Below are 56,626 nucleotides of genomic sequence, written 5' to 3'. Positions count from 1 at the left end.
CGACCAGGTGACCGCCGAGCTGGTCGGGCTCGGCCGGCTACAGACCCTGCTGGTCGACGACACCATCGAGGAGGTGCACATCCTCGGCTGCGACCAGGTACGCATCACCCGGCACGGCGGCGGGGTGGACTGGGCCGAGCCGATCGCCGACAGTGACGCCGAGCTGGTGGAGATCCTCCAGGCGGCGGCCCGCCGGGCGGGCGCGACCGAGCGGTCCCTGTCCACCGTGAAGCCCACCCTCGACCTGCAACTGCCCGACGGCAGCCGGCTCGCTGCGGTGTTCCTGGTCAGCCACCGCCCATACGCGGTGATCCGCAAGCACAACACCCTGGACGTGAGCCTCGACGACGTCGCGGGCGCCCGGGGTGACCTGGACGAGATGATCGACCCGCTGCTGCGCGACTTCCTTCGCGCGGCGATGCGCGCCGGCCTGAACATCATGGTCGCCGGGCTGGCCGGCGCCGGTAAGACCACGATCATCCGGGCGCTGATGAACGAGATCCCGCCCGACGAGCCGTACGTGCTGCTGGAGGAGAGCCGGGAGCTGCTCCCGGCCCGCCGCCGGGAACGGCACCGGGCGGTGATGAGCTTCGAGGCCCGGGAGGGCCACGGCGAGCGCGGCTTCGACGGTCGTCCAGCGGGTGAGGTGACCATCGCCGACCTGATCCCACTGTCGCTGCGGATGGGCGTACTGCGGATCATCGTGGGCGAGGTGCGGTCCCGGGAGATCGTGCCGATGCTCCAGGCGATGACCACCAGCCGGGGCTCGATGTGCACCATCCACGCCCGCACATCTGCCGGGGTGGGTGAACGGATCGTCGAGCTGGCGCTGGCGCACGGCCGCGAGATGACCGTCGACCAGGCCCGCCGGATGGCTGGCAACGCCCTCGACCTGATCGTCTACGTCACCGTCGAGGACGAGACCGCGATCGGCGGGCGTAAACACCGGTTCGTCTCGCATGTGGAGGAGGTGATCGGCGCCGGCGAAGCTGGTCGGATCACCACCACCACGGTCTTCGGGCCCGGCCCGGACGGTCGTGCGGTCCCCCGGCACCTGCCGGAGCGGGTCCGCGACCAACTGCTGCGGGTGGGTTACGACGCGCGGCTGCTGACCCGGTGGATCGAGGCCGGCGCCGGAGCCTGGCGACGTCCCCGGCAAACCCGACTGGCCCGGCGGGTGACCTGATGCCGGGCAGCCTGGAGTTGATCGCAGTGGTCTCCGGGGCCGCCTGTGTGGCCGGGCTGCTGCTGGCCGTGGTCGCGCTGGTCGGCACCCGTCGACCCCCCGGGCCGCGCCCGGGTGGTGGGCCCGGCCTCGGTCGACTGTGGCGCGGACCGGGCGCCACCCCGGCTGAGCAGCGGTCCTACCAGGCCCTGCTGGTCGCCGCGCTGGTCGCTGGCGCGTTGGCATTTCTGCTGACCGGGCTGCCGGTGGTGGGCCTGCTGGTGGCGGTGGCGGTACCCGGTACCCCGTGGTTGTTCGGAGTGGGCAAGGCCGAGCAGAAGGCGATCGCCCGGATCGAGGCGGTGGGCGAGTGGACCCGCCGACTCAAGGACGTCTCCGGCACCGGGCAGGGCCTCCAACAGTCGATCATCGGCACGATCGGCAGCGTGCCACCCGGCGTCGAGGACGAGGTGCGGCTGCTCGCCGCCCGTCTGCAGGCCGGCTGGATGGCCCGCTCGGCGCTGCTGGCCTTCGCCGACGAGATCGGTGACCCGGTCTGCGACCAGGTGGTCGCGGCGTTGATCCTGCACCTCTCGGACCGGGGTGAACGGCTGGGTGACGTGCTCGGCTCGATCGCCGGCGCGGCGTCCGCGGAGGTGGCCACCCGCCGGGAGATCGAGGCCAAGCGCACCCAGCCCCGGTTCGCGGTCCGCTTCCTCACCGGAATGACCCTGGCGACCCTGGCGTACGGGCTGATCAACACCGAGTACATCAAGCCGTACGGCACGCCAGTGGGTCAGGTGGTGATGGCCGCCCTCGGCGCCGCCTTCATCGGCCTGTTGGCCTGGGTGCGGTCGATGAGCCAGCCGCAGCGGCCGGCCCGGTTCCTGCCGGCGCCCGACCCCAGCGAGGTGATCGCGTGATCGTGAACTGGCAGTTGGCCATCGCGGTCTGTGGTGGTGCCGGGATCGGGTTCGGCGTGTTCCTGGTGATCCGGGAGCTGGTGCCGGCGACCCCGGCGCTCGGGCCGGCGCTGCGCCGGCTGCACCCGCCGGCGGGCACCGGTCGGGTCGCCGCTCCCGCTTCCCGACGTCTGGACTGGCTGACCGGGTTGTCCCGCTGGCTGCGCCCGCCGCACCGGCAGCTCGCCCTGATCGGTCAGACCCCCGAGCAGTACGCGCTGTCGGTGCTGCTCTCCGCGCTGATCGGGCTGGCCACGCCGACCCTGCTCGGGGTGGTGCTGTTGGTGCTCGGCGTCTCGTTTCCGCTGGTCGTACCGGTGCTCGGCAGCCTCGGCCTGGCACTGATGGGCGGGTTGCTGGCACATCGGGCCGTACTGACCAAGGCCGACGCCGCCCGGGACGAGTTCCGTCAGGCCGTCTGCACCTACCTGGACCTGGTGGCGTTGCAGCTCTCCGCCGCGCACGGGCCGGTGCAGTCGCTGGAGCGGGCGGCGGCGGTCTGCGACGGCTGGGTGTTCGACCGACTCCAGGAGTCGCTGCGGATCGCCCAGATGCAGATGCACGCACCCTGGGACGAGCTGCGCGACCTCGCCGACAAGATCGGCATTCCGGAGCTGGGCGACGTGGGCGCGATCATGCGTTCCTCCGGCAGCGAGGGCGCGCAGGTGCACGAGACCCTGCGCAGCCGGGCCGACTCGCTACGCGACCAGATCCGCACCGACAACCTCGCCCGCGCCGAGGGCGTGACCAGCCGACTCGACATTCCGGGCGCACTGCTCGTCTTCGTGCTGCTCGGTTTCGTCGTCTATCCGTTCATCGCCCGTATCTGACCCCGTCTCATGAAGGAGCACGCCATGTCCATCCTCAGCTATCTGCACGTCGTGCTGACGACGCGCCTGGTCGAGCTTCGCCGCGACAGCGAGCGCGGCGACAGCCCAGTGCCGACCGCAGTGATCATCTTCGGACTGGTCTTCGTGGCGACCATCGTCACCGGTCTGGCCCTGAGCAAGGCCAACGACTGGATGACCAACATTCCGACCCACGTGGACCCGAAGTAGCCGACGTGCGCCGAGCCGCGTTCTCGAGGTGGCACCGGGCGGGCACCGCCGCCCGGCGTCACCTCGCGGCCGGCGACCGGGAGCGGGGTGCCAACCCGGTGGAACTGGCCGTGATGATGCCGCTCATCCTGGTGCTGCTCTTCGCCTCGATCCAGGTCGCGGCCGTCTTCCTCGCCCGCTCCACCGCGTTGAACGCCGCGCAGAGCGGCGTCAACGCTGAGCGGTTGTACCAGGCCGGGAACGGCGCCGGGGTCAACAGCGCCACCCGCTTTCTCCGGGCCGCCGGCGGCTGGCTGGTCGGCTGGGACAAGACCGGCCCGAGTTGCGTCACCACCGACACAGAGGTGACCTGCACGGTGAGCGGTCGGTCCCTGTCGGTGGTACCAGGCGTGGACTTCGCGGTGCGACAAACCGCCCACGGGACGGTGGAAAGGGTGACCCCGCCATGACCCGCACCGCCGAGCGGGGCTCGGTCTCCATCGAGGTGGCGGTGCTCGCGCCGGCGTTCATCGCGCTGATGGTGCTGGCCGGCGTGGTCGGGCGCAGCGCGGTCGCGGCGGAGGCGATCGACGCCGCCGCGCACGACGCCGCCCGCGCCGCCTCGATCTCCCGGGACTCCGGCACCGCCCGGGCCGAGGCGTTGAAGGCCGCCCGAAAGCAGCTGGACTGGCACGACTTGGCCTGCACCAACGACCTGAGCCCGACGTTCACCGGCTCGGTGGCCGGCAAGTCCACCAGCTTCGACGCCGCCTTCAACAGCCCGGTCGGTGTGGACGCCACGGTGACCGTGGCGATCACTTGCCTGGTGTCCTTCAAGGACATCTCGCTCGACGTCCTGCCCGGAATGCCGACCGACAAGCGGATCACGGCGAAGTTCACGTCGCCACTGGACCGCTACCGGAGCAGAGCGCTCGGGTCCGGGACGGCGGGCGTGGGATCGGGCCACCGTTGGGCCGACCGCAGCCGAGGTCTCCGATGACTGGGCTTCTTGGCGGGTCAGGAAAGTGGGGCCGGGCGGACTCACACGGCGAGCACGGCCGGGTGAGCATCTTCCTGGCGGTGACGATGATCGGCGTACTCGCCATCGTGGGCCTCTCCTTCGATGGCGCCGGGCAGCTACGCACCCTGCAACGTGCCGAGAACCTGGCCGCCGAGGCGGCCCGCGCTGGCGGTCAGGCCATCGACCGGGCCACCGCGATCGAGGGCGGGCCGAAGCGGATCGATCAGCCGGAAGCCATCGTGGCGGTGGCCCACTACCTGACCGCGGCCGGCACCGCCGGCCACACCGTGAGCTTCCCGGAGGTCGGCGGGGAGGCCCTGATCCGGGTAACCGTCACGATCACCTACCACCGCTCGATGCTCGGGCTGTTCGGCTTCAAGGACACGGTCACCGTCACCGGCGAGGCGACCGCGCGAGCCATCACCGCAGGACCGTAGGAAGGAAGGCAGCCATGCCCGCAGCGGGTGGGTCCGTCGTACGGCGGATCGGACGGATCTTCACGGGCATTGGCGCGCTGGCCGTGCTGTGTGCGCTGCTCGCCGGCGCGCCGATCGCGCTGCTGGCCTTCGCTGGCAACCCCCTGCCTGATCACCTGCCCACGATCAGTGCGGTGAGCACCGCGCTGACCAGCCGGGACGACGGTCAGCTCTTCCTGCGGGCACTGGCTGTCGCCGGCTGGTTCGGCTGGGCCACGTTCGCCTTCTCCGTCCTCGTCGAGTTGGGGGCACAGACCCTGCGCCGACCCGCGCCGAAGCTGCCCGGGATGGGCCGCCAGCAGAAGGCCGCCGCCGCGCTGGTCGGCTCGGTCGCGCTGATCCTCGCCGCCAGCCCGGCCGCCGCCAGTGCCGCAGCGGTCTACGGCGCCCCGGCGTACGCGAGTCCGGACGCGACGGCCGTCGTCACCCTGACCGCGCCGACCCGCGCGGGCACGACCCCCGACACGGCGGCCCCGCTGACCCGGACCGGGTTGCTCGGCCTGGCCGGGACCGGGCTCACCGCACCCGGCGGCTCCGCAGCGGACGGCGAAGCTGCGCCGGTGTACCGGGTAGCCCGGGGCGACTACCTCGGTGAGGTGGCCGAGCGTTACCTGGACGAGTTCGGCGACTACCGACAGCTCGCCAAGCTGAACAAGCTCGACGACCCGGACCGGATCCGCCCCGGCCAACTGCTCCGGTTGCCCACCGAGGCCGCCGACCAGGGTTCCCGGCAGCACGCCACCGGCCGGCTGGTCGACCGGCCCGCAGCGCCAAACCCGCCTGCGCCCCCGCCGACGCCCGAGCGGACCGCGCCGGAGCGGGTGGATCCGGCACCAACCAGCGGTACGGGGTCAGCAGGCCAACCACCCGCGATGACCGTCGGCGCAGCCCGAGCCGGCACGACCGACCGGGTGAACCGACCGCTGGCGGTCTCCGCCGTACTCGCCGTGGCGAGCATCGTCGGCGCCCAGATCGGCGCAGTACTCGGGCTGCGCCGCCGTCCCGCCACCGCCGGGGCGGCTCCCCGGTTGGCCACGTCCTCCCGCACACCCCGGGGCGGCACGGGCCGAACCAGCAGCGCCGCTCGGCGGACCAGCGGTGGGACGGCTGGAAGCGGTGCCGCGTGGGCCGCCAGCCGAGCGGCCGCGGCCATCGAAGCACCGGCATCGCGGAACGACGGCGCGGCCTCGATCGGCAACGACATGGCACCTCGCGACGGCGGCACCGCACCGAACGGCAGCGGGACGGCGCCCGCCGGGGCGTCGGGCTGGGGTGGTGACGACGGTTGGGCTGACGACAGTGCCGATGGCGGGCTGTTCGCCGGCGGGCACGGTCTGGACTCCGCACCGGACGGACCGCCGGTCGGCCGACACCGACGCAGCTGATCCGAACGCCCAGCGCGAGCGGGAAGCCGCCGTCGACGGGGCTCGGGGGGCGAGGTGTCCGGAGAGCGTGATGACTCTGAGGCATAAATATGACTCACCGGCATCAACGTCATTGGCAACACCGCCTCCAGGGCGCGGAGCGTCGGCGCCGGGCAGGCCAGTCAGGGCAGGCGGTCAGGGCACGCGGTCAGGGCAGGCGGCTCAGGGCAGGCGGCTCAGGGCAGGCGGGTCTGGAGCACGCCGTTCTGGATCCGGGTCGGCAGGATCTGTTGGTCGTTGCCGGACGGCCCCTGCATGACCTCGCCGCCGTTGAGCCGGAACGCGCTGCCGTGCCATGGGCAGACCACGCAGGCGTGGCCGTCGATCTCCTGCACTTCGCCCTCGCCGAGCGGCCCGCTCTGGTGCGGGCAGCGCTCCAACATCACGGTCACCTCGTCACCGTGCCGGTAAAGGATCACCGAGATGTCGTTGTCCACCTCTCGGGTGATGAGGGTGCGCTGCGGCAACGCCGCCATGTCGATGAGCGAGTGCCAGCCGTCGGTCATCCGATGCAACTCGGAGATGCTCTGGTTGACCTGCGCCCCCTGCTTGTACGCGAGGTGACCCCCGACATACGCCCCGAAGCTCACGGTGGAGAGCCCGAGAAAGCCGAGGGCTCGCCCGACGCCGTGTCGGCCGGACAGCCGCGCGGCCAACGAGCCGGCGTAGAGCGTCACGCCGACGGTGTTGGCCACGGCGTGCACCAGGCCGACCCGGCGCTGGTCCCGGGCGAGTGCCGCCCAGTCGTTCAGTCCGGTGACCGCCGCCGGTAGCGCGCTGACGGTGCCCAGGCCGACCAGCACGGTGGCGGGCCGGCGTTGCCCGGACATCAGGTCCAGCACCGCGGCGCTGATCCACGCGCCGACCGGCACCTGCACCATCGCCGGATGCAGAGGATGCCCGAGGGTCACCCCGTGCAGCAGGTCCCGCAGCCGCCGCGGACGCAGCGTGCCAAGGACGACCCGCTGCAACCGGTCACCTGCCCGGTCCAGCCCGGCTGCCTGCTCAACTTTCGTCAGAAGCGCTCGCACGAGTACCGACTTCCCGGCGAACGCCGTCGCAAACCGGTCGGCGGTGACAAACCTGCCGGGCCACGCCCACCGCCGATCTGCAGTTGCTGTCCCGTCAATTCGCACCTTCGGCGCAGATCGGCGACAGGATGTGCAAGATCGACGGGGATTGTGGGTGTGGTGCGGGGCGGGCATGCTGAGTTGATGGGTGTACGGGTGGAGCGGGCCGGGCCGGTCACCACGGTCGTGCTGGATCGGGAGGCGGCTCGGAACGCCGTCGACGGGCCGACGGCCCGAGCGCTGGCGGACGCCTTCCGCGCCTTCGAGGCCGACCGGGACGCGGCGGTGGCCGTGCTCTGGGGCGCCGGTGGCACGTTCTGTTCCGGCGCCGACCTCAAGGCGATCGGCACTCCGAGCGGCAACCGGGTCGAGCCGGAGGGCGACGGCCCGATGGGTCCGACCCGGATGGCGCTCAGCAAACCGGTGATCGCCGCGATCTCCGGGTACGCGGTGGCCGGCGGGCTCGAGTTGGCGCTCTGGTGCGACCTGCGGGTCGCCGAGTCCGACGCGACACTCGGGGTGTTCTGCCGCCGCTGGGGAGTGCCGCTGATCGACGGCGGCACGGTCCGGCTGCCCCGGTTGATCGGCGAGAGCCGGGCCATGGATCTGATCCTCACCGGTCGCCCGGTGCCGGCGGCTGAGGCGTACGCGATGGGGTTGGTCAATCGGTTGGTGCCGCCCGGCCAGGCGCGGGCCGCGGCCGAGGAGCTGGCGGCGGCGATTGCCCGGCACCCGCAGACCTGCCTGCGCAACGACCGGGCGGCGATGCTGGCCGGTGGCGGGCGGCCCGAGCCGGAGGCGTTGGCGACCGAGTTGGCGTACGGGATGGACTCGTTGGCCACGGACGCGGTGGCCGGCGCGGCCCGGTTCACGGCGGGGGCGGGCCGGCACGGCACGATGCCGCCGGGAGGAGGGACCCTCCCGGCGGCACCCGGTGCGAGCTAGATCAGTTGCGGTTGATGGTGAAGGTTGATGTGGGGTTCTGGATGTCCACCGCGTTGTTGCTCAGCCGGAGGTTGTTGAAGGTGACGGACCCGACGGCCGGCCCCTGCCCGGTTTCCGGCATCGGGTTGGCCCAGATGCCGAAGCCGGACTTCGCGTCGTAGGCGTCACCGCTCTTTTGCGCCCCGCTGATCGAGACGTTCGTGAAGACCGTGTCGGTGATCGGGTTCTGCGGTTGCCCGCCGACATAGTTGGTCTGGAACATGATGCCGCTGTAGGTCGGGTCGATGATGTCCACGTCGCTGACCCGGATGCCCTGGAACACCTTCGAGGCGGAGAAGATCCAGATGGCCGGGAAGGTCTGCGCACCCCAGAAGTGCCCTCCGGCCCGAACGATCGAAATGTTCTCGAATCGGGTTGGCGGGTTGGCACCGAAGCCGTTCATCGGATAACCGAAGTCGAGTGAGCTGATGGTGATGCCCGAGTAGACCAGGGTGTCCGCGATGTAGATGTTGCGGAACGTGTTGCCGTAGCCGCCGTACACGGCGACGGCGGCGGCCCGCCAGGTCAGGGTCGAGGTCAGGTTCTCGTAGATGTTGTCCTTCATGTCGGCGCCGCCCGCGTCGATCGCCGAGAACAGCGCGAAGCTGTCGTCGCCGGTGGCCCGGGCGTCGTTGTTGCTGACCAGGTTGTTGGTGCTGCCGTTGGTCATGTTGATGCCGTCGGCGAACATGTTCCGGATCCGAGAGTTCTTGATGGTCATGTAGTCGGTGTTCGCGCCCCAGTAGAGGCACACCATGTGCTCGTTCCAGATGTTGTCGATCACGATGTTCGACACGTTGGAGAAGTCGAACACCTTGCCCGGACCGTCGATCCGCGAGGTGTAGTTGCCGAAGTAGGCGAAGTTCTTGAACGACGAGTTCGCCGCCGACGCCTCGGCCCGGAAGCCGATGTCGGTGTTGTCCTGGCCCGACGGGGCATTGAACCGGGTGTACCAGGGGCCGGCACCGGTCACCTGGACCGCCTTGCCGTACACCTGGAACTTGGACGCGGTGGAGTAGTTGCCGGCGGGCAGGTAGACCCCGACCAGGTTGCCGGTGGTGTCCATCCGCACCCGGTCCAGGGCGTTCTGCACGTCCTGGTGGGTGAAACCGGTCGGCGTGGTGTAGCGGGCCGGGTCCGGGTTGCCGATCGGCGACACCTGCTCGGTGTTGATGAAGTCGATCGCGTACGTGGTGGTGTTGGCCGGGTCCTTCTGCAGGCGGATCTTGCTGCCGGCCGGGACGGTGGAGTTGAGCATGACGTTGGCTTCGTCGTAGATGTGCCGCGGGCCGCCCGCGCCAGGCGAGTTGCCCGGACCGGCCTCGTTGCCGTAGAGCCAGGCGTACCGGGACGTCAGATCGATGGCCTTGTGAAACGTGCCGTTGACGTAGACGTTCAGCGTCGAGTTGATTCCCCCGCCGCCCGGTGCGTCCGGGATGGAGAAGCGGGTGACCAGCGTGTTGGTGCTGGCCCGGGTGGTGAACTCGACATAGCTGCCGGTCGAGTTGAGAGTCACCGCCCGCCGACCGGACGCCTCACCGGCCAGATCGCCGACGGTCCGGTTCGGGCCGACGACGGCGGCGCCGCCACCGACAACGCCTTCCTCGGCCTCGTACATGTCGTACGGCATGTTGGCGCCGCGCCCCACGAAGAGCGGACGGTCGCTGGTGTTGTTGGCCTGCTTGACCGGCAACTCGTTGCCGTCGACGGCGAGCACCACCCGGACGGTGTACCTGCCGTTCGCGGCGGTCCAGGTGCCCAGGCTGATCGGGCCGACCGTCGCGCCAGCGTTGATCACGCCGGAGTACGAGCCGGTCAACGTACGGACCACAGTGCCGGACTCGTTGAGCACGGTCAGGGTGATGCCGTGCGAGCCGGACGCGGACGCCTGGTTGCCGGCGTTGCGGATCGACACCGAGAAGGTGACCGTGTTGCCGGCCGACGGGTTGCCCGGTGACCAGGCGACCGCCGAGGCGACCAGGTCGGAGCTGGCGACGGCGCTGACCACCAGCGGGCTGGGGTTGGTGTAGCTGTTGTTGGTGTCGTCCTGCTCGACGACGGTGTTCGACTCGTCGACCTTCGCACTGAGCGGGTAGCTGCCCGCGTCGCGGGTGCCGATGCTGGCGCTGACTGTGGTCGAGGCGCCGGCCGCGAGGCCGCCGACCGACGCGGTGCCGACCCGGGTGGAGCCCAGGTAGAAGTTGACGTTTGTGGCGCCGGAAGCCGCCGAGCCGGCGTTACGAACGGTGGCCGACAGCGTGATGGTGCTCGTCTCCACCGGCGCGGACGGGCTGAACGACATGCCGGTGACGGTCAGGTCCGGGTTCGGTGCCGGGGTGCCGATGACCTGGAACTCGGCCACCTGTCCGGCCGGGGCACCGGTGTTCGAGGCGATCGAGAGCCGAACGTCGGCCGCCGCACCCGAGACCGGGATGGTGACGGCGTTGCCGGTGGCCGGGTTGAAGCTGTAGTTCGCCGCGCCGACCAGGGTGGTGAACGTCGACGAGCCCTGGTCCCGGCCGAGCACGGTGATGTTCTGCGTACGCGCACCCCAGGCCGGGTCCGGATTCAGCTTCAGCACGATCTGGCTGAGGCTGGCGTTCGCGCCGAGCTGAACGGTCAGCGTGCTCGGGTTGCCGTTGCCCTCCCAGTAGGTGGCCACGTTGTTGTCGTTGGCGTTGGTGGCCACGTACGTGTGCACGTACCCGGAGGCGGTGATCGGCTTGCCGACCGCCAGGTTGGTGCCCACCGGCGGGGTGCCGGTCCGGGTCACGGTGTTGCTGTTCGCCGACTGGTTGCCGGCCGCGTCCTTGGCCCGCACGTAGTACGAGACCGTGGCGGTGTCCGCCTGGCTGTCGGTGTACGTGAGCGTCGAGCCGCCGACGCTGCCGCGCAGCGCGCCGTTGGCGTAGACGTCGTACCCGGTCACCCCGACGTTGTCGGTGGACGCGGACCAGTTGAGCTGGATCTGCCCGCTGGTGGGCTGGGTGTACCCCAGGTTGCCGGGGGCGCTGGGGGCCTGGGTGTCGGGGCTGCCGACGGCGCCGTAGACCTCGACCTCGGAGAACTGTGCGGCCGGCCAGCCGGTGTTGCCGGTGACCTGCACCCGAACGTAACGGGTGCTGGCGGCCGTGAAGTTGACGGTCGCGGTGTTGCCGCTCCCCGGGTTGAAGGTGTAACCGGCAGATGCCTTCAGGGTGGTGAAGGACGAGCCGTTGGTGGAGCCGAGCACCGACAGCGTCTGCGTGCGGGTCTGCCAGTCCGCTGCGGGCGGCAGCTTGAGCACCAGCCGGTCCACGCTGACCGTGGCGCCCAGGTCGGCCTGGATCCACTGCGGGAACGCGTTGTTGGCGCTCTCCCAGTAGGTTGACGCGTTGCCGTCGTTGGCGTTGGACGCCACGTAGTTCTGGTTGTAGCTGCTGGCGGTCATCGTGGCGGAGAGCCCGGCGAGCAGGGCGACGCGCGCGCCGGCCGCGGACGGGTCGGCCGCCGGTGCCGCGCTCGCCGCGGGGATGACGACCGGAGCGGTGGCGAGGAGCATCCCGGCGAGTACGCCAGCGAGCAGCCGTCGGTGACCCGTGCGGGTGGTGCGGGGGACGGGATTGGGCGCGCCGGTCGACGGCGTGCCTCGTCTGGTGCCGTTACTGGACATGGGGTCGCTACACCTCTTTCGGGGGTGGGTGTGGGTGCGTTGCCCGGCGACGGGTGCAGGGGTACGCCCGTCGTTCCGCGACAGGTGGGGGACGGTGCGGGTTGGGGACGGGGTCGGACGGCCGAGGCTGCGTTGCGCCGGACCGCCCGGACCGGGCGGCCCCCGCCCGGGGCGGGCGGGGGCACCCGACCTAGCTGGAATAGACCTCGAACTCGCTGAGCTGACCGGCTGGCCAGCCGGTGTTGCCGGTGACGGTCAGCCGCAGGTACCGCTGGCTGGTCGCCGTGAAGGTCACGGTGACCGTGTTGCCGCTGGCCGGGTTGAAGGTGTAGCCGGCGGACGCCTTCAGGGTGGCGAACGTCGAGCCGTTGGTGGAGCCGAGCACCGACAGCGTCTGCGTGCGCGTCTGCCAGGCCGATGACGGTGGGAGTTTCAGGACGACCCGGGACACCGACCGGTTGGCACCCAGGTCCACGGTCAGCGACTGCGGGAACGCGTTGTTGGCGCTCTCCCAGTAGGTGTTCGCGTTGCCGTCCACCGCGTTGGGGGCGGCGTACACGTCGGAGTGGCTGGTCTCGGTGACCGACTGACCGGCCGCCAGGTTGCCGCTGGGGGGCGGGGTGGTCGGCGGCGGGGTGGTCGGGGGTGGCGTGGTGGGCGGCGGCGTGGTGGGCGTGCCGCCGTACACCTCGACCTCGGAGAGTTGCGCGGCCGGCCACCCGGTGTTGCCGGCGACGGCCACCCGGATGTAGCGGCGGTCACCGGAGGGCAACCCGATCGACACGGCGTTGCCCGTGCCGGGGTCGAAGACCCGACCGGCGGACGCCGCCAGCGTGGCGTACGACGAACCGTCGGTGGAACCGAGCACCGACAACGTCTGGGTACGGCTCCCCCAGCCGGCGGGCAGCTTGAGCACCACCCGGTCGACCGACCGGGCCGCGCCCAGGTCGATGGTGACCGACTGCGGGAAGGCGTTGTTGGCGCTCTCCCAGTAGCTGGCCGCGTTGCCGTCCACCGCGTTGGTCGCCGTGTAGCTCTGGTTGGTGCTGGTCGCCGTCGCCGGCCGGTTCAGTGCCAGGTTCCCACTGCTCGGGGGCGGGGTGGTGGGCGGCGGGGTGGTCGGAGGCGGGGTGGTGGGTGGTGGCGAGGTGGGTCCGCCGCCCCACTGCGGGTTCGGCCACGGGCCGCAGTAGGGGGTCGGGGTGTACCAGCCCGAGTTGCCGGCGCCCTGGGTGATCTGGAAACCACCGCCGACGCAGTTGTGGATCGGGTTGCTCTGCGCGATGTTGGTGGCCCGCACGTTGGTGAACGACACCTGGCTGGGTGCCTGCACCTGGAGCGCGTACGTGCCGGCGCCGTCGATCCGCACGTTGTTGAGGTTGATCCCGTTGGTCTGGCCCTCGATCCAGTGCAGCGCCGCGTACGAGCTGTCCAGGATGTCGGTGTCGGTGATGTTGATGGTGGGGTTCTGGAACGCCTCGTTGAGTGCGGAGAACCAGATCGCGCCGACGCCGAAGTTCCAGTTGTAGTCCGAGTTGCCGTTACGGATCAACGTGTTCCGGGCGATCGTCCAGGTGCCCTGGACTCCGGTGGCGCCCTGCACGCCCGGGTAGCGGTTCGCGACGTGGATGCCGCCGCCGTTGGTCAGCGAGTCGGCCGTCACGTTGTCGGTGATCTTGATGTCCCGACCGCCGTAGCTGACCAGGTGGTTCGCCAGCAGGGTCACGCCGATGGTGTTGTGGGTGAAGGAGTTGTTGACGTTCGGCACGCTCTGCGCCCACATCGCCAACGCGTCGTCGCCGGTGTTGCGGACGAACGTGTTGGTCACCGTCGAGTTGGTCACGCCGGTGTGGAAGTTCACCCCGTCCGCGGTCTGGTCCAGGATCCGGCTGTTACGGATGGTGAAGTTGTCCATCGGGCCGTCCATCCACGCCCCGACCTTGGTGTTCTCCAGCCAGAGGTTGTCGACCACCGAGTTGGTCATCGCCCCGCCCAGGGCGTTGACCTGGTCGTCGTCGATCCGCTCGCGGATGTCACCGATGATGGCGAAGTCCCGCAGGGTGACGTTGCGGCTCGGCCCGTTCGCCTCGTGCGACCGGACCGGGCCGGTGTAGCCGCCACCGGGGACGTACCTGCCGTAGATGCCGACGGACCTGTTCCGCTCGGTGGGGTGCCGGCCGCCGAGCACCGAATACCAGGGGCCGGCGCCGCGCAGGGTCACCCCGTCGACCACCACGTGATCCCAGAGGGTGAAGGTGCCGGTCGGGATCCAGACCGCCCGGCCCTGGGCCTTTCCGGCGTCGACCGCCGCCTGGAACTTCGCGGTCGAGTCGGTCGCGCCGCTCGGGTCGGCGCCGAAGTCGGTGACCACGTCGAGCACACCGGCGGGCTTGGTGATCGCCGGGGCGACCAGCTCGAAGTCCGCCAGGTCGATGGTGAACGAGGGCGACTGGGCGGTCGAGGACACCTGGAACCGGATCTTCGTGCCGGCGGGCTGGGTGCCGCCGAACATCGCCCGGGTCTCGTCATAGAAGTGGTGCGGGTTGGTGTCGCCCGGGTTGTTGTTGAACGGGTATCCGCCGTAGTACCAGCCGTACCTGGATGTCACCGGGACCGACTTCAGCAGTGTCCCGTTGGCCCGCAGATCGATGGCGGCGTCCCGGCCGGTTCCGGACGGACTGTCCGGCAGGCTGTACCGAAAGGTGACCGCGTTGGCCGGGGCGGTGAGGGTGAATTCGACGTACTCGCCGACGGCGTCGAGGGTGACGGCCTCCCGGCCGGACGCCTCGGACGGCAGCGTGCCGTAGTGCCGGTCCGGGCCGATCCTCGTGCCGTTGTGGGTGGTCTCCTCCGCCTCCTGCTCGACGAACGGGACGGTGGCACCCCGCCCGGGGATGTCGAAGGGGGACAGCCCGGCCGCCGAGGCCGGGGTGGCGCTGCCGGTGACCGCGAGGGCGGTCAACGAGGTGGCGGCGAGCAGGGTGGCGGCGATGGCGGCCAACCCTGCCCGGGTCGGGTGTCGAAGGTGGTGCGGGGTGCCGATGGTGTGGTTGGCCATGAGCTGCGCTCTCCCTTTCGTCAGGCAGGCCAGATCCCCCCGTGTCGGTGCGGTGTTGCGCGTCCCCCTCGTTCCTCCTCTCCTGGTGGCGGGGTGCCGACGGCCGGGACGGGCCGCCGGCACCACGGCGATCAGAGTCAGGTCAGGCCGGGTCCGTCCGCCGCGCGCGGCCCGTCCGCCAATTCGGGGGTACGGAGCCAGACCGCCGTGTCGGACGGCAGCAACCCCTCGTCGAGTGGCCCGCTGGCCAGCAGCAACTCCCCTGCGGCCGGCAGCGGAACAGGTGTGTCGGAGAGGTTGACCAGGCAGCTGAAGCCACCGCCACGGCTGAATGCGAGCACCCCGTCCGGGGCGGGCAGCCAGGTCAGCTCGCCGTCACCGAGCGCCGGTTCGGCCCGTCGGGCCTGGATCGCCGCCCGGTACAGCTCCAGCATCGAGGCCGAGTCGCCGGTCTGCGCACGGGCGGTCCGGTCCTTCCAGTCGGCCGGCTGAGGCAGCCAGGGCGCTGCGGAATTGGCGGGGCTGAACTCGAACGGCGGCTCGTCACCAGCCCAGGGCAGCGGCACGCGGCACCCGTCCCGACCGGGGTCGATCCGGCCGGAACGTTCCCACATCGGGTCCTGGCGCAGCGCGTACGGAATGTCCTCGACCTCGTAGAGGCCCAGTTCCTCGCCCTGGTAGACGTAGGCGGCGCCGGGCAGCGAGAGCGAGAGCAGCGCGGCGGCCCGGGCTCGTCGGGTGCCCAGTTCCAGGTCGGTTGGGGTCCCCTCGCGCTTGGCGGCGAAGCTGAACCTGGTGTCCGCCCGCCCGTAGCGGGTGACGTGCCGGGTGACGTCGTGGTTCGAGAGCACCCAGGTGGCCGGCGCGCCGACCGGCGCGTGCGCGCTCAGCGTCCCGTCGATGCTCTCCCGCAGGGCCGAGGCGTCCCACGCGCAGCCGAGGAAGTCGAAGTTGAACGCGGCGTGCAGCTCGTCCGGGCGCAGGTAGTTGGCGAACCGCTGCCGATCCGGCAGCCACACCTCACCGATCAGGGCCCGATCCCCGGGGTAGGAGTCGGCGACCCGCCGCCAGCCCCGGTAGACGTCGTGCACACCGTCGAGGTCGTGGAACGGGTGCGGCTCGTCCGGTCGGACCTCGGGCAGCGTCCCGTCCTTGACCAGGAGCCCGGCCGAGTCGATCCGGATGCCGTCCACGCCCCGGTCGAACCAGAACCGCAGGATGTCCTCGAATTCGGCCCGCACCCGGGGGTGGTCCCAGTTGAAGTCCGGCTGCTGGGGTGCGAACAGGTGCAGGTACCAGTCGCCGGGGGTGCCGTCCGGGTTGGTGGTGCGGGTCCAGGTCTCGCCGCCGAACTCGCCGACCCAGTCGGTGGGCCGCTCGTCGCCGTTCGGGCCTCGGCCGGGCCGGAACCAGAACAGGTCCCGTTCGGGCGCGGCGGGGCCGCCGGCGAGCGCGGCCTGGAACCAGGGGTGCGCATCGGAGCAGTGGTTGGGAACCACGTCGACGATGGTCCGGATGCCCAGCGCGTGCGCCTCCGCGATGAGCGCCTCCACCTCGGCCAGAGTGCCGAAGACGGGGTCGATGTCGCGGTAGTCGGACACGTCGTAGCCGGCGTCGGCCATCGGGGAGGGATACCAGGGACTGAACCAGATCGCATCGATGCCGAGCGCGGACAGGTGGTTCAGCCGGGACCGGATGCCAGCGATGTCGCCGATGCCATCGCCGTTGCCGTCGGCGAAGCTCCGGGGATACACCTGGTAGATCACGGCTCCACGCCACCACGGACTTCTGTCAGCTGTGGACACGAGCACCTGCTTTCTGCGTCAGTACGTCGGCGGGTTCGCCGGACCTGGATATGTCTCGGGCGAACGGTCGTTGTTCGCCGCGCGGAAGAACGCGGTGGTTGCTATCCCTTGATGCTGCCCGTGGTCAGACCGGACATGATGTTCCGTTGGAAGATCAGGAAGATGATGACGGTCGGGATCGCGGCGATGACCGACGCGGCGATCACAACGTTCATCGGCGTGCCACCGGCGAAGGCGTAGATGCCGACGCTGACGGTCCGGGTCTCGGGCGAGGGCATGACCAGCTTCGGCCAGAGGAAGTCCTTCCAGACCGCTGTCACCGCGAAGATCGAGACTACGCCGAGAATCGGGCGCGACAGCGGCAGGATGATCGACCACAGCGTGCGCAGTGACGACGCCCCGTCCATGAGGGCGGCCGCCATCAACTCCTCCGGAATCGAGTCGAAGAACCGCTTCAGCAGGAAGATGTTGAACGCGTTGGCGACCAGGGGCAACCAGATGGCGAACGGCGAGTCAAGCAGATTGATGTGCACGATCGGCAGGTCGATCACGGTCACGTACTGCGGGACGATGAGAACCATCGCCGGAATCATCAGCGTTCCCAGCATCAGGCCGAGGATCACGTTGCCGAACATCGGTCGGAGCTTGGACAGGGAGTACGCCGCAGCCGTGTCGAAGACGAGTTGGAACAGCACCGCGCCCGCCGCGTAGTAGAACGTGTTGAACAGCAGTTTGGCGAGGGCCAGGTTGTTCCACGCGTCGATGTAGTTCTGCGGCTGGGGATCCTTCGGAAACAGCGAGGGTGGGGTCTGCGCGATCTCCTGGCCGGACTTGAGCGCGCCGGTGACCATCCAGTAGAGCGGCCCGAGGAAGACGAGCGTGAATCCCGCCACGACGACGACCAGCAGCGTCCAGTAGATGACCCTGCCGCGTCCCCGGCTGAGCTGGGCATGAGAGATGAGGGTCCGGGTTCCGGAATCCTGTGCCATTCCGCGCCGTCCTAGTCCTGTTTCGCAGTCAGCCGCACGTACACGGCGGAGAAGCCGGCCAGCACCACGAGCATGATCACGCCCAGTGCGGCGGCGCCGTTGAGGTCGTTCTGGAAGAACCCGTGCTGGTAGATGAGGTATGCCACCGAGGTCGCGGAGTCCTCCGCGCCGGCACCGTTGGCGAGGATCAGCGGCTCGATGAAGAGCTGCATCGTGGCGACGATCTGCAGCATCGCCAGGAGCGCGAGGATCAGCCGGGTCTGCGGGATCGTCACGTGGCGGATGCGCCGCCAGATCCCGGCGCCGTCCAGCTCGGCCGCTTCGTAGAGCTCGCCGGGGATGTTCTGCAACGACGCCAGGTAGATCAGCACCGCGCCGCCCATGTTCATCCAGGTGGACGCGATCACCATCGCCGGCATCGTCATCTCGGGCGACTGCATCCACTGCGAGGTGGGCAGGTGCAGTGCCTTGAGGATCGCGTTGAAGAGCCCGGCCTCGCTGGGGTCGTACGCGTAGAACTTGAAGAGGAACAGCGCCGAGGCCGGCGGCAGCATCACCGGCAGGTAGACCAGGATCCGCAGGTAACCCTTGGCGTGACGGAACTCGTTGAGCAGGACGGCCACGAAGAACGGCACCGCATACCCGAGGACGAGGGCGAGCACCGTGAAGTAGAACGTGTTCTGCCAGGCCGTCCAGAAGCTGGGGTCGGCGATGATGCGGGAGTAGTTGTCCCAACCCACCCAGGTGGTCTCGCCGCGCCGGGTGCGCTGGAAGCTCATGACGACGCCACGGATCATCGGGTACCAGGAGAAGACGACGAAGCAGAGCACCGCACCAATCAGGAACGCGTGACCGGTGACGTTGTCCCGTACCTTGCGGCCGAGGCTGGTGCGCTCCGGCCTCACCGAGTACGGCGATGGCGGGCGGCCCGGCTTCCTGGGGGTCTCCGGGACCGTGGTGATCGTCAAGGCAACTCCTGGGTGAGTCAGTGACGTCGACGATGCGGTGCGAGTGGTGTGGGGGCCGGGTCGGCGTCCCGACCCCCACACGATCGGGTCAGCTCTCGGCGGCGAGGAGTTGGTTGACCTTCTCCTCGGCGGTCTTGAGCAGCGCGTCGATGTTCGAGTTCGGGTTGGTCAGCACACCGGACATCGCGGCGTCGAGCACCGCGTAGATCGCCTGCGCGTTGCGCGGTTCACCCTTGATCGCGACCGGGGTCGCCTCGAAGAGCGCGAAGTTCGAGGTGTCGACGTTCGCGTTCGCCTTACGCAGCTCGAGCTCCTGCTTCTGCGCCTCGGTGCCATTCGCGAAGAGCAGCGGCTGGGGCAGACCCACCGGGTAGTTCTGCGGCTTGGCCCGGACGTAGTCGAACTGGCCCTTGCCCGGCGTCAGCTTCTGGTAGGCGATCCACTTGAGGCCGGCTTTGACCTGCTCGGGGGTGAGGTCCTTCTTGAAGAAGTAACCCTCGCCGCCACCGAGCGTCCCCTTGGCCGCGCCGTCCTGGCCGGGCAGCGGGGCCATCGCCCAGTCCTGGAACTTGCCCTGGAACTGGCTGACGATCGCCTGGGTGGCGTCCGGCGCGCCGATGAACATGCCGACCTTGCCCGCGCCGGCGTTCGTCAGCAGGTCGCCCCACTGCAGCAGTTGGCGGGCGCCCATGCTGTTGTCGCCGTACCGCATGTCCTTGATGTTTTGCAGGACCTGCTTGCCCGCGGCGTTGTTGAAGTCGGCCTTCTTGCCGTCCTCGGTCAGCACCTGGCCGCCCTGCGAGTAGAGCAGGGAGGTGAAGTGCCAGCCGCCGGTGTTGCCTGCGCTGTACTCCGAGTAGCCGGCGATGCCGTTGCCGAGCGCGGAGATCTTCTTGGCGGCGGCACGGACCTCGCCCCAGGTCTTGGGCGGGTTGTTGACGTCGAGCCCCGCCTGCTGGAACAGGACCTTGTTGTAGACCAGACCCATCGAGTAGTTCTTCACCGGGACGGCGTAGAGCTTGCCGCCGTCGGTGAAGACCCCCTTGAGCGCCGGGTCGACGCTGTCCCAGGTCGAGATCGTGTCCTTGTTGGCGTACTGGCTGATGTCCATCGCCTGACCGGAGTCGAGCACCTGCTGGAGATCGGTCATGTACCCGTAGAAGACGTCGGTCACGGTGCCGCCGGCGAGTCGGGCGGTGAAGTCCGGCGGGTTGTTGCACTGCTCGCCGACGCTCACGCTCTTGATGGCGATGTCCGGGTTCTGCTTCTGGAACTCCGCGACGTCGTCGTTCCAGTTCTTCAGCAGCTCTTTCTGCGCGCCGACCGGTTGGCAGTCGACCGTGATGGTCACCTTGCCCGCTGCGTTCGTGTCCTTGTCGTCGCTCTTCGTGGAGCACGCCACGAGGCTGAGCCCCAGGCCGGCCACGAGCGCAACCGCCGCAGCCTTTCGGTATTGCGGTACGGACATCTGTCCATCCCTTCGGGAACGTGTGTCTCCATGACGTTCGATGAGCTGCGGTGCCGCGACCTGACCGTCGGTAACTGCGCCAGAGCCACGTGTGAGTGGAGTCACTGTAACGAGGCCGACTCATTCCGGCAAGGTCTCGACCCTGATCCGAAAGGACACGACGTAATGACGGCAGATGTCGGCAAGCCCTTGAAAGGAGGCCAATATGATTGCTTTTGCTCGCTTATGGCCGGTCATTCGGCCAGGTCGATGCCGTTCGTCGCGAGCAACGACGAAAACGGCCGCCGACCGCAGGAAGCGGTCGACGGCCGAAGCGTCGTTCGGTGCGGTCCTCAGCGACGAGGGGCGGGCGCCGTGGAGCCGCGTACCACCAACTCGGGCTCGAACAACAGCTCGTCATGCAGCACGCCGGCACCCTCGATCTGGGTGACCAGCAGGTCCACCGCGGCCTGCCCCATCGTCTCGATCGGCTGCCGCACGGTGGTCAACGGCGGGTCGGTGCAGGTCATGAACGCGGAGTCGTCGAAGCCGACCACCGACACATCCGTCGGCACCACACGACCCAGCCGCCGGGCGGCCCGGATGGTGCCCAGGGCCAGCACGTCGCTGGCGCAGATGATGCCGGTCACGCCACGCTCGACCAGTTTGGTCGCGGCGACCCGCGCCCCCTCCATGGAGAAGCTGGACCGCTCGACGCACTCAGCGTCGTCGTCGCCCCAGCCCGCGGCCTGGATCATCGCGTTCAGCTTGCGCCGGGACGGCACGTGCCCCTCCGGGCCGAGCACCATCCCGATCCGTTCGTGCCCGAGCGAACGCAGATGCCCGTACGCCTGCTCCACCGCCACCGCGTCGTCCGTGGAGACCCGGGGAAAGCCCAACTCGTCCACGCCCGCGTTGACCAGCACCACCGGCAGGCCCCGGTCGGTCAGCCGGCGGTAGTGGTCGTGCCGGGCGTCCGCGAGCGCGTACGAGCCGCCAGCGAAGATCACCCCGGAGACCTGATGATCGAGGAGCATCTCCACGTAGTCCATCTCGGACACGCCGCCGATGGTCCGGGCGCAGAGAGCCGGGGTGTAGCCACGCTGGGCGAGCGTCCCCGTGACGACCTCGGCCAGCGCCGGGAAGATCGGGTTCTGCAACTCGGGCAGCACCAGCCCGACCAGGCGGGCACGTTCGCCGCGCAGCTTCGTCGGCCGCTCGTAGCCGAGCACGTCCAGCGCGGTCAGCACGGCGGTCCGGGTCGTCTCGGAGACGCCGTCCCGACCGTTGAGCACCCGGCTGACGGTGGCCTCGCTGACGCCCGCCTTCTTGGCAACTTCAGTCAACCGCTTGGTCACGAGCGCAATCGTACGTCACCGCAATGAAAGAAATGAACAGCAGACTGCCTAGCATTTGCGGCCTGGCTGCCGCGTCTTGCCCGCGACCTACCGTCAGGACAGGTTGCGCAGCGCCTCCTCGATGGCTCGGTGGAAGGTCGGGTACGCGTAGATCATGTGCCGGAGCTGACTCAACGGCACCGCCGCGTGCACGGCCACCACCAGCGCGGAAAGCACCTCGCCGCCGGCCGGGCCGACCGAGGTGGCGCCGATCAGCACGCCCTGATCGGCATCCGCGATGAGCTTGATGAAACCCTCGTCGCCGACCTGGTGGATCCAGCCCCGGGTCGAGCTGCCGAGCTTGGTGAAACCAACCTGCACGTTGATGCCGCGCTCGCGGGCCTGCCGCTCGGTCAGCCCGACCGCGCCGACCTCGGGGTCGGTGAAGGTCACCCGAGGCAACGCACGGTAGTCGGCGCGCGGGACGGTGCCGGCCGACCCGCTCGACCCACTGGCGGCCAACGAGCTGGACGCGCCCATCGCGCCGCCGACCACGCTGGCGGTTCCGCTGCCGTCCGCTCCCGCCTTCGCCTGCCGGGCGCGGGCCAGCACGTCGGCGATCACGATCGCCGCCTGATACATGGCGATGTGGGTGAACGCCCCCTCGCCGGTCACGTCGCCGACCGCCCAGATGCCATCGGTCACATGCAGCCGGTCGTCCACCGGCAGATAGCGCTGCGTGGCGTCGACGCCGACCGTGTCCAGCCCCAACTCGTCCAGATGTGCCCGGCGGCCGGTCACCACCAGCAGGCGGTCGGCGGTGAACTCCGCCCCGCCGCCACCGCGCAGGGTGAACCGTGTCCCGTCGTGCTCGACCCGCTCGGCGCGTACCCCGGTGTGGATCTCCACGCCGTCGGCGCGCAGCGCCGCGGCAGCGACCTCGGACGCCTCCGGCTCCTCGACGGCCAGCACCCGGTCCAGCGCCTCCACGACCGTGACCCGCACTCCGAACCGTGCGAAGACCTGGGACAGCTCCAACCCGATCGCGCCGCCACCGAGCACCAGCAGCGACTCCGGCAGCTGCTCGACCTCGGTCGCCTGGTGGTTGGTCCAGTACGGCGTGTCGGCCAGGCCGTCGATCGGCGGCACGGACGGACGGGTGCCGGTGCCCAGCACGACCCCGTGCCGGGCCTGGAACACCTGGTCACCGACGCGGACCCGGCCCGGACCGTCGAGCCGGCCGCTGCCCCGGACGAACCGGCCGCCCTTGCCGGTGAACCGCTGCACCGCGACCGTGTCGTCCCAGGTGTCGGTGGCCTCCTCGCGGATCCGTTTCGCCACCGGCGCCCAGTCCGGCTGGACCTGCGCCGTCCCTGCCAGTCCGTCGACCCGGCGCGCCTCGGCGAGCGCATTGGCCGCTCTGATCATCATCTTGCTCGGGATGCAGCCCCAGTACGGGCACTCCCCGCCGACCAGGTCCCGTTCGACGCCGACGACGCTCAGACCGGCCTCGGCAAGCCGCCCAGCGACCTCCTCGCCGCCGACCCCGAGCCCGATCACGACCACATCCACCAGCTCCGGTTCCGCCATCCCGACAGCATCCCCCAGCGGCGCCGCCCCGGCCACCGGGGTCGGAGGAAAGGCAGAGCGCCCGCCGGGCCGGAGCGCCTACGGTGGCCGGATGCACACACGCTTCGCCCCGGTCCGGGACTGCTTCCACGACCTGCTTGCCGCCGGTCGGGAGACCGGTGCCAGCCTGACCGTCTGGTACGACGGCCACCCGGTGATCGACCTCGTCGGCGGCTCCCGCACCAGCGCCGGAGCCAGCGATGGGACCGACCCGGAGCGCGGGTTTGCCTTCGCGTACGCCACTGCCCGCCTGGCCGAGCACGACCGGGTCGACGAGCTCGTCGAGGCGCTGCACTCGTGCTTGTGATCAACTGTTAGGAAGGGTCCCTTGTAGATCACCAGGCGTTAATAAGGTGCCCTTCCTTTCGGGCCGGGGATGGTGACGGGGGTACCGGCCGAGGTGAGCAGGGCGCGGGCGGCCACCGCCATTCGGCGCCGTTGCGGCACCAGGGCCCGCCGGACGAAGACGTCGTAGTCCTGCGCGGCCACTTCGTCGAGGATGCCGCCATAGAGCGCGTACGCGGTGCGCATGCAGGCCTGCGAGGCCGGCGCCAGCATGGTGATGCCCGGCGCGGCGGCGGCGTAGTGCGCCTGAGCACGGGTCACCTCGTAGTCGATCAGCTCGCGGATCTGGGGCGTGCCGCGGCCCCGGGTGCGGGCCTCGAGCAGCTCGTCGCGGGTGATCCCGAACTTCGCCAGGTCCTCGTCCGGCAGGTAGGTGCGGCCCCGGTCGAGGTCCTCGGCGACGTCCCGGATGAAATTGGTGAGCTGGAAGGCGAAGCCGAGGTGTCGCGCCGGCTCCCGTGCCGCCGCCGGGTCGGAGGTGCCCAGGATCGGCAGCATCATGGTGCCGATGACGGCCGCCGAACCCTCCATGTAGTCGAGCAGGTGGTCGTAGGTCGGGTACGCGGTGACGGTCAGGTCCATCGCCATGCTCGTCAGAAACGACGCAAAATCGTTCCGGTCGAGATCGAAGACGGCGATGGTGTGCAGCACGGCGGGCAGCAGCGGGTCATCGACGGGCGCACCGTGCAGGCCGGCCACGAACTGGCTGGCCCAGTCGTCGAGGCGGGCGGCCCGCTCGGCCGGCGGCAGGTCCCCGGTGCGGTCGACGATCTCGTCGGCGTACCGGGTGAACCCGTAGAGCGCGTGCACATGCCGTCTTTTCCAAGCGGGAAGCAGTCGGGTGGCGAGATAGTAGGTGCGGCCGTGATGTTTGTGCAGCTCCCGGCACCGGTCATAGGCAGCGGTGAGATCTGTGTCCACCGGCCCTCCTCATTTATCGACGCACCAATCGACGCAACTCGTACCCTAGGGTACGCTCAGCCGCATGGCCAACGACGCACTTGCGGGCAATGCGACCCGCCTGGCGGCGGTGTCGGGCGAAGGGGACGACCCGATCCGCGCCGTCCTGGCCGCGTACACCCACGATCTGGTCACGGCGATCGACGAGACGCTGGCCACCTTCCTCACCGCCGAGGTCGACTCCCTCACCGAGATCGACGCGTCGATGGGCAGCTTCGCCGCCACCGCGCGGGAGGCCGTCCTTGTCGGCGGCAAGCGGATCCGGTCCACGTTCGCCTACTGGGGTTGGCGCGGGGCGGTCGGCGGCGCCGAGGCACTGCCGCCCGTGCTGCCCGCACTGGCCGCACTGGAGTTGCTGCACACCTTCGCGCTGGTGCACGACGACGTGATGGACGCGTCCGCCACCCGCCGCAACCGGCCCACCGTGCACGTCGCGCTCGCTGAGCAGCACATCGCCGCAGGCCACCGGGGTGATCCCGGCCGGTTCGGCGAAGCCGTCGCCGTGCTCATCGGCGACCTCTGCATGGTCTGGGCCGATCGGTTGCTGGCCCACGCCACGGTGCCACCGGCCCGACTGTTCGAGGTTCGCCGCTGCTACGACCAGATGCGGGTGGAGACGGTCGCCGGGCAGTATCTCGACGTGCTCGGCGAGAACGACCCGGCCCACTGGTCGGTCGACCGCGCGCTGCGGGTGGCCCGCTACAAGACCGCCAGCTACACCGTCCAGCGACCACTGCTCTTCGGGGCCCGCCTGGCCGGGGTGCCCGGCGACGATTCGCTGGTCCCCGCGTACACCCGCTATGGCCTCGCCGTCGGCGAGGCGTTCCAGCTCCGCGACGACCTGCTCGGGGTCTACGGCGACCCGGCCACCACTGGCAAGCCGGCCGGTGACGACCTCCGCACCGGCAAGCCGACCACACTGCTCATGCTGGCCCGGAGGCTGGCCACGCCGGCGCAGCTCAGGGCGTTGGAGCAGGCCGGCGACGGACCGGTCGACCGGCTCGCCGAACTTGTCGCCGAGACCGGCGCGGTGACCCGGGTGGAGCGGATGATCGCCGAGCGCGTGAGCGACGCGCTGGCCGCGCTCGATACCGCGCCCCTGGACCGGACGGCGCGGACCGCGCTGACCGGGCTGGCCGTTGCCGCTACCAACCGGCGGGCCTGATGAACGACTTTCTCGAGGAGGTGGTCACGTGCGGACGGTGACAGGACGGACGGACCGGGTGGTGGTCGTCGGGGCCGGGCTGGGCGGGCTCGCCTGCGCGCTGCACCTGGCGGGCAGCGGCCGACAGGTGACCGTGCTGGAGCGCGAGCCGGTGCCCGGCGGGAGAGCCGGCCGGCTCTCCGTGGACGGCTACGAGTTCGACACCGGCCCGACCGTGCTCACCATGCCCGACCTGATCGCCGAGGCGCTCGGCGCGGTCGGTGAGGAGTTGGACGACTGGCTCGACCTGACCCCACTCGACCCTGCCTACCGTGCGTACTACCCGGACGGCTCGACCCTCGACGTGCTCACCGACACCACTCGGATGGCGGCCGAGATCGCCCGGGTCTGCGGGCCACGCGAGGCCGACGGCTACCTGCGCTTCGTCGACTACGCGCGAAAGCTGTGGCGCCTGGAGCGGGCCGACTTCATCGAGCGCAACCTGGACGCCCCGACCGACCTGATCACCGGCAACCTGCTCAGGCTGCTCACCGGCGGGGCCTTCCGGCGCCTCCAGACAAAGATCAACCAATTCTTCCGGGACCCGCGTACCCAGCGGATCTTCTCCTTCCAGGCGATGTACGCCGGCCTCGCGCCGCACGACGCGCTGGCCATCTACGCGGTCATCGCGTACCTCGACTCGGTGGCCGGTGTCTACTTCCCGCGCGGCGGCATCCACGCGGTCTCCGAGGCGATGGCCGGCGCAGCGGAGAAGCACGGCGTCCAGATCCGGTACGACACCACCGTGACCCGGGTGGAGACCGCGCACGGCCGCGCCACCGGTGTGCTCACCGCCGACGGCGAACTGGTGCCGGCGGACGTGGTGGTGCTCAACCCCGACCTGCCGGTCGCCTACCGGGACCTGCTCCCCGCCGCGCCGCAGCGCCGGCTCACCTACTCGCCGTCCTGCGTCGTTCTGCACGTCGGCTCCCGACAGGCATATGAAAAGATCGCTCATCACAACATCCATTTCGGACGCGCGTGGAAGGGCACCTTCGATGAGGTCATCCGGCGGGGCGAGCTGATGACCGACCCGTCACTGCTGGTGACCAATCCGAGCCGGACCGACCCCTCGGTGGCCCCACCGGACCGGCACACCTATTACGTGCTCGCCCCGGTGCCCAACCTGCACCGGGCACCGTTCGAGTGGCGCGGCGACCTGACCCAGCGCTACAGCGACCAGCTGATCGGCACCCTGGAGGAGCGCGGCTACGTCGGTTTCGGCACCGGGGTCGAGGTGCTGCGCGCGATCACGCCCGCCGAGTGGGAAGAGCAGGGGATGGCCGCAGGCACACCGTTCGCCGCCGCCCACACCCTCTTCCAGACCGGCCCGTTCCGCCCGTCGAACCTGCACCGTGACCTGTCGAACGTGGTCTTCGTCGGCTCCGGGACCCAGCCCGGGGTCGGCGTACCGATGGTGCTCATCTCCGGCAAGCTCGCCGCCGGCCGAATCACCGGAGAAGACCGATGAGCAGCCGCGAGCAGCACCTCGTCGAGCTTGTCGACGAGACCGGCAAGGCCCACGGCGAGACGACCGTCGCGGCGGCACACCAGCCACCGGGGCAGCTGCACCGGGCATTCTCGGTGCTGCTGGTGGACCCGGACGGCCAGGTCCTGCTCCAGCGCCGGGCCGCCGTCAAGACCCGGTTCCCGCTGCGCTGGGCCAACTCCTGCTGCGGTCACCCCCGGCCCGGCGAGTCGCTCGCCGAGGCGGCCAACCTGCGGCTGCGCGAGGAGTTGGGCGCGGGCCCGGTCGAGCTGACCGAGGTCGGCGTCTACGTCTACTACGCCGAGGACCCGGCGACCGGTCGCGTCGAATTCGAGTACGACCACGTGCTGCGCGGCGAGTTCCTGCCCGCGGCCCCGCTCCTGCCCGACCCGGATGAGGTGGCCGAGCTGCGCTGGGCCGATCCCACCGCGCTGGAGGCCGAGCTCAACCGCGACCCCCGGTCGTACGCGCCCTGGCTGGGCGGGGTGGTGAACCGGCTGCTGCGCCCCTCGGGGGTCACGTCGGACGCATCCGGCCAGGCCGTGACCCCGCCTGGTTCGTCGGCGGATGACACGGCGGAGCGGCCGGGTGGTCGATGAGGCGCTGAGCGCGGGCGCCGTCGCACGCCGGCTGGGGGTCGCGGTGACGACCCTGCGCACCTGGCACCAGCGCTACGGGCTCGGGCCCAGCGAGCACGTCCCCGGTCACCACCGCCGGTACACGCCGACCGACCTGGCCCGTCTCGAGATCATGCGACGGCTCACCGCCGAGGGGGTCAGCCCCGCCGAGGCGGCCCGCTGGGCCCGGCAGGCACCGGATCCGATGCCCACCGGCACCGCCGCCCCCGGGCGGATCCATCCACCCGGCCGCGACGGCGGTGGAACCATCCCGGTGGGTCGCGCCGGCCCGGCAGCCCGCGGGCTGGCCAGGGCCGCCATGCGGCTGGACGCGGCGGCGATCAGCGAGGCGATCGCGCACGCTCTGGCTACCGGCGGGGTCGTCGCCACCTGGGAGGGTCTGCTGCGCCCGGTGCTCGCCGGCATCGGCGAACGCCACGCCGCCACCGCCGGCCTGATCGAGGTGGAACACCTGGTGTCCCGCTGCGTCTCAGAGGCTCTCGCGGCGGCCAGCCGGGCCAAGGTTCCCACCGGACCGGCCCGGATCCTGCTCTCCTGCGCCGACGAGGAGCAGCACACCCTGCCGCTGGAGGCGTTGGCCGCCGCGCTCGCGGAGGCCGGGGTCAGCTACCGGATGCTCGGCGCCCGGGTGCCGGTGAACGCACTCGTCGAGGCGGTCAACCGGACCGGACCGGCCGCCGTGGTGCTCTGGTCGCACACCCGAGCCACCGCCGACCCAGCCCAGCTCAGCGCGCTGCTCGCGGCGCCCCGCCGCCCGTTGCTGGTGCTCGCCGCGGGTCCCGGTTGGCGAGCCGACTCGCTGCTCACCGGGGTGGTACGACCGGTCGATCTGGCCGAGGCGGTCTCGCTCGCCGCCGCGGTCCGCGACTCCCTCGACCAGCCGAGGCGTGACTGACCGCATTGTCGCCCGCTGGAGTCGTGAACTACCGTCGGGTAGGTCCGTCTACCCCGACGACCCCTCCGGGAGCGAGCAGATGCAAGCCCGCGCCGTCCTGGCGTCCGTCCTCGCCGTGGCGCTGGTCTTGTCCGGCTGTGCCCAGCCGGACCGCACCATCGCACCCGCCCGCGCGCCACAGCCGGTGGAATCGGCCATGCCGCCCGCCCCCACCCCGTCGCCGCGCCCCACCATCACCAAGCCGGCGCTGCGGCCACTGCCGCCCAAGCTCCCGGCCGGCCTGCAGCGCAACACCGGCGTACGTCCGGTGGCCCTGACCTTCGACGACGGGCCCAGCCCGGCCTGGACGCCCAAGGTGCTCGACCAACTGCGGGCTGCCAAGGTGACCGCCACCTTCTGCGTCGTCGGTCGCGAGGTGCAGCGCCACCCGGAGCTGGTCCGGCGGATCATCCGTGAGGGACACCAGCTCTGCAACCACAGCTGGCGGCACGACCTCGACCTGGCCCGGAGACCTGTCGCCGAGATCCGGGCCGACCTGGCCCGCACCAACAAGGCCATCGAGGCGGCGGCTCCCGGTGCGAAGGTGTCCTTCTATCGGCAGCCGGGCGGCCGTTGGACGCCGGAGGTGCTGGCGGTGGCGAAGAGCCTCGGCATGCACCCGCTGCACTGGTCTGTCGACCCGCAGGACTGGAACAAGCCGAGCGCCGCCACGATCGGAAAGCGGGTGCACGCCGCCGCCCGCCCCGGTGCTGTCGTGCTGCTGCACGACGGTGGCGGCAACCGCGCCGCGACGCTCGCCGCCTGCCCCCACCTGATCGCCGACCTGAAGCAACGCTTCGGCATTGCCCGACTCCGCTAGACCGGCCCCGACCTGCGGTTTTACCTCCGTCCAAGCCCTTGCCGATACCGATTTTGTCGACCGACCGAGCATCACGTATGCTTTCGGAGCCTCCGGCGGGGCCGGATGGGAGCAAGTCCGCTTGAAGTTGCGAGTGTGCAATGATGGCGGGGCCGCCCTCATCGTCTAGCGGCCCAGGACGCCGCCCTTTCAAGGCGGTAGCACGGGTTCGAATCCCGTTGGGGGCACGACCGGCGCAAGCCGGAGCAACACAAGCTAGGTCCTGTGGAGCAGTTGGAGTGCTCGCCGCCCTGTCAAGGCGGAGGTCGCGGGTTCAAGTCCCGTCAGGACCGCAGCGCTGACGCCGCGCCTCGCGCGGCGTTCTGCGTACCGGAGCATGTCTCCCTGCCGCCGGTTCGTCCGGTTGCCGGGTAGCATGAACCGAGCGATACGGCCAGGTAGCTCAGTTGGTACGAGCGTCCGACTGAAAATCGGAAGGTCGGCGGTTCGACCCCGCCCCTGGCCACATAGCCTTTCGCCGGGCTACAGGAGCGCCGACCAGCGGAAACGCCGGCCGGCGCTCTGCTTTGCGCCCCGGGGCCGTCTATCCGTTCTGACCCTCGTTGACCCCGGAATCCCGCTGATGGCCAACCCTTGTCGCACGGGGATCGCACGGATGGCCCTGGCCCTTGCTGCGCGTGGAGCCTCCAGCCCCATTGGAACCGTTGACCCTCTGTGCCAGAGTGGCCGAATGCTTGGCAGAGCGGTGCTTGGGGCAGTCATCGTCGCCGCAGGGTGCGCGGGGGCCGTCGTCTTCGCTCATGCCGTGATCCTCGTCGGCATGAAAGGTCGGCACCCTAGCCGACAGGCATGGGGGGCGGCTGCCAACCTGCCCCGAGCTGCCTTCGCAGGCTACTTCGGCGCTGCCGGCGTCGCCCTGCTGTCGCTGGCGCACCTGGTCCTGTTTTTCCGGAACGAAGATTGGTTCTGGCTCATCGCGCCTCAGCAGGGCGTGGTCTTCCTGTCTCTTGCGGCGGGATGGCTTGCGATGCGCAGGACCGGCAAACACGCGTACCGATAGCTGCGCGGATCCTTTCGTATCCTCCGGGTCATGGCCGATGACGCACCCAGCTCCCGCCGGCCGCTCGGCCGCCTACCGCGCACGTTGATCGCGGTGCTGCTCGTGCTCGGGGTGACAGTGCCGTCCCTCCTCATCCGGGAGCTGATCAAGGCCAAGGTGGGTAACGGCCCGCTGGCTGATTTGGGCGGGATAGCAGTTCCGGTAGCGACAACGGCCTGGCTTGCGCCGGGTGCTTCCTACCGCCGGCGAGATGCGCTGTTGTGGTTGGTTGGCCCGGGCATTTTCATCTTCGCGGTGATCGCTTGGCGGCTGGCCTTCCTGCCCTACCGCGATTGGACGCCTCGACCCGATGAGGCATCCCGCGTTCGCTGGCTTCGCGACCCCCAACACGCTGGAATGTGGTACGTGCCGGGGGAAGCAAAGTAGGTGAAGTCGGCCATGTGGTTGAGGCGGATGCCAATGGCCGCACCGGGTCTGGGCGATCGAGGGCTGCCAGGGCATCGGTCGGCACATCGCGCGACTGCCCCGGCACATCACCATGCGCAGCTAGCGACGGAGCAGCGAAAACGCTCCCGCCGCCGTCAGCAGCAACAGCAGTGACACCGCGAATAGGGCACGTCCAAGCGGAAGGGGCATGGAGATGAAGAACGGTGCCTGGTGGATCAACACGCCCGCACCGATCATGGCCTGGGCAATGCCCACCCGCACGGGCTGGGACCGCTCTCCCACCCTTAGGCGTGCAAGCCGAACCCAGGCGGCGGGAAACCTGCGTGACACGGCTACACGCACCCCGAGTACCAGCGAGCCCAGGCTGAGGACCACGACACCCACACGCAAAGCGACCGTGACCGGGTCCTCGTCATACAGGCTCATGCGCCCATCATCAGAGGAGCGTCAAGCGCGCAATCGCACGGCAGCCTCCGCCGGCTTCCTGACCTGCCGAAATGCACGTGCCTGAAAATCGGAAGGTCGGCGGTTCGACCCCGCCCCTGGCCACATAGCCTTTCGCCGGGCTACAGAGGTCCCCACCAGCGGAAACGCAGGTGGGGATCTTGCTTGTTCGGCACCTCTTACGCACCGACGCACTTCGGCCCTGCCGGAAGTCAGTTGTCCCGGCGCCCCTGCTGGCGGTGCTGCGCCATGCCGCTCTGGATCGCCTCCCACACGCTGCGCCCGGCCTGTCGCAGCGTCTCACCCGCCTGCTCCGCGAGCTGCGCCGCGCTCTGAGCCGCGGCGTGCGCCCCTCCCGGTAGACCACCGCCGCCGTCACCATCTCCGGACGGGCTCGGACCGGGGGCAGGCGACTGATCGGGTTTGTCACCGGTCTGCCCGGTCGGCGACCCCGCCGGCCCCTCAGCGCCCCGACCCGCCCCGGCCGGCCGTTGCCCCTCACCCGGCCCCTCGGGGTGGCGCGGCCCCTCGGGGTGGCGGCTTTCCGGGTGGCGGCCCTCCGGGCCGCCGGACTCCGGTCGCTTCTCGTCACCAGCCCCAGGGCCACCGGCTCGAGACCCGGGTCCCCCGGCGCTGGGTCCCGGACCTCCGGCATGAGGCCCAGGACCCCCGACGTGAGCTCCCGGACCCCCGACGTGAGCTTCCGGACCCCCGACATGAGACCCGGGTCCCCCGGCGCTGGGTCCCGGACCCTCGGCATGAGGCTCAGGACCGCCGGTGCCAGGTTCCGAGCTAACGGGACCCGACGCGGGCCGCCCCGGGCCCGGACGACCGGGCCTTGGACGGGCGCGGTCGGCGAAGGCACCCACCGCGGCCAACTGCTGCGCGCCGCGGTTCAGGTCGTCGGTGACGGTGCCGGACGTCCGCGCGAGTGCCTCGATGATCTGCGGGTTGTTGTCGAGCGTGTCGAGCGCTCGCCCGAGGATCCTGGTCAACTGTTCCAACCGCACCCGCAGCTGCGCCTCGGCGTGCGCCCCGTTGATGTCCAGCTCGCCGCTGCTCAGGTGCACCCGTACGCCGACGTCGACCTGGAGCAGGTTGGCCACCCGGGCCCGCAGCGAAAGGTCGGCGTCCAGGCCGTCGACCGCCAGCCGGATCGAGTCGACGGAGACCTTCGGAATGTCGAGCAGGACGTCGGGGTCCCCGCTGTCGACGTTCCGGTCCGGCTCTCGCTGCTGCGCGCTCTCGCTCATGCTCTCCCGCCCCGCCTGCACACCGGCCCGGTTGTCGGACCGCTCGGCGCGGTTACCCGCTTTCCGGCGGGGCATCCCGTCCGTGACGGCTCGGCAACCCGCTGTCCGGAACCGGGCACCACACGAAGCTGCACACGCAGGCATCAGCCGGTATGGTCCGGGCCTATGGGACAGGGGATGACCGATCCGGCCGACATCCGGCAGGACATCGACCGGTTCTCCTTACGGTGCAGCCTCCTCGTCCCGGGCTCGGCCGAACACGCGTTCGGGGTTTTCACCGACGAGCTGGCCGACTGGTGGGTCACCGAATACACCTGGTCCGGTCCCGATGCTCTCGCCGAGCTGGGCATGGAGCCGCGCGCTGGCGGCATGCTCTACGAGCTGGGCCCGTACGGCTTCCGCGCGGACTGGGGCCGGGTGCTCATCTGGGATCCGCCGCGCCGGCTGGTCTTCGTCTGGCAGATCGGCCCGGACCGGATGCCGGTGCCGGACCCGGCCCGCGCGAGCGAGGTCGAGGTGCTGTTCGTTTCCGAGGGGCCGGAGCGCACCCGGGTGGAGCTGGAGCACCGGCATTTCGACCGACACGGCGAGGCTGCCGAGGGATATCGCAAGGCGCTCACCGCCGGCTGGCACGAGCTGCTCACCCGCTACGTCGCCACGGTGTCGCGCCACCGCCCGACCGCTCCCGCCTGACCGTCGCCCGTTGCGCGGTGGTCAGCGGCCGAGCTGCCGTTCCTGGGTGGCGTTGCCGCCGAGGTCCCGACGACCCAGGTCCGCGTGGCGACCGGCCTCCGCACCCGAGCCGAAGCCGGTGCCGCCCAGCCGGCGTGGCGGCGCGGTGCGCAGCCGCGGGTATTCGTCGGCGAGCCGTCGCTGCACCCGATCGGAGCGGTCGGCCAGCACCAGCGCCACCGACGGCGTGCCCGACTCGCTGGCTGCGGCTGTCTCGGCCGCCCAGAGCCGGCCACCGATCACCTGCGCGAAACCGGCCAGCCAGGACCGGCGGAAGGCGGCCGGATGGTCGTCCGCGGGCACCGCAGTGGCGGCCAGGCCGTGGGCCGCCTGCACGAGCAGTGAGGTGAAGAGCAGGTCGACCCGTTCCAGGTCGCTGGCGAACCCGAACAGGTGCAGCGCGAAGCCGTTGCCCTGACGGCGGCGGACGCAGCGGCAGCGCAGTGGTTCGGCGACCGCGGCGAGCAGGCCGACCTTGTCGCGGGCGTACGGGGCGACGATGTCCAGCACCCGGTCGCCCACCGGATCGGTGGTCGGGTCACGGGCGGCGAGCAGCGCCCGGTCCACGCCGTAGCGGGCGATCAGCTCGGTCGCCTTGGCGGTGAACGCGGCCGCCTCGGCGGGCGTGCAGGCCGGGTCCTCGGCCTGGGCCAGCAGCTTGCGCACCTTGCTGAGCATGGCCTCGGACATGCCTACAGAGCTACCACACGGGTCGGACAGCACAGGGGCCGCGGCGCTATAGATCGATCCGTATCATCGTCACGATCGGATGATCAGTCCAATACGGACGGTCAATCAACTGTCTCCGGAGGCATGCATGTCACCCCCGACCGCTCGCCTGCTCGCCGTCGCCACGGCCACCGCACTGCTCTTCGCCGGCACGCCCGCGCAGGCCGCCCCGGCCACACCGGCCACCCCCGGAACGAACGCCTTCGCCCCGCTCGCCACCTGCTATGGCGGGGCGGTCCGCTCGTACTTCGAGACCGGGCGCTACGGCGGTCAGGCCGGCCAGTTCCGCACCACGACCCGCTGTCGCGACATCAACGTCCGCAACGCGAGCGTGTACGCCACCGAGGCGTGCGTGATCTTCGTCGACAAGACAGGCGCCTGCAACTACTGGACCTACCTACCGGCCAACTCGGGCTGGATCACGGTGGCGACAGATGTCCGGGACGGGGTCAACTTCCGGGTCCGCTTCGAGAACCTGCGGTACGAGTACGAGCCGCTGATCGCGTACCACGCGTTCTGAGTGGCCCGCGTGGTCGCGGCGTCCGCCCCCCGACGGACGCCGCGACCCGGCGGTACAACACCCGGCGCGGCGTACAGCACCCGGCGCGGCGTAAAGCACCCGGCGCGGCTGCTCACCCGGCGCGACTGCGCAGGGTGGCGATCGTCGAGCCGGCGAGCGTGAGCAGGCAGTCGGGGAGCAGCCCATCGGCCGCTGCGGCGCCGAACAGTGCCTCCCCGGTCGGTTCGTCCCGGTTGGCGTACGCGCTGACGAAGCGGGCCACCCAGCGGGTGTCGTAACCGGCCTGATCGATCCCCGGGAAGTCCAGCGCTGCTCCGCTGGCCGCCGGCGCGTCACCGAGCATCGTCGCGGCCAGGCACCAGGCGACCCCGTACGCGCCGCTCAGGCCGGCCCGGTCGACGACCGCGTCGAACGTTCCCACCACCGCGTCTCCATCCCCGTTGAGCGCCGAACTGAGCACGGCGGCCGCGTCGTCGAACGTCTGCTGTGGTAAGTCCGTCACGCAGCGCACAGTAGGAGGGACGGTCAAGGCCCCCGGCGACGGTGACTGTGCGTGTTCAACGCGAGCTACCTGCGCATTGCGTCACCTCCACGGTCCCGCCGCCGACCCCGGCACGCTAATGTGCGCAGCGGACCTTCGCCGGAGGAAGGACGACCATGCTCGTATCACGCCGCTCGCGGGTGGCCTCACTGGCTGCCTGCGCGACGATCCTGCTCGCCACAAGCGCTTGCGGGGATGACAAGGCCGAGGAGGCAAGCACTCAACAGGTGCGCCTCTACGGCGCGGACGGCAACATGCTCAACTCCTATCCTGCGGAGTTGAAGGAACGCGCGAGTCTCGTCGACGGGATGAAGGGCACCACGCCACTCGTCCCGCTGCCCGAGGACTTCAAGAGCCGACTGTGGGCCGTCAATCCGGCGGTGACGGACTTCGTGTACTCCGCCGAGTCGTACGACGCGACAGTGATCGCCGTGCTCGCCGCCCAGTTGGCCGCAAGCACCGACCCGGCTGCCATCGCGAAGCAGATCGTCGGTGTGACCAACGACGGGCAGCGCTGCGAGGACCCGGCGAGTTGCCTCGCGCTGGCCCGTAACGGGCAGGACATCGAGTACCGCGGCGTGTCGCTGACCCGGGCGGGCTTCACCGACAAGGGTGAGCCGGCCACCGCGAGCTACGCCACGCTGACGTTCGACGGGCAGCAGATCAACGACGGCAAGACCGAGTTCGTCGGGGCCGGCATCGAGTCGGCGGCGAGCACCAAGACTCCGCCGAGGCCGAAGAAGCAGCGCCCGGGTGGGGACCCGGACCAGGAGCCGCTGGTCCTGGGCGGCCTGCTGCCGAAGACCGGTGACCTGTCGATCGCCTACCCGCCGATGGCGGCCGGTGCCGCGTTGGCGATCAGGGAGATCAACGCCGCTGGTGGCGCGCTGGGCAAGCCGGTGACCTGGCTGGATGGCGACGACGGCACCAACCCGGCAGTGGCCAAGGCGACCGTGGCCAAGCACGTGAGGGACGGCGTCAGCGTGATCATCGGTGCCGGTGGCTCAGGTATCTCCCGGGCGGTGCTGCCGGACGTGGTGCAGGCCGGGAAGATTCTCTTCTCGCCGTCCAACACCGACGCCGGCCTGACCGACGTGGAGGACGATGGCCTCTACTTCCGCACCGCACCGCCGGACAGCCTGCAGGGCCGTGCGCTGGCCGACGTGATCCTCCGCGACGGGTCGCAGAAGATCGTCATCGTCGCCCGCAAGGACTCCTACGGTGAGGGCCTTCAGGCCACCGTCCGTGAGGAGTTGGAGAAGGCCGGCATCCCCGGCGACCGTCTCAAGCTGATGACCTACGAGCCGCCGGCCGACGCCAAGGCACCCCCGGTCGACTTCGGCGACAGCGCGAAGGAGATCAAGGACTTCGGCGCGGACGCCGTACTGATCATCGGCTTCGGTGAGTCCGCACAGGTGATCCGTGGGATGGCCGACTCCGGAATGCAGTTCCGACAGTAAGTACGACCGCAGACCACGACGGCCGCACCGGCATTCCGCCGGTGCGGCCGTTTCGCTTTTGGGGATCACCGCGTCCGGCGGCGCTCCAGGAACTCGGTCATCCGCCGGTGCTTCTCCTCGTCCTCGAAGAGCACCGCCTGGCTGACCAGATCGAGCTGTGGGTGCGCGGCGACGGGTGCATCCACCGCCAACTTGGTCAGCCGCAGCGCCAGCGGCGAACCCAGGGCAATCTCGTCCAGCAGCGCGTGCGCCACCGTCAGCAGCTCACCGGGCTCGTCCACCACCCGGTTCACCAGACCGATTTGTAGCGCCTCTGCGGCGTCCACCCGCCGGCCGGTGAAGAGCAGCTCCTTGGCCCGGCCCTCACCGATCAACGCGGGCAGCCGGTGCGTCGCGCCAGCGCCGGCCAGGATGCCCAACCGCACCTCCGGCTGGCCGAAGACCGCCCGCGCCGTGCACACCCGCAGATCGCAGGCGTACGCCAGCTCCGCGCCACCGCCCAGCGCCGGGCCGTCGATGGCGGCCACGGTCGGCATCGGCAGCGCCCGGATCCGGGCGAAGGCGGCGGAGTTGATCGCGGCGAGCGCGTCCGCGCGGCCCCGTTCGCGGAGCTGGCCGATGTCGGCGCCACCCGCGAAGATGCCCGCCGCGCCACCGGTGAGCAGCAGCAGCCGGGGGCGCGCCTCCAACCCGGCGCACACCTCGTGCAGCTCGGCGATCAGGTCGGCGTCGATGGCGTTGCGCTTCTCCGGCCGGTCCAGCGTGACCACCAGCCGGTCCGGCCGCTCCTCGATCCGCAGCCCGCTCACTGTTTGACACCGCCTTCCCACCGGTAGAAGCCGTGGCCCGACTTCTTGCCCAGCCGCCCCGCGGCCACCATCTCCACGAGCAGCGGCGGCGGCGCGAAGCGGTCCCCGTACGCGGCCTGGAGGGTGCGGGCGATGTCCAGCCGCACGTCGAGGCCGACCAGGTCGGTGAGCTCCAGCGGCCCGATCGGGTGCCGGTAGCCGAGCACCATCGCCTTGTCGATGTCGGCCGGGCTGGCCACCTCGTCAGCCACCATCCGGATCGCCTCCAGCCCGAGGGTGACCCCGAGCCGGGAGGTGGCGAAGCCGGGCAGGTCGCGTACGACGACGGGGTCCTTGCCCAAGCGGCCGGCGAGCGCGACGGCCGCGGCGGTGGTCTCCTCGGCGGTGGCCGGGCCGACCACGATCTCCAGAAGCGCCATCGCCCAGACCGGGTTGAAGAAGTGCAGGCCGAGGAAGCGCTCCGGCGCATCCAGCCCCACGGCCAGCTCACCGATGGCGATGCTGGAGGTGTTGCTGCCCAGCAGCGCCGGGCTCAGCGCGGCGGCGTCACGCAGCACCGCCCGCTTCAGGTCGAGCCGCTCCGGCACCGCCTCCACGATCACCTCGGGAGCGGGAGCGACCTCGGCGAGCGTTGGGCGCAGCGTCACCCGCTCCCGGTTCGCGGCGGCCTCGTCGGCACCCAGCTTCCCGCGCTGCACCGCCCGCTCCCACAGCTCGGCGAGCCGGTTCAGCGCGGTCGCACCCCGCTCAGGGTCCACCTCGACCAACTCGACGGCGTGTCCGGACCCGGCCGCCACGTACGCGATGCCGAGCCCCATCGTGCCGGCACCGACGACCACGAAACGATCGCTCATCACGCCTCCCTGTCCCGCCCGCCGGCGCGCGGGGTCGCCGCCGCGCCGACCCGGGTGTTCCGCCCGCTCCGCTCGCTCATCATGCGACCCTAGACAGCTCGACGACCCGGCCCATGCGTGGGGGAGCGCCGGATCGGGTAATGACGGCCCGTCAACCGAGGGAAGGACCAGTCGACATGAGCCAGGCACCGGAGCGCGTCACCGACGGGGAGATCGTGGAGACCCGGGGCGACGAACGGGTCGAGCTGCTGCGCGCCGACACCAACAACGACGGCAAGACGGACGTGTGGGTGGTGGACACCGACGGCGACGGCAAGGCCGACCTTTTCCAGTTCGACACCGACGGTGACGGCAAGGTGGACATCACCATGGTCGACATCGACGAGGACGGCACCCCGGACGAGGTGGTCGACGGCGACGGCGGCCTCCCGCCCGAGCAGCTCCCCCCGACCGTCCAGGTCTGAGCTGTACGACGGCCCCTGCGCTCTGCACGGTGGAGCTCAGGGGCCGCCGCTCAGTCGGCGAGGCGCAGGGTGGCCAGGTAGTAGGGGGCGTCCCGGTCGTCCACATCGGTCAGCCGCCAGCCGGTGCCGTGCACCAGCGCGGCGAACTCGTCGGCCGAGCAGACCAGATAGTCGAACCACTCGGTGCTCAGCTCCCGGTAGCGCAGCCGGAGCCGGAGCTGACCGCCGAGCCGACCCTGACGGCGGTTGCGCTCGTGGTAACCGGTGTGCAGCGGGTCGCGGGTGCCGTACGGGTCGGTGCCGTGCGCGATGATCTGCGCTCCCGGTCGGGCCAGCGCGGCGAGCGCGGCCAGGAACGCGGGGGCACGCTCCCGGCCCTCGAACAGTCCGAGGTTGTTACCGAGCAGCAGGAACGTCTCGTACCGCTGACCATCGGCGACGTGCGTGTCGACGGTGCCGTGCACCACCCGCCGGACACCGCGACGCCGACTGACCGCCAGCGCACCCGCGGAGGTGTCCAGCCCGGTGACCGGTACGCCGCGCTCCTGGAGCAGCAGCGCGACCCGGCCGGCACCGGTGCCGATGTCCAGCGTCTCACCGCGGACCCGGTCCACCGCCCGGTGGTCGTACGGCTGCCACTCCTGCGGCCCGTCCAGGTAGTGCGCGGCCGGCGCGCCGTTGATCAGACCGTCGTCCCGTTCGATGATCTCGATGACCGGCCGCGGCAGTCGACCACCGACCAGCGGTCGGGGGCCCACCCCGGTGGCCACGGCGAGCGTGTCCCGCAGCAGTTCACCGATCACGTCACCGATTAGAGGCTCCACCGTCACGACGTTCACGCTATCTGGCCATTCAGCGGCCCGTAGCGGCCGTATCCTGGCGGTGTGACCACGTTGGACAGGCTGTCGGCCGAGAAATACATCCTGCTCACGACCTTCCGCAAGGACGGTCGGGCGGTGCCGACCCCGGTCTGGGCGGTACGCGACGGCGAGGCGTTGGCGGTCTGGACCCGGGCCGACTCGGGCAAGGTGAAGCGGATCCGCCGCAACGGCGAGGTGACCGTGGCGCCGTGTGACGTGCGAGGCCGGCTACGCGGGGCGGAGGTGTCAGCCCACGCGACGATCTACGGGGGCGGTGACATTGGTCGGGTCCGCGACCTGCTCAAGCAAAAATACCGCCTACTCGGTCGGCTGAGCCTGCTGGGCAGCCGACTGCGCCGCGGCGAGGGTGGCACGGTCGGCATCCGGGTGACGCTGGCCGAGGCGCGACGCTGAGACGGGCTGACGTTGAGCCCGGCGGACATGGAAAGGGGCGGCGGATCGAGATCCACCGCCCCTGACCGGAAAAACTGGTGCCGGCTCAGTCGCCCTGCCGCTGCTGCGGGATCTGACCCTGCAGCAGCGCCCTGACCTCCGACTCGCGGTAGCGACGGTGGCCACCCAGAGTGCGGATGGCACTGAGCTTGCCAGCCTTGGCCCACCGGGTCACCGTCTTCGGGTCGACACGGAACATCGACGCCACCTCGGCCGGTGTGAGTAGCGGCTCTGGTTCGTGCGTTCGCGATGCCATCGGTCACTCCTCCACGTGTATAGACATCGGCCGGGGTCCCGCCGGCCGACGCGTCTCCCATGGTCCGGCTAGTCCCCGATGTCCGACATGGGCCGAACGGATGAAGGTCCCTAGACGGACGGATGAACCATGCCCGATTTTTACGACTTTTGCACGGCAGAAAGTACCTTATTCGGACTCATGATCACGGTTCGTGATGCGTCAACTACGAGCACCACTCACCTTGGGAGCACTTCTAGGGGTGATATGCCCTAGTTGCACCGCTCCAACAACTGCACCGCGCGCCACCGGGCCACCAGCTTGTCGTACGCGACGGACGCCTCCTCGGCCTCACCGCGCGCCAGCCCCGCGAGGCCGCTGGCGACCAGCTCAGGCGAGTCATCCGCAGAAAGCGTCTCGTCGGAGAGCAGGTCGACAAGGCCGCCGTAGTCCAGCTCCACCACCGACCGCGGATGGAACTCCTCCAGCCAGCGTGCCGCCTCCTCCACCGCCTCGGTGATCGGCGCCTCGCCCACCGACTTGCGCAGCACCGACAGAGCTCGCGACGACCGGCGGCGGGTTTTGGAGATCTCGGTGCGATAGCGCAGCGCCCGCCGGCCGGGCTGGGTCACCAGGTCCCGCTCAGCCGGGTCGAAGAGCACGAACCACCGCAGCGGCACCCCCCAGGTGGCGATCTGCTCGTGCACCCGGGGCACCCCGTGCTCCAGCACCCGGGCGCCGCTGCGCCAGTCGTCAACCACCGCCCTGGCCTGCCCGGCGAGCACCGGCGGCACGAAGGCGTCGGCGAGGACCGAGGGCACCCCGTCCCGGGCGCTGAGCGCCGCCTCAGCGACCCGGATCCGCAGGTTCCAGGGGCAGACCAGCAGGCTGTCGTCCGTCTCCAGGACGTACGCCTCCTCCGGCAGGTCCGGCAGCCGGGTCCAGCCAGCGCCCAGCGCCTCGATCACCGCCGTCCGCTGCCGGCCGGGCCCTTCGACCGGGGCCACCGCCCGACCCTCCGAGACGTAACGGCGCCAGTAGCTCTGCCGGTCTCGATCAAAGGCGGTCAACGGTTCGTACACGCGCAGGTAAGAAGCGAAGAGCGACGGCACGGCGCGATCCTCCCACGAACCGCAGCCGTACGCCGTCAGCGGCCGGACCACGCGCGCCGCAACGTGGGACGGCAGCGGCGCGTCGAGCGCCCGCACGCGGCCGATACTAGGCTCGATCACACCGGCAGCATCCCCGCCGGGGTCCACCAGGTCCGCGTCCCACAAGGACGCACACCACTTCAGGAGCCAATCATGGGCGTATTCGCGAGCACCGACGACCCGGTATCGACCGGACACGAACAGGTCGTGTTCTGCCAGGACAAGCAGAGCGGCCTCAAGGCGATCATCGGGATCTACTCCACCGCGCTGGGGCCGGCGCTCGGCGGCACCCGCTTCTACCCGTACGCCCGCGAGGAGGACGCCCTCGCCGACGTGCTCGACCTGTCCCGCGGGATGGCCTACAAGAACGCGCTCGCCGGGCTGGACCTGGGCGGTGGCAAGTCCGTCATCTGGGGCGACCCGGAGCAGATCAAGAGCGAGGCGTTGCTGCGCGCGTACGGTCGCTTCGTGGAGTCGCTGGGCGGTCGCTACTACACCGCCTGTGACGTCGGCACCTATGTGGCGGACATGGACGTCGTGGCCCGGGAGACCCGCTACGTGACCGGGCGCAGCGTGGAGCACGGCGGCGCCGGTGACTCGTCGATCCTCACCGCCTGGGGTGTCTTCCAGGGCATGCGGGCTGCCACCGAGCACGTGTGGGGCACCCCGAGCCTGCGTGGCCGGCGGGTCGGCGTGGCCGGCCTGGGCAAGGTCGGCAAATACCTCACCGGGCACCTGCTGGACGATGGCGCCGAGGTGGTCGCCACCGACGTCAACCCGAAGGCGCTGGCGTGGGTGCGCGCCAACCACCCGCAGGTCACCCTGATGGACGACGCCGGTGCGCTGGTCGCCGCGGACATCGACGTGTACGCGCCGTGCGCGCTGGGCGGCGCCCTGAACGACGACACCGTGCCGGCGCTGCGCGCCAAGGTGGTGACCGGGGCGGCGAACAACCAGCTCGCCCACCCGGGCATCGAGAAGCTGCTGGCCGACCGGGGCATCCTCTACACGCCGGACTACGTGGTCAACGCGGGCGGCGTGATCCAGGTGGCCGACGAGATCGAGGGCTTCAACTTCGACCGGGCGAAGCTGCGGGCGACCCGGATCTACGACACCACCCGCGAGATCCTGCACCTGGCTGACGCCGAGGGCGTGCCGCCGGCGGTGGCCGCGGACCGGCTGGCCGAGCGGCGGATGGCCGATGTCGGCCGGCTGCGCGCGATCCACCTGCCCTGAGCGTTCCCGGAGGCGGATCGACGGGATCCGCCTCCGGTCCCCCTTTTGCCGGAACCGGCCAGTAAGCTGAGGCCGGGTCAATTTTGATACGGTTTGTCCGGCGTCACGGGTGCTAACCGTTCCGCTCCTTACCGGGTACACTGGGTGACGGCCGGATCAACGCGACGCGCAGAGCCGGCCAGCGGTAACCCGAGGTGCCGAACGGTGGCATCCCCATGTACCGTAAGAGCCACGAGAGATGCCTGACGTCATCGGGGCCCGCCTTCGGGCTGCCCCGCATTCTGTGCGAGGGGGTCGAGCCATGGGGCGCGGCCGTGCTAAGGCCAAGCAGACAAAGGTGGCCCGGGAGTTGAAGTATCACTCCCCGAACACCGACCTCACCGCCTTGCAGCGCGAACTGGCGGGTGCTGGTAAGTCTGAGCACCACTTCGACGACGACTCTAAAGAGTTCGTCGACGACGATGATGAGGATCACGCGGACGACGACCCGGATCCCTGGGTCCGTCCGACCCGCTGACCGCTCGACGCAGCTGAGCACGCGGTGACCCCCGCGTGCTCACGCGCGTCCCGTGCAGGTGCAGCTGACCGACGATCAGGGGCCTGGCCCGACCGGAGCCACTCCGGCCACTCGACAGGCCCCTGATCGCGGGTCACCTCAGCGCGGTCGGTTGTTCCAGTTGTAGAACGTCGGGATGTTCTCGAAGTGGTTCCAGGCGCAGACCGCGCTGGCGCCGTCCCCGCCCGACACCTCCGATCTCAGCCGCCGAGCGTCCTCGGCCTCCTGCAGGAGCGCTACGAGCGCAGGAGCGGCGTCCCGCACCCGCTCGGTAACTCCGTCATCCGCTTCGCGCTCAGGCCGCCGGTCACTGGTGGTCTCGGGCATGCTCCAACACTCCCTCCAATAGGCGGATCTTGCTGTTGCGGCAGTGCTCGGTCTCCGTACCGTCAAAACGCCCCAGCTCGAAGTAGCGGTTGGCAGCATGGCCACCGCCACAGAAGCCGAAGTACGGGCAGGACACCCGGCATGCCTCCACCCCAGCCAGGAACTCTCCCACCCACGGCGTCTCCGCCGCGCCGCTGAGGATCTCCGCCAGCGGGGCCGTCAACACGTTGCCGCTGCTGAAGTCGCCGTAGCGGGGGTCGGTGAAGCCGGCCAACTCCGGAGAGAGCACGGTCACCGAGCCGTCATGACCGATCGTCGGGATCGGGTCCAGTTGGCGGGGCAACACCCCGTCCGCCGAGTTGTCGAGCACCGCTGCGGCGTAGCGCAGCGACCACTCGATCTCGCGCAGGTGGATCCGGGGCTCACGGCGCCAGGCCGCGACCAACTCCGCCCAGAACGCGGTCACCGCGGACGAATCATGACGGTTGTCGCGGGTGTTGACCCCCTCGGTCTCCTCGATGTTGATGCCCAACACGTCGCAGCCCAGCTCGAGGAAGTAGTCGTACAGCTCAGTGGCGAGCCCCGGCTCCGGCCGGGACACCACGGCCAGCGCGGAAAAGGGCAGGCCACGACGGCGCAGCACCGTGACACCACGCAAGATCCGGTCGTACGCCGGCTGGCCGCCCCGGTTGACCCGGTCGCCGTTGCGCGCCCGGGGCCCGTCGACGCTCACGCTCACCCGCATCTCGTGCCGGGCGAAGAAGTCGCACCAATCGTCGTCGATCAGGGTGGCGTTGGTCTGCACGTGGTGCTCGACCTCGGGCCCGAATGGCGCGATCAGGTCAGCCAGATGCTCCCGGCCGGCCGCCAACGGCTCGCCGCCGTGCCACACCACCGAGAACCGGCCGGCCGCCGCCCAGGGGTTGACCGCCGCTGCCACCGCCGCTGCCACCGCCACCGGCATCCGCCGATCGGCCGACCGAAACGGCAGGTAGCAGTACGCGCAGTCGAGGTTGCAAAGGGTGGTGGGCTGCATGACGACGTACGACGGGACGGCGGCCAGACCGCGCATCCCGCTGAACGACTGTCCCCGAACAGCCATCGTCCTCCTCCGCCTAGCCTGAGCCCTTCAGGCTAGGCGGCATTGGCCACTCGGGTGAAGCCCTGATCAGGTGCCCGTACGATCACCAGAGCGTGATCAACCGCGGGTGTGCTGACCAACCATCTGCACGTTGCCGGTGCCCTCGATGATCTCGCCGGCCTGCCAGGCCTCGACCCCACGGCCAGTCAGCGTGGCCAGCGCCCGGTCGGCGTCCTCGGCCGACACGATCGCGAACATGCCGACGCCCATGTTGAAGGTCGACTCCATGTCCTGGTCGTCGATCCGACCCTTCGTCTGAATCAGGTCGAAGACCGGCTGCGGCTTCCAGGTGGACCGGTTGACCACCGCGTCGACGTTCTCGGGCAGCACTCGGACCAGGTTGCCGGGGATGCCGCCGCCGGTGACGTGGGCAAATGCCCGTACCTCGGCCTCGGCGATCAGCTTGAGGCAGTCCTTGGCGTAGATCTTGGTCGGGGTGAGCAACTCCTCACCCAGGGTCCGCTGCCGACCGAAGTCGTCGATCACGATGTCCAGGCGCATCCGGGCCGCGCCGAGCAGCACGTGCCGGACCAGCGAGTAGCCGTTGGAGTGCAGGCCGGAGGAGCGCATGGCGATCACCACGTCGCCCACCTCGACCCGGTCGGGGCTGAGGATGTCAGCCTCCTCGACCACGCCGACACCGGTCGCGGAGATGTCGTACTCGTCCGGGCGGAGCACGCCGGGGTGCTCGGCGGTCTCCCCGCCCAGCAGCGCGCAGCCGGCGTAGCGGCAGCCGTCAGCGATGCCCGCACCGATCTCGGCGACCTTGTCCGGCACGACCTCGCCGGTGGCGATGTAGTCGAGCAGGAACAGTGGCTCGGCACCACAGGCCACCAGGTCGTCGACGACCATCGCGACCAGGTCGATGCCGACCGTGTCGTGGATGTCCATCTGCTGGGCGATCACCAGCTTGGTGCCCACCCCGTCGGTGGAGGACGCCAGGATCGGGTTCTTGTACTTCTTCGTGTCGAGCCGGAACAGACCGGCGAAGCCGCCGAGGTCGCCCAGCACCTCAGGACGGCGGGTCTCCCGCACCTTCGACTTGAGCAGCTCCACCGCGCGGTCGCCCGCGTCGATGGAGACCCCGGCGTCGGCGTACGAAACCGAGCGTTTGCGCGCCTGACGGCCAGCGCCGGCCGTCCAGGGCTGACGGTCGCCACCGGCGCCGGTCGGGCTGCTTCCTGCGCCGCTGCGCTCGGATACGTGCGTCACGGTTCTCCCCTTTGGTTCTCGGTGCGGCGCTGGCGGTGGCCGGGCCGCGCCGGATGGTGCTACGGGCGGTTTGCGGTAACGCCACCCGGAGTGGCGACGAACGAGCCGTTGGTGTGCGGAGCTTCTGGCGCCGTGTTGGCGACCCGTCGGCCTACCGCTTCGAGCACGTGCTTGCCGATCAGGTTGTCGGCCGGTAGCTCGATCGGGTACTCCCCATCGAAACACGCCCGACACAGCCGGGTCTTCGGCTGCTCGGTCGCCGCGATCAGGCCAGGAAGCGATACGTAACCCAGCGTGTCGGCGCCGATGGAACGCCGGATGCCGTCGTTGTCCAACCCGTTGGCCAGCAGCTCCGCCCGGGTGGCGAAGTCGATGCCGTAAAAGCACGGCCAGCTGACCGGCGGGGAGGAGATCCGGACGTGCACCTCCAGCGCCCCCGCCTCACGCAGCATCCGCACGATGGCGCGCTGGGTGTTGCCGCGCACGATCGAGTCGTCCACGACCACCAACCGCTTGCCCCGGACGTTTTCCCGCAGCGGGTTGAGCTTGAGCCGGATGCCGAGCTGACGCAGGGTCTGCGACGGCTGGATGAAGGTGCGCCCCACGTACGGGTTCTTCATGAGGCCGGCGCCGTAGGTGATGCCGGACGCCTCCGCGTAGCCGATCGCGGCCGGAATGCCCGACTCCGGCACGCCGATGACGAGGTCCGCCTCGATCGGATGTTCCTTGGCCAACTGCCGGCCGATCTGCACCCGCGTCGCGTGCACGTTGCGCCCGGCGATCGTGGCGTCCGGGCGGGCGATGTAGACGTACTCGAAGAGACAGCCCTTCGGCTCCGGCGCGGCGAACCGGGCGGAACGCAGACCATTCTCGTCGATAGCGATCAGCTCGCCCGGCTCGACCTCGCGCACCACGCTGGCACCGACGATGTCCAGTGCGGCGGTCTCACTGGCCACCACCCAGCCGCGCTCCAGGCGGCCGAGCACCAGCGGACGGACGCCGTGCGGGTCGCGGGCCGCGTAGAGGGTCGACTCGTCCATGAAGACGAAGCTGAACGCGCCGCGCAGCTGCGGCAGCACCTCCAGTGCGGCCGCCTCGACCGACAGATCCGGTCGGCTGGCCAGCAGCATCGTCACCAGGGAGGTGTCGTTGGTCGAGCCGTCCGCGACGAGACCGCGCTCGGCGACCTCCTTCTCCAGCTCGGCCGTGTTGACCAGGTTGCCGTTGTGGGCGAGCGCGATGGTCGTGCCGGAGGTGGTCGACCGGATCGTCGGCTGGGCGTTCTCCCAGTTCGACGCGCCGGTCGTGGAGTAACGGGCGTGCCCGATCGCCAGGTGGCCGCGCAGGCTCGCCAGGGTGGGCTCGTCGAAGACCTGAGCCACCAGGCCGAGGTCCTTGTAGACCACCACACCGGAGCCATCGCTCACCGCGATGCCCGCCGCCTCCTGGCCGCGATGCTGCAGGGCGTAGAGGCCGAAGTAGGTCAGATTGGCAACCTCTTCGCCGGGGGCCCAGACGCCGAAGACGCCGCAGGCATCCTGGGGGCCAGGTCGTTGGGGGTCAAGGTCGTGGCTCAGCCGGCCGTCGCCTCGGGGCACCTACCGCTCCCTCATGCTGGTCTGGACCGGCCGGGCGGGATCACGGGCGGATCCACACTCCATCTGCCGGGACCACTCTCGTTCGCCTGACAGTGTACGCGAATCGCCGTCGATACAGAAAGTCACGGTTCCCGTGCCGAGAGTTACGGTGAGTGGCCATTGGGTCGACTAGAGGGGCAGATAAGCCGAGAGGTCCGCTCGGACGCCGCTCATCTGAACGCGACCCTCGGTGACCGCCTCCGCCCATCCGATCCTCCCGGTTGCCAGTTCCAACCAGGTGCCAGGAGCCATCTCGACCACATTTGGCGGGTTCCCCCTGGTGTGTCGAGGCCCCGGTACGCACTGGATCGCACCGTATGGTGGGACGCGCACCTCCACCGATCGGCCGGGGGCGCGCTCCGCGAGGACGGCCAACAACGACCGGACCGCCTCCCGGAACACCGGCCGTTCGGGCGTACGACCCTCGTCGAGCGCCGACAACGCGGCCGCAACGGCAGCGGACTTACTGTACGGAGAGGACACGACGGGACGATACGACCTACCGGCCAAGCACCCGACGTCGGCCCTGGGTCGCGCCGAGACAGTCGGACAAGGCATAGTTGCCGACGGCGTATTCGAACCGTGATGATCCCCGGCCCGGCGCCCCGCCGGTCAGAGGGAAGTCAGCCCGGAAGGCGGTGGACGTGTCAACACACCGACGTGCCTGGAAGCAGCGGGCCGGTGTGGTCGTAGCGCTGGTTGTCGGCGCTCTGCTCGCCATCCCCGCCACACCAGCAATGGCCGCAAGCGTCGAGGTAACACCAAACTCGGTCACCGTGAACGCCGGCAGCGACGCCACAGTCACCGTGCGCGTCACCGCGGGTAATGGCGACAACAAGGCGACGATCAGCCTCGCTGGCCTACCGCAGGGTGTCAGATGCGCCAGCGGCTGCGGCGACGTCAACTTTTCCGGCGGCCCCTTGAACCAGACGAAGTCGCAACTGGTCAGGATCGCGGCCGATGACAATGCAGGCGATGCCACCGCCACCGTCACCGTGGCCGTCGAGGCCGACTCCGGCCCGGACACCAAGACCTTCGCGCTGACGGTCAAGGGCAAGGCCGCGCCGCCGCCGCAGAACCAGACCGTGAAGTCAGTCGCCGGCAAGGTCGTCGTGCAGGCCAACGGTGACGGGGTGCCGAACGCCGTGGTCATGCTGCTCGACAGCGGGGGTAAGCGCCACGACACCGTGAGCGACGGCGGCGGCAACTTCCGTTTCACCGGCAGCACCGACAATCCGATCGCGCCCGGGCGCCTTGAGCTGGGCGCCAGCTCCGACAACATCGTCGGCCGGAAGACCATCAACGCCGCCGCCGGGCAGGCCGTCACCGGCCAGCGGATCAGCCTCGCGATCAAGGTCGAGGTGACGCCGAGCGCCACCCCGTCCGCCACCCCCGAGGCCACTGCCACCGAGGAGACGGCCGAGGAGGGCACCGAGGAGGAGGCCACCAACGCGGCCAGCCCGGGTGCTCCGGCGAACGCCGCGAACAACGAGGACAGCGGCGGCCCAGAGTCGTACCTGATCATCCTGCTCGGCGGTCTGCTGGTGGCCGCCGGTGTCGGCACGATCGTGCTGCTCTGGATGAAGCGCAAGGAGAACGACGACGACGATGCCTCGGCGACGGCTGGTGGCGGCGGTGTGGTCCCGCCGGCGCACGGCGGGTTCCGCGGCCCCGACGACCAGACCCGGGTGGTCGGCGGCCGGCCCGGCGGCGGCCCGGACCCGACGATGATGCACCGCCCGGTGGTCGACGACGTCCCGCCGGACCCGTACGGCGCGCCTGCGCAGGCGTACGGCGGCGCGGGTCAGCAGGGCTGGGGCGGTGGCGCTGGCTACGGCGACGAGCCAGCACCCGGCGGGTACGGCGGCTACGGCAACGTCCCCGCGTCGGGTGGCGGCTATGGCACTCCGGCAGGCCCCGAGGGCGGCTACGGCGCTGGCGCGGCCGGTGACGGCTACGGCGCCGCACCCGGTTCCGGCGCTGGCTACGGCGGCGCACCGGCCTCTGGTGGCGGCTACGGCAGCCGTGACTACACGGCCCCGGCCGGGGCGGCCGGTTACCCGCCGGCTCCCGCTGGCGGAGCGGCCTACGGCGAGCGGTACGACGAGCCGACCGGCCGGTACACCGGCGACAGCACCCAGTACCCGGCTCCGGCCGACCCGTATGCCACCGGCGTCTACCAGCCGGAGCAGGGGCAGGGGTACGGCCAGCCTGACCCGGCCCCGTACGGCGGCCGGGCTGCCGAGCCGACCGCGGGATACACCGGCCAGGAGGCTGGCGGGTACGACCAGGGCGGCTACGGCCAGCCGGCCGGCGGGTACGACCAGGGCGGCAACTACGGCCAGGAGCCCCCGCAGCAGCGCGGCGGCTACGACGACCGGGGCTACGACCAGGGCGGCTACGGCCAGCCGGCCGGCGGGTACGACCAGGGCGGCAACTACGGCCAGGAGCCCCCGCAGCAGCGCGGCGGCTACGACGACCGGGGCTACGACCAGGGCGGCTACGACCAACCGGCCGGCCGGACCCGACCGGACACCCCGCCGCCGCCCCCGACGGAGCGGGGCGGCCGTCGCCTCGACTGGCTGGACGACTGACCCCCACCACAGCGCACGGAAACGGCCACCCGGATGTCTGGGTGGCCGTTTCGCTGCTGCAAGACCCACTCACGATCCGTGCAGTCGGGCCACCCCGCAGACCTGGCTGCCCCGACTTCAGCGAAGCCGAGTTGATCACGGGCGAGGCCGCGCGGTCAGGCGGCGGAGAACACGCTCTGGTGGAGCACCGGCACGACGTCCGACACGCCGATCTGGACGGCGATGTCCACGTCCTCGGCGAAGCCGCTTCCGGTCAACTCCCGCCCGGAAACGCTGCCGCGCACCGCGGCGGGCACGTCCGGAGTGCTCGCCAAGGCGGCGAGCGCCATGGCCGCCTCCACCGAGAGCCCGCCCGGCACGCCGGAGAGAGCGTCCAGCACCGAGGCGGCACCCAGCTGGTCCTCCACCGAGGGGCGCAGCGACCCGTCCGGCCACCGCTCCCCCGAGGCGATCACGCCGATCGGGGCGTCCGCTGTGCCGTACCCCTGGCGGCGCAGCCAACGCCCGACGGCGGGTGCGTTGCGCAGGCACGCCGCGACCACCGGAAGGCCGGTGGCGCTGGCGGCGGCGCTGATGGCCGAGCCGTTCGGCGAGGGCAGCACCAGGTCCGCCACCACCGGTGCGGCGGCCAGCGCGGCGGGCGAGAGCGACCACGGATGCTCTGCGGTCACCCGCCGCCGACCGATCGCCGCGACCGCGCCGACCCGCACCGCGTACTCGGCGGCCTGCTCACCCCAGGGAAACGGGTGCACCCGCATGCCACGGGCGACCGCCACCTCCACGGCGGTGGTGAACGACAGCACGTCCACCACCACCAGCGCCCCGCAGACCCGACCAAGCTCGGCCGCCCCGGTCAACCCCCAGTCGAACCGGGCACCGGAACCGGGTTGGCCGTGGACGGCGGCCGCCAACGCCTCAGCGCTCGTCAGGCGACGGCTCGGTGACACCGGAGTCAGACTCGGACGACCCGCCCTGGTCGGCGGTGGTCGGCTGCTCCGACTCGATCGGCTCGACAGCACCGGTCCGCGGGACCGGGCCAGACGAAGCGATCGGCTCGGAGACCACCGCCGCCGCATCAACCGGCGCGGCCTGTGCGACCGACAGCGGGACGGCTTCGACCGCACCCGCCACGCCAGCGGCCGGCGCGGGCACCTCGACGGCCGCCGAGCCCCCGAAGAGGCGCGGCAACGTCTCGGTGTGCGCGGTGCGCAGCTCGTCCAGGCCGATCCGGAACTGGCCGTGCACCTCGAGTGCGCCGCCGGACGGGTCGGTGACGCCGATCAGCTCGAACGGCACCCCCCGCTCGGCGCAGAGCGCCGCGAACGCCTTGTCGTGGCCGCGCGGCACCGACACCAGCGCCCGCGTGGCGGACTCGCTGAACAGGTAGACGAACGGCATCGAGCCCTCGGCGAACTGCTCCGGCACGGCAACCCGGGCCCCGACGCCACGGCGCAGGCAGGACTCGACCAGGCTCTGGGCGAGGCCACCGTCGGAGAGGTCGTGTGCCGAGCTGAGGTGGCCGACGCGGGCCGCCTCGGCCAGCAGGCTGGCGAGCGCCTTCTCCCGCCCGAGGTCGACCTGCGGCGGGATGCCACCGAGGTGCTCGTGCGTCACCCAGGCCCACTCCGAGCCGGACAGCTCCACGTTCGTCTCGCCGAGCAGGTAGAGCTGGTCGTGGTCGCCACCGGCACGCGGCACGAAGCCCATCGGCACCCGGTCGGCGACGTTGTCCAGCACGCCCAGCACACCGACCACCGGGGTCGGATGGATGGCCGCCGCGCCGGTCTGGTTGTAGAAGCTGACGTTGCCGCCGGTCACCGGGATGCCCAGCTCCAGGCAGCCGTCCGCCAGGCCGCGCACGGCCTCGGCGAACTGCCACATCACGCCCGGGTCCTCCGGGGAGCCGAAGTTGAGGCAGTTGGTCACGGCAATCGGCGTCGCGCCGGTCACCGCCACGTTCCGGTACGCCTCAGCCAGGGCCAGCTTGGTGCCGTTGTACGGGTCCAGCCGGGCGTACCGGCCGTTGCCGTCCACCGAGAGCGCCACGCCGAGCCCGGTCCGCTCGTCGATCCGGATCACGCCGCCGTCCTCCGGCTGGGCGAGCACGGTGTTGCCCAGCACGTAGCGGTCGTACTGCTCGGTGACCCAGGTCTTGTCGGCCAGGTTGGGCGACGCGATCATGCGCAGCACGGTCTCCCGCAGCGCCTCCGGGTCGGCCGGGCGCGGCAGCGTCTCGGCGCGGTCGGCCTGGAGCAGGATCAGGTCGGCCGGCTCACGCATCGGACGGGCGTAGACCGGGCCGTCGTCGACCAACGAACCCGGCGGTACGTCGACGACCAGGTGGTCCTGCCAGGTGATCAGCAGTCGACCCGGGCGGCCGTCCGGCTCCGGCGGGGTGACCTCGCCGATCGCGGTGGCCAGCACGCCCCACGTCTCGGCGATCTTGAGCACCGCGTCGAGCTTGTCCGGCTCGACGACCAGCAGCATCCGCTCCTGGGACTCGCTGGCCAGGATCTCGTGCGGGTCCATCGAGGGCTCCCGCAGCGGCACCCGCTCCAGCCAGACCCGCATGCCGGTGCCGGCTGCGGCGGCGGTCTCGGTGAGCGCGCAGGTCAGACCGGCGCCGCCGAGGTCCTGGATGCCGACGACCAGCTGGCTGTCGTACAGCTCGAGGCACGCCTCGATCAGCAGCTTCTCGATGAACGGGTCGCCGACCTGCACGGCGGGGCGGCGCTGCTCGCTGCCCTCGTCGAAGGTGGCACTGGCCAGCACCGAGACGCCGCCGATGCCGTCGCGGCCGGTCTTGGCGCCCATCAGCACGACAACGTTGCCCGGGCCGGCGGCGGCCTTGTTCTGCAGCCGGTTGACCGGCAGCACGCCCAGGCAGAGCGCGTTGAGCAGCGGGTTGCCCTGGTAGGAGGGGTCAAAGACCAGCTCGCCACCAATGTTGGGCAGGCCGAGGCAGTTGCCGTAGCCGCCGACGCCGGCAACCACGCCGGTGAGCACCCGGGCGGTGTCCGGGTGGTCCGCGGCGCCGAAGCGCAGCGGGTCCATCACGGCGACCGGGCGGGCGCCCATGGCGAGGATGTCCCGGACGATGCCGCCGACGCCGGTCGCTGCGCCCTGGTAGGGCTCGACGAAGCTCGGGTGGTTGTGCGACTCGACCTTGAAGGTCACCGCCAGCTCGTCGGAGATCTGCACGACACCGGCGTTCTCGCCGATGCCGGCGAGCAGCCGGTCGCTGTGCGGGGCCTTCTCACCGAACTGGCGCAGGTGCACCTTGCTCGACTTGTAGGAGCAGTGCTCGCTCCACATGATCGAATACATGGCGAGCTCGGACTGCGTGGGCCGGCGGCCGAGGATCTGCCGGATCCGGTCGTACTCGTCGTCGCGCAGACCCAACTCGGTGTACGGCTGGAGCTCGCCCGGCGTGCCACCGGCGCGCGGCACGGTGTCCACGCCCTCGCTCCAGTCGGCAGTGGCCGACCCGACGGGAGCGGTCGCCGCTGCGACATGCGCCGGGGTCGGCTCGGCCGGCTGCGCCGGGGCGGAGTACGCCTCCGGTGTGTCCCGTACCGGGTCCGGAAGGGTGGTCATGACCTCTCCTCGCTGCGCTCGTGCCCGCCAGAGAGGCGGTTGAGCTGACCGATGATCGTGTCGCCGGTCACGCCGGCGCCCCCACCAGGTGCTTGAGGACCGACGTGAAGAAGCCGAGGCCGTCCAGCGAAGGGCCGGTGAGCGCCTCCACCGCGTGCTCGGGGTGCGGCATGATGCCGACCACGTTGCCGGCGGCGTTGGTGATCGCGGCGATGTCGCGCTGCGACCCGTTGGGGTTGCCGCCGAGGTAGCGGGCGACCACCCGGCCCTCGGCTTCGAGCTGGTCCAGCGTCGCGGTGTCCGCGACGTAGCAACCCTCGCCGTTCTTGACCGGGATGAGCACCTCCTGGCCGGGCTGGAACACGTTGGTCCACGCGGTGCCGGCCGACTCGATGCGCAGGATCTGGTCCCGGTTGCGGAAGTGCAGGTGCTGGTTGCGGGTGAGCGCACCGGGGAGCAGGTGCGCCTCGCACAGGATCTGGAAGCCGTTGCAGATGCCGAGCACCGGCAGACCACCCTGGGCGGCATCCACGATCGTCTCCATCACCGGGGCGAACCGGGCGATGGCGCCGCAACGCAGGTAGTCACCGTAGGAGAAGCCGCCGGGCAGGACGACCGCATCCACCCCGTGCAGCTCCGGGTCGCCGTGCCAGAGCCGGACCGGCTCAGCGCCGGCGATCCGGACGGCCCGCGCCGCGTCCCCGTCATCGAGCGAGCCAGGGAAGGTGACCACACCGACCCGGGCGGTCACGAGCGGGCGTCCGCGGTCTCGTCGGCCTCGACCAGGCGGACGGTGAAGTCCTCGATGACCGGGTTGGCGAGCAGCTTGTCGGCAATCTCCCGAGCGCGGTCCAGGTCCGGTTCACCGGTGAACTCGATCTCGATCCGCCTGCCGATCCGAACCGAGGCGACGTCACCGACGCCGAGCCGGGGCAGCGCGTTTGCGACGGCCTGGCCCTGCGGATCGAGGATCTCGGGCTTGAGCATGACGTCGACGACGACGCGAGGCACTGGGCACTCCTGACTGTGTACGCAGTTGGGTGCCGACCCACAACGGGCGAGCGCAGCCAGCGTACCTGGCAGATACCGCCACGGACGCACCGGCCGGGCGCAGTTCAGGCAGTGATCAACATTACCGGCACCCAGGGTGGCCCGTCAGTCGGGACAGGTGCTCTCAGCAGGACATATACGGCGCAGCGGGTGGCTGAATCGTTACATTGAGCAACCTCGATCAGATTCTTGATAACGATCACCCGAGGCTCTACGGTACATCGACACGCCTCGATTAGAGCGTCGGCGGGGATCCCCGCTGCCGCCCATCCCGCACCCGGCGACCCCGGGCCCGTCCAAGGAGTTCACCCCGATGCGCATCCGCCCCCTGCTCGTCGTACTCAGCACCGCGTTGGTCGGCGCCCTCGGCGCCGCGTCCGGCGCGTCCGCCGCCCCGCCCGGCCCGCAGCCCATCATCGGCGGCACCACCGTCTCATCCGCGCCCTGGGCCGCCGCGGTGCTCAGCAACGGCTCGTTCACCTGCTCCGGAAGCGTCATCTCCCCGCAGTGGGTGCTCACCGCCCGGCACTGCATCAGCGGCACCATGTCGGTCCGGGTCGGCAGCGTCTACCACGCCTCGGGCGGGGTCACCCGCACGGTCAGCGCCACCTACACCCGCAACGACCTCGCCCTCATGCGGCTCTCCAGCACCGTCAGCACCTCGGCGGTGACCCTGGCCAGCAGCAACCCGCCGATCAACTCGACGAACTCGATCTACGGCTGGGGCATGACCTGCTACAGCGGCTGCTCCGCGTCCAGCCAACTGAAGACCGCCACCGTGCGGGTGACCAGCAACAGCGTGACCGACGCGTACGGCGGGCAGGCCATCCGCAGCACCGCGATCAGCGGTAACGCCTGGCGGGGTGACTCGGGTGGCCCGCAGTTCTACAACGGCCAGCAGGTCGGCGTCGCCTCCACGGCCGACGGGTCCAGCATCCAGAACTACGGCAGTGTTGCGTACAACCGGGCCTGGATCACCTCGACGGCCGGTGTCTGACGGTTAGCGCCCCGCGCGGTGCGGATGGTCGGCCGCGGGCCGGCCGTCCGCGCCGCGCCGTTTTGCAGCATCCGACCAGGTGAACAATGCACCCGATCGGGTCGCGCCACTCCTGACAGCATCGGAACCGTGCTGGTCGTGACGACAGAGCAACTGCCCGGCTACGAGATCCGCCAGATTCTCGGTGAGGTGGTGTCATCGATGGCACGGACGCGCAACCCGTACCGCGAGGGTGTCAAGAATCTGCGTGGTGGCGCGTACGACCCGATGGCCCCGGACAACCTGACCCGATGGCGCACCGACTCGGTGACCCGGCTTGGCGAGGAGGCCCTGCGGCTCGGCGCGAACGCGGTGATCGGCATGCGGTTCGACAGCCGGGACTGCGGCGAGCTGTGGATGGAAATCTGCGCGTACGGAACGGCAGTTGTCGCCGTACCCAAGATGCCCGAGGTCATGCCGGCCGACCAGCCGGCGGTCGCCGCGGCGGCGGCGCACGACGCGGGCTTCGCGGAGTCGCTCGGTGGCATCGCCGAACCGGCCAGCGGCCCCAACCTCCGAACAGCCGCCGAAACCCCAACAGGCGACTAACCCCCGCCCACCCGCCCCACCCCACCCCCCGGTTGATCATGAAGTTATTGCCGCCCGGATCGGCGTGTCGGGGCAATAACTTCATGATCAACCGGGGGGTGGGGTGGGGGGCTAGAGGATTGGGGGTGGGGAGTAGGTCGCGGCGTTTGGGTGGGTTTCTACTACCTTGGTGATTCGCCTTGTTACCGCTTGGACCTGGGCTTGGGCGGCGCCGACGAAGGCGCTGCGGTCGGCGACCAGGGTGTCGATGTCGGCGCGGGACAAG

Annotated in this window: 55 protein-coding genes, 3 tRNA genes and 2 pseudogenes (2 of these 60 running past the window's edge); 31 read left to right on the top strand and 29 right to left on the bottom strand. The window is 70.6% G+C overall.

The genetic code is table 11. From position 1 onward, the window contains the following. The 8 genes and pseudogenes from OG811_RS11890 to OG811_RS11855 form a co-directional block, all read left to right on the top strand. Nucleotides 1-1,186 carry the 3' portion of a CpaF family protein gene (locus tag OG811_RS11890; protein WP_406074141.1) on the top strand. It extends 362 nt beyond the left edge of the window, so the window shows 1,186 of its 1,548 coding nt (coding positions 363-1,548); its start codon lies off the left edge, out of view; it ends in the stop codon at nt 1,184-1,186. Then, on the top strand, nt 1,141-2,088 hold the full coding sequence (locus OG811_RS11885; protein WP_406075672.1) for a type II secretion system F family protein: 948 nt from the start codon (nt 1,141-1,143) through the stop codon (nt 2,086-2,088). The genes OG811_RS11890 and OG811_RS11885 overlap by 46 nt, the downstream gene beginning before the upstream one ends. Next, nucleotides 2,088-2,957, top strand: coding sequence for a type II secretion system F family protein (locus OG811_RS11880; RefSeq protein WP_406075671.1), 870 nt, complete (start codon nt 2,088-2,090; stop codon nt 2,955-2,957). Before OG811_RS11885 ends, OG811_RS11880 begins: the two co-directional genes overlap by 1 nt. Nucleotides 2,958-2,981: 24 nt before the next feature. Further along, a complete protein-coding gene (locus tag OG811_RS11875) occupies nt 2,982-3,185 on the top strand; it encodes a hypothetical protein (protein WP_406074139.1) in 204 nt (67 codons plus the stop codon). Nucleotides 3,186-3,190: 5 nt separating this feature from the next. Beyond that, nucleotides 3,191-3,634, top strand: coding sequence for a TadE/TadG family type IV pilus assembly protein (locus OG811_RS11870; RefSeq protein WP_406074138.1), 444 nt, complete (start codon nt 3,191-3,193; stop codon nt 3,632-3,634). Continuing rightward, nucleotides 3,631-4,164, top strand: a complete 534-nt coding sequence (locus tag OG811_RS11865) for a TadE/TadG family type IV pilus assembly protein (RefSeq protein ID WP_406074137.1) — start codon at nt 3,631-3,633, stop codon at nt 4,162-4,164. Before OG811_RS11870 ends, OG811_RS11865 begins: the two co-directional genes overlap by 4 nt. After that, on the top strand, nt 4,161-4,622 hold the full coding sequence (locus OG811_RS11860) for a pilus assembly protein TadG-related protein (protein ID WP_406074136.1): 462 nt from the start codon (nt 4,161-4,163) through the stop codon (nt 4,620-4,622). The genes OG811_RS11865 and OG811_RS11860 overlap by 4 nt, the downstream gene beginning before the upstream one ends. A gap of 14 nt (nt 4,623-4,636) precedes the next feature. Continuing rightward, nucleotides 4,637-5,680: pseudogene (locus OG811_RS11855) on the top strand (LysM peptidoglycan-binding domain-containing protein); the annotation flags it as partial. 581 nt (nt 5,681-6,261) lie between these two features. On the opposite strand, the gene OG811_RS11850 reads toward OG811_RS11855, so the two are convergent. Beyond that, nucleotides 6,262-7,116 carry a DUF2231 domain-containing protein gene (locus OG811_RS11850; protein ID WP_406074134.1) on the bottom strand — a complete coding sequence of 285 codons (855 nt, stop codon included), beginning with the start codon at nt 7,114-7,116 and terminating at the stop codon, nt 6,262-6,264. 183 nt (nt 7,117-7,299) lie between these two features. Between OG811_RS11850 and OG811_RS11845 the strand changes: the two genes are divergently transcribed. Next, on the top strand, nt 7,300-8,100 hold the full coding sequence (locus tag OG811_RS11845) for a crotonase/enoyl-CoA hydratase family protein (protein ID WP_406074132.1): 801 nt from the start codon (nt 7,300-7,302) through the stop codon (nt 8,098-8,100). Between the two features lies 1 nt (nt 8,101). On the opposite strand, the gene OG811_RS11840 is transcribed toward OG811_RS11845, so the two are convergent. From OG811_RS11840 to OG811_RS11805, 8 genes are all read right to left on the bottom strand, one after another. After that, nucleotides 8,102-11,791: a discoidin domain-containing protein gene (locus OG811_RS11840; protein WP_406074131.1), complete on the bottom strand. Its 3,690-nt coding sequence runs from the start codon at nt 11,789-11,791 to the stop codon at nt 8,102-8,104. 190 nt (nt 11,792-11,981) lie between these two features. After that, entirely contained in the window at nt 11,982-14,849 is a 2,868-nt protein-coding gene (locus tag OG811_RS11835; RefSeq protein ID WP_406074130.1) for a discoidin domain-containing protein, read from the bottom strand. 137 nt (nt 14,850-14,986) lie between these two features. Then, nucleotides 14,987-16,615, bottom strand: a complete 1,629-nt coding sequence (locus OG811_RS11830; RefSeq protein WP_406074128.1) for a glycoside hydrolase family 13 protein — start codon at nt 16,613-16,615, stop codon at nt 14,987-14,989. A gap of 140 nt (nt 16,616-16,755) precedes the next feature. Further along, a complete protein-coding gene (locus tag OG811_RS11825) occupies nt 16,756-17,643 on the bottom strand; it encodes a carbohydrate ABC transporter permease (RefSeq protein WP_406074127.1) in 888 nt (295 codons plus the stop codon). A gap of 11 nt (nt 17,644-17,654) precedes the next feature. Continuing rightward, nucleotides 17,655-18,611, bottom strand: coding sequence for a carbohydrate ABC transporter permease (locus OG811_RS11820; protein ID WP_406074125.1), 957 nt, complete (start codon nt 18,609-18,611; stop codon nt 17,655-17,657). Nucleotides 18,612-18,699: 88 nt separating this feature from the next. Next, nucleotides 18,700-20,079, bottom strand: coding sequence for an ABC transporter substrate-binding protein (locus tag OG811_RS11815; RefSeq protein WP_406074123.1), 1,380 nt, complete (start codon nt 20,077-20,079; stop codon nt 18,700-18,702). Nucleotides 20,080-20,411: 332 nt separating this feature from the next. Continuing rightward, entirely contained in the window at nt 20,412-21,416 is a 1,005-nt protein-coding gene (locus OG811_RS11810) for a LacI family DNA-binding transcriptional regulator (protein ID WP_406074121.1), read from the bottom strand. 93 nt (nt 21,417-21,509) lie between these two features. Next, the gene (locus OG811_RS11805; protein ID WP_406074120.1) at nt 21,510-22,985 is read right to left on the bottom strand and encodes a dihydrolipoyl dehydrogenase family protein; all 1,476 of its coding nucleotides are present in this window, start codon (nt 22,983-22,985) and stop codon (nt 21,510-21,512) included. Nucleotides 22,986-23,076: 91 nt separating this feature from the next. Here OG811_RS11805 and OG811_RS11800 point away from each other — a divergent pair, with 91 nt between their 5' ends. Continuing rightward, the gene (locus OG811_RS11800; protein ID WP_406074119.1) at nt 23,077-23,331 is read left to right on the top strand and encodes a hypothetical protein; all 255 of its coding nucleotides are present in this window, start codon (nt 23,077-23,079) and stop codon (nt 23,329-23,331) included. 38 nt (nt 23,332-23,369) lie between these two features. On the opposite strand, the gene OG811_RS11795 is transcribed toward OG811_RS11800, so the two are convergent. Next, nucleotides 23,370-24,290: a phytoene/squalene synthase family protein gene (locus OG811_RS11795; protein WP_406074117.1), complete on the bottom strand. Its 921-nt coding sequence runs from the start codon at nt 24,288-24,290 to the stop codon at nt 23,370-23,372. A 64-nt stretch (nt 24,291-24,354) separates the two neighbouring features. Between OG811_RS11795 and OG811_RS11790 the strand changes: the two genes are divergently transcribed. From OG811_RS11790 to OG811_RS11745, 10 genes are all read left to right on the top strand, one after another. Beyond that, nucleotides 24,355-25,494 carry a polyprenyl synthetase family protein gene (locus tag OG811_RS11790; protein ID WP_406074116.1) on the top strand — a complete coding sequence of 380 codons (1,140 nt, stop codon included), beginning with the start codon at nt 24,355-24,357 and terminating at the stop codon, nt 25,492-25,494. Nucleotides 25,495-25,522: 28 nt separating this feature from the next. Beyond that, nucleotides 25,523-27,004, top strand: a complete 1,482-nt coding sequence (gene crtI, locus OG811_RS11785; protein ID WP_406074114.1) for a phytoene desaturase family protein — start codon at nt 25,523-25,525, stop codon at nt 27,002-27,004. Beyond that, nucleotides 27,001-27,621, top strand: coding sequence for an isopentenyl-diphosphate Delta-isomerase (gene idi, locus OG811_RS11780; RefSeq protein WP_406074113.1), 621 nt, complete (start codon nt 27,001-27,003; stop codon nt 27,619-27,621). Before crtI ends, idi begins: the two co-directional genes overlap by 4 nt. Further along, nucleotides 27,611-28,555 (top strand): MerR family transcriptional regulator, encoded by a 945-nt coding sequence (locus OG811_RS11775; protein ID WP_406075670.1) that lies wholly within the window; start codon nt 27,611-27,613, stop codon nt 28,553-28,555. The genes idi and OG811_RS11775 overlap by 11 nt, the downstream gene beginning before the upstream one ends. A gap of 79 nt (nt 28,556-28,634) precedes the next feature. Then, nucleotides 28,635-29,414: a polysaccharide deacetylase family protein gene (locus OG811_RS11770; protein ID WP_406074111.1), complete on the top strand. Its 780-nt coding sequence runs from the start codon at nt 28,635-28,637 to the stop codon at nt 29,412-29,414. A 154-nt stretch (nt 29,415-29,568) separates the two neighbouring features. Further along, nucleotides 29,569-29,641 (top strand) — tRNA-Glu (locus OG811_RS11765). Between the two features lie 31 nt (nt 29,642-29,672). Next, nucleotides 29,673-29,746 (top strand) — tRNA-Asp (locus OG811_RS11760). Between the two features lie 99 nt (nt 29,747-29,845). Beyond that, nucleotides 29,846-29,919 (top strand) — tRNA-Phe (locus OG811_RS11755). Between the two features lie 300 nt (nt 29,920-30,219). Then, entirely contained in the window at nt 30,220-30,474 is a 255-nt protein-coding gene (locus OG811_RS11750) for a hypothetical protein (protein WP_406074109.1), read from the top strand. Between the two features lie 30 nt (nt 30,475-30,504). Then, the gene (locus OG811_RS11745) at nt 30,505-30,900 is read left to right on the top strand and encodes a hypothetical protein (RefSeq protein WP_406074108.1); all 396 of its coding nucleotides are present in this window, start codon (nt 30,505-30,507) and stop codon (nt 30,898-30,900) included. 120 nt (nt 30,901-31,020) lie between these two features. On the opposite strand, the gene OG811_RS11740 is transcribed toward OG811_RS11745, so the two are convergent. Then, nucleotides 31,021-31,347, bottom strand: a complete 327-nt coding sequence (locus OG811_RS11740) for a hypothetical protein (protein WP_406074106.1) — start codon at nt 31,345-31,347, stop codon at nt 31,021-31,023. Nucleotides 31,348-31,355: 8 nt separating this feature from the next. Between OG811_RS11740 and OG811_RS11735 the strand changes: the two are divergent. Continuing rightward, a pseudogene (locus tag OG811_RS11735) lies at nt 31,356-31,409 on the top strand (hypothetical protein); the annotation flags it as partial. Between the two features lie 168 nt (nt 31,410-31,577). Here OG811_RS11735 and OG811_RS11730 read toward each other — a convergent pair. Beyond that, a complete protein-coding gene (locus tag OG811_RS11730; RefSeq protein ID WP_406074105.1) occupies nt 31,578-32,618 on the bottom strand; it encodes a hypothetical protein in 1,041 nt (346 codons plus the stop codon). A gap of 165 nt (nt 32,619-32,783) precedes the next feature. Between OG811_RS11730 and OG811_RS11725 the strand changes: the two genes are divergently transcribed. Beyond that, a complete protein-coding gene (locus OG811_RS11725; RefSeq protein ID WP_406074103.1) occupies nt 32,784-33,311 on the top strand; it encodes an SRPBCC family protein in 528 nt (175 codons plus the stop codon). 21 nt (nt 33,312-33,332) lie between these two features. Here OG811_RS11725 and OG811_RS11720 read toward each other — a convergent pair whose 3' ends face one another. Further along, nucleotides 33,333-34,040, bottom strand: coding sequence for a DUF2786 domain-containing protein (locus OG811_RS11720; protein ID WP_406074101.1), 708 nt, complete (start codon nt 34,038-34,040; stop codon nt 33,333-33,335). A gap of 127 nt (nt 34,041-34,167) precedes the next feature. Here OG811_RS11720 and OG811_RS11715 point away from each other — a divergent pair, with 127 nt between their 5' ends. Next, nucleotides 34,168-34,599, top strand: coding sequence for a hypothetical protein (locus OG811_RS11715; protein WP_406074099.1), 432 nt, complete (start codon nt 34,168-34,170; stop codon nt 34,597-34,599). Between the two features lie 112 nt (nt 34,600-34,711). On the opposite strand, the gene OG811_RS11710 is transcribed toward OG811_RS11715, so the two are convergent. Continuing rightward, on the bottom strand, nt 34,712-35,101 hold the full coding sequence (locus OG811_RS11710; protein ID WP_406074097.1) for a hypothetical protein: 390 nt from the start codon (nt 35,099-35,101) through the stop codon (nt 34,712-34,714). Between the two features lie 155 nt (nt 35,102-35,256). Between OG811_RS11710 and OG811_RS11705 the strand changes: the two genes are divergently transcribed. Continuing rightward, on the top strand, nt 35,257-36,600 hold the full coding sequence (locus OG811_RS11705; RefSeq protein WP_406074096.1) for an ABC transporter substrate-binding protein: 1,344 nt from the start codon (nt 35,257-35,259) through the stop codon (nt 36,598-36,600). Nucleotides 36,601-36,665: 65 nt separating this feature from the next. On the opposite strand, the gene OG811_RS11700 is transcribed toward OG811_RS11705, so the two are convergent. Together OG811_RS11700 and OG811_RS11695 are read right to left on the bottom strand one after the other, a co-directional pair. Next, nucleotides 36,666-37,409 carry an enoyl-CoA hydratase/isomerase family protein gene (locus OG811_RS11700; RefSeq protein WP_406074094.1) on the bottom strand — a complete coding sequence of 248 codons (744 nt, stop codon included), beginning with the start codon at nt 37,407-37,409 and terminating at the stop codon, nt 36,666-36,668. Continuing rightward, on the bottom strand, nt 37,406-38,263 hold the full coding sequence (locus OG811_RS11695) for a 3-hydroxyacyl-CoA dehydrogenase family protein (RefSeq protein ID WP_406074092.1): 858 nt from the start codon (nt 38,261-38,263) through the stop codon (nt 37,406-37,408). Before OG811_RS11695 ends, OG811_RS11700 begins: the two co-directional genes overlap by 4 nt. A gap of 176 nt (nt 38,264-38,439) precedes the next feature. Here OG811_RS11695 and OG811_RS11690 point away from each other — a divergent pair, with 176 nt between their 5' ends. Next, complete coding sequence (locus tag OG811_RS11690; RefSeq protein WP_406074090.1) at nt 38,440-38,727, top strand: hypothetical protein; 288 nt, start codon at nt 38,440-38,442, stop codon at nt 38,725-38,727. A gap of 50 nt (nt 38,728-38,777) precedes the next feature. Here OG811_RS11690 and OG811_RS11685 read toward each other — a convergent pair whose 3' ends face one another. After that, nucleotides 38,778-39,557 carry a methyltransferase domain-containing protein gene (locus OG811_RS11685; RefSeq protein ID WP_406074089.1) on the bottom strand — a complete coding sequence of 260 codons (780 nt, stop codon included), beginning with the start codon at nt 39,555-39,557 and terminating at the stop codon, nt 38,778-38,780. A 54-nt stretch (nt 39,558-39,611) separates the two neighbouring features. Here OG811_RS11685 and OG811_RS11680 point away from each other — a divergent pair, with 54 nt between their 5' ends. After that, nucleotides 39,612-40,001, top strand: a complete 390-nt coding sequence (locus OG811_RS11680) for a PPOX class F420-dependent oxidoreductase (RefSeq protein WP_406074087.1) — start codon at nt 39,612-39,614, stop codon at nt 39,999-40,001. 85 nt (nt 40,002-40,086) lie between these two features. On the opposite strand, the gene OG811_RS11675 is transcribed toward OG811_RS11680, so the two are convergent. Together OG811_RS11675 and OG811_RS11670 are read right to left on the bottom strand one after the other, a co-directional pair. Further along, the gene (locus tag OG811_RS11675; RefSeq protein ID WP_007073996.1) at nt 40,087-40,296 is read right to left on the bottom strand and encodes a BldC family transcriptional regulator; all 210 of its coding nucleotides are present in this window, start codon (nt 40,294-40,296) and stop codon (nt 40,087-40,089) included. A gap of 251 nt (nt 40,297-40,547) precedes the next feature. After that, nucleotides 40,548-41,387, bottom strand: a complete 840-nt coding sequence (locus OG811_RS11670) for a hypothetical protein (protein ID WP_406075668.1) — start codon at nt 41,385-41,387, stop codon at nt 40,548-40,550. 192 nt (nt 41,388-41,579) lie between these two features. Between OG811_RS11670 and OG811_RS11665 the strand changes: the two genes are divergently transcribed. Then, the gene (locus OG811_RS11665; protein ID WP_406074085.1) at nt 41,580-42,662 is read left to right on the top strand and encodes a Leu/Phe/Val dehydrogenase; all 1,083 of its coding nucleotides are present in this window, start codon (nt 41,580-41,582) and stop codon (nt 42,660-42,662) included. Nucleotides 42,663-42,963: 301 nt separating this feature from the next. Further along, a complete protein-coding gene (locus OG811_RS11660) occupies nt 42,964-43,179 on the top strand; it encodes a DUF3073 domain-containing protein (RefSeq protein ID WP_030332207.1) in 216 nt (71 codons plus the stop codon). 138 nt (nt 43,180-43,317) lie between these two features. On the opposite strand, the gene amcA is transcribed toward OG811_RS11660, so the two are convergent. The 5 genes from amcA to OG811_RS11635 form a co-directional block, all read right to left on the bottom strand. Further along, nucleotides 43,318-43,545 (bottom strand): multiple cyclophane-containing RiPP AmcA, encoded by a 228-nt coding sequence (gene amcA, locus OG811_RS11655; protein WP_406074083.1) that lies wholly within the window; start codon nt 43,543-43,545, stop codon nt 43,318-43,320. Beyond that, nucleotides 43,526-44,617, bottom strand: coding sequence for a cyclophane-forming radical SAM peptide maturase AmcB (gene amcB, locus OG811_RS11650; RefSeq protein WP_406075666.1), 1,092 nt, complete (start codon nt 44,615-44,617; stop codon nt 43,526-43,528). Before amcB ends, amcA begins: the two co-directional genes overlap by 20 nt. A gap of 126 nt (nt 44,618-44,743) precedes the next feature. After that, the gene (gene purM, locus OG811_RS11645) at nt 44,744-45,898 is read right to left on the bottom strand and encodes a phosphoribosylformylglycinamidine cyclo-ligase (RefSeq protein WP_406074081.1); all 1,155 of its coding nucleotides are present in this window, start codon (nt 45,896-45,898) and stop codon (nt 44,744-44,746) included. A 59-nt stretch (nt 45,899-45,957) separates the two neighbouring features. Continuing rightward, a complete protein-coding gene (gene purF, locus OG811_RS11640; RefSeq protein WP_406074079.1) occupies nt 45,958-47,496 on the bottom strand; it encodes an amidophosphoribosyltransferase in 1,539 nt (512 codons plus the stop codon). 168 nt (nt 47,497-47,664) lie between these two features. Continuing rightward, a complete protein-coding gene (locus OG811_RS11635; protein ID WP_406074078.1) occupies nt 47,665-48,018 on the bottom strand; it encodes a sterol carrier family protein in 354 nt (117 codons plus the stop codon). 161 nt (nt 48,019-48,179) lie between these two features. On the opposite strand from OG811_RS11635, the gene OG811_RS11630 reads away from it, so the two are divergent. Then, a complete protein-coding gene (locus OG811_RS11630; protein ID WP_406074076.1) occupies nt 48,180-50,129 on the top strand; it encodes a hypothetical protein in 1,950 nt (649 codons plus the stop codon). Between the two features lie 155 nt (nt 50,130-50,284). On the opposite strand, the gene OG811_RS11625 is transcribed toward OG811_RS11630, so the two are convergent. The 4 genes from OG811_RS11625 to purS all read right to left on the bottom strand — a co-directional run bounded on the left by OG811_RS11625 (nt 50,285) and on the right by purS (nt 54,737). After that, complete coding sequence (locus OG811_RS11625; protein ID WP_406075665.1) at nt 50,285-51,040, bottom strand: 2-phosphosulfolactate phosphatase; 756 nt, start codon at nt 51,038-51,040, stop codon at nt 50,285-50,287. Nucleotides 51,041-51,044: 4 nt separating this feature from the next. Next, nucleotides 51,045-53,726, bottom strand: a complete 2,682-nt coding sequence (purL, locus tag OG811_RS11620; protein ID WP_406074074.1) for a phosphoribosylformylglycinamidine synthase subunit PurL — start codon at nt 53,724-53,726, stop codon at nt 51,045-51,047. A 67-nt stretch (nt 53,727-53,793) separates the two neighbouring features. Next, nucleotides 53,794-54,477 (bottom strand): phosphoribosylformylglycinamidine synthase subunit PurQ, encoded by a 684-nt coding sequence (gene purQ, locus OG811_RS11615; protein ID WP_406074073.1) that lies wholly within the window; start codon nt 54,475-54,477, stop codon nt 53,794-53,796. After that, nucleotides 54,474-54,737 carry a phosphoribosylformylglycinamidine synthase subunit PurS gene (gene purS, locus OG811_RS11610; protein ID WP_030491392.1) on the bottom strand — a complete coding sequence of 88 codons (264 nt, stop codon included), beginning with the start codon at nt 54,735-54,737 and terminating at the stop codon, nt 54,474-54,476. The genes purQ and purS overlap by 4 nt, the downstream gene beginning before the upstream one ends. Nucleotides 54,738-55,089: 352 nt before the next feature. On the opposite strand from purS, the gene OG811_RS11605 reads away from it, so the two are divergent. Continuing rightward, nucleotides 55,090-55,773 carry a S1 family peptidase gene (locus tag OG811_RS11605; RefSeq protein ID WP_406074072.1) on the top strand — a complete coding sequence of 228 codons (684 nt, stop codon included), beginning with the start codon at nt 55,090-55,092 and terminating at the stop codon, nt 55,771-55,773. Nucleotides 55,774-55,797: 24 nt separating this feature from the next. Beyond that, the gene (locus OG811_RS11600; protein ID WP_406075664.1) at nt 55,798-56,361 is read left to right on the top strand and encodes a YbjQ family protein; all 564 of its coding nucleotides are present in this window, start codon (nt 55,798-55,800) and stop codon (nt 56,359-56,361) included. Between the two features lie 111 nt (nt 56,362-56,472). Here the strand turns inward: OG811_RS11600 and purB are convergent, their stop codons facing one another. Continuing rightward, nucleotides 56,473-56,626 carry the 3' end of an adenylosuccinate lyase gene (gene purB, locus OG811_RS11595; RefSeq protein WP_406074070.1) on the bottom strand. 1,271 nt of this gene lie beyond the right edge of the window, so only the last 154 of its 1,425 coding nucleotides appear in the window; its start codon lies off the right edge, out of view — the gene reads right to left on this strand; the stop codon is at nt 56,473-56,475.

This window comes from Micromonospora sp. NBC_01638 (assembly GCF_045209745.1).
Lineage (GTDB): Bacteria > Actinomycetota > Actinomycetes > Mycobacteriales > Micromonosporaceae > Micromonospora.
Note: the sequence above shows the minus strand (reverse complement) of the source record. Positions and strands in the feature narration are given on the sequence as shown.

Bases quoted from the DNA above. Each gene is read 5' to 3' on its own strand.
- OG811_RS11875 (WP_406074139.1), top strand. From the start codon at position 2,982: ATGTCCATCCTCAGCTATCTGCACGTCGTGCTGACGACGCGCCTGGTC.
- OG811_RS11865 (WP_406074137.1), top strand. From the start codon at position 3,631: ATGACCCGCACCGCCGAGCGGGGCTCGGTCTCCATCGAGGTGGCGGTG.
- OG811_RS11860 (WP_406074136.1), top strand. From the start codon at position 4,161: ATGACTGGGCTTCTTGGCGGGTCAGGAAAGTGGGGCCGGGCGGACTCA.
- OG811_RS11845 (WP_406074132.1), top strand. From the start codon at position 7,300: ATGGGTGTACGGGTGGAGCGGGCCGGGCCGGTCACCACGGTCGTGCTG.
- OG811_RS11840 (WP_406074131.1), bottom strand. From the start codon at position 11,791: ATGTCCAGTAACGGCACCAGACGAGGCACGCCGTCGACCGGCGCGCCC.
- OG811_RS11835 (WP_406074130.1), bottom strand. From the start codon at position 14,849: ATGGCCAACCACACCATCGGCACCCCGCACCACCTTCGACACCCGACC.
- OG811_RS11825 (WP_406074127.1), bottom strand. From the start codon at position 17,643: ATGGCACAGGATTCCGGAACCCGGACCCTCATCTCTCATGCCCAGCTC.
- OG811_RS11815 (WP_406074123.1), bottom strand. From the start codon at position 20,079: ATGTCCGTACCGCAATACCGAAAGGCTGCGGCGGTTGCGCTCGTGGCC.
- OG811_RS11805 (WP_406074120.1), bottom strand. From the start codon at position 22,985: ATGGCGGAACCGGAGCTGGTGGATGTGGTCGTGATCGGGCTCGGGGTC.
- OG811_RS11800 (WP_406074119.1), top strand. From the start codon at position 23,077: ATGCACACACGCTTCGCCCCGGTCCGGGACTGCTTCCACGACCTGCTT.
- OG811_RS11790 (WP_406074116.1), top strand. From the start codon at position 24,355: ATGGCCAACGACGCACTTGCGGGCAATGCGACCCGCCTGGCGGCGGTG.
- idi (WP_406074113.1), top strand. From the start codon at position 27,001: ATGAGCAGCCGCGAGCAGCACCTCGTCGAGCTTGTCGACGAGACCGGC.
- OG811_RS11770 (WP_406074111.1), top strand. From the start codon at position 28,635: ATGCAAGCCCGCGCCGTCCTGGCGTCCGTCCTCGCCGTGGCGCTGGTC.
- OG811_RS11745 (WP_406074108.1), top strand. From the start codon at position 30,505: ATGGCCGATGACGCACCCAGCTCCCGCCGGCCGCTCGGCCGCCTACCG.
- OG811_RS11740 (WP_406074106.1), bottom strand. From the start codon at position 31,347: ATGAGCCTGTATGACGAGGACCCGGTCACGGTCGCTTTGCGTGTGGGT.
- OG811_RS11730 (WP_406074105.1), bottom strand. From the start codon at position 32,618: ATGAGCGAGAGCGCGCAGCAGCGAGAGCCGGACCGGAACGTCGACAGC.
- OG811_RS11725 (WP_406074103.1), top strand. From the start codon at position 32,784: ATGGGACAGGGGATGACCGATCCGGCCGACATCCGGCAGGACATCGAC.
- OG811_RS11720 (WP_406074101.1), bottom strand. From the start codon at position 34,040: ATGTCCGAGGCCATGCTCAGCAAGGTGCGCAAGCTGCTGGCCCAGGCC.
- OG811_RS11715 (WP_406074099.1), top strand. From the start codon at position 34,168: ATGTCACCCCCGACCGCTCGCCTGCTCGCCGTCGCCACGGCCACCGCA.
- OG811_RS11705 (WP_406074096.1), top strand. From the start codon at position 35,257: ATGCTCGTATCACGCCGCTCGCGGGTGGCCTCACTGGCTGCCTGCGCG.
- OG811_RS11695 (WP_406074092.1), bottom strand. From the start codon at position 38,263: ATGAGCGATCGTTTCGTGGTCGTCGGTGCCGGCACGATGGGGCTCGGC.
- OG811_RS11690 (WP_406074090.1), top strand. From the start codon at position 38,440: ATGAGCCAGGCACCGGAGCGCGTCACCGACGGGGAGATCGTGGAGACC.
- OG811_RS11675 (WP_007073996.1), bottom strand. From the start codon at position 40,296: ATGGCATCGCGAACGCACGAACCAGAGCCGCTACTCACACCGGCCGAG.
- OG811_RS11665 (WP_406074085.1), top strand. From the start codon at position 41,580: ATGGGCGTATTCGCGAGCACCGACGACCCGGTATCGACCGGACACGAA.
- OG811_RS11660 (WP_030332207.1), top strand. From the start codon at position 42,964: ATGGGGCGCGGCCGTGCTAAGGCCAAGCAGACAAAGGTGGCCCGGGAG.
- amcA (WP_406074083.1), bottom strand. From the start codon at position 43,545: ATGCCCGAGACCACCAGTGACCGGCGGCCTGAGCGCGAAGCGGATGAC.
- amcB (WP_406075666.1), bottom strand. From the start codon at position 44,617: ATGCGCGGTCTGGCCGCCGTCCCGTCGTACGTCGTCATGCAGCCCACC.
- purL (WP_406074074.1), bottom strand. From the start codon at position 53,726: ATGACCACCCTTCCGGACCCGGTACGGGACACACCGGAGGCGTACTCC.
- OG811_RS11605 (WP_406074072.1), top strand. From the start codon at position 55,090: ATGCGCATCCGCCCCCTGCTCGTCGTACTCAGCACCGCGTTGGTCGGC.
- OG811_RS11600 (WP_406075664.1), top strand. From the start codon at position 55,798: ATGGTCGGCCGCGGGCCGGCCGTCCGCGCCGCGCCGTTTTGCAGCATC.